The sequence below is a fragment of the Enterobacter sp. CFEC122 genome, from assembly GCF_052983755.1.
Window position 1 is genome coordinate 1 of the sequence record NZ_JBRIQR010000014.1, and the last position, 57,671, is coordinate 57,671.

At 55.5% G+C, this 57,671-nt stretch carries 49 protein-coding genes and 1 tRNA gene (1 of these 50 running past the window's edge); 21 read left to right on the forward strand and 29 right to left on the reverse strand.

Annotation, left to right across the window (positions count from 1 at the left end):
• Positions 1-25: 25 nt before the first annotated feature.
• On the reverse strand, positions 26-2,344 hold the full coding sequence (gene yicI / locus ACVCAM_RS11620) for an alpha-xylosidase (RefSeq protein WP_407222934.1): 2,319 nt from the start codon (positions 2,342-2,344) through the stop codon (positions 26-28).
• A 12-nt stretch (positions 2,345-2,356) separates the two neighbouring features.
• Positions 2,357-3,748, reverse strand: a complete 1,392-nt coding sequence (locus ACVCAM_RS11625) for a glycoside-pentoside-hexuronide family transporter (protein WP_063453703.1) — start codon at positions 3,746-3,748, stop codon at positions 2,357-2,359.
• 290 nt (positions 3,749-4,038) lie between these two features.
• Here ACVCAM_RS11625 and ACVCAM_RS11630 point away from each other — a divergent pair.
• From ACVCAM_RS11630 to ACVCAM_RS11645, 4 genes are all read left to right on the forward strand, one after another.
• Positions 4,039-4,133 (forward strand) — tRNA-Sec (locus ACVCAM_RS11630).
• A gap of 103 nt (positions 4,134-4,236) precedes the next feature.
• Positions 4,237-5,337, forward strand: coding sequence for a DUF262 domain-containing protein (locus ACVCAM_RS11635; protein ID WP_306699801.1), 1,101 nt, complete (start codon positions 4,237-4,239; stop codon positions 5,335-5,337).
• 2 nt (positions 5,338-5,339) lie between these two features.
• Positions 5,340-6,446 carry a DUF3696 domain-containing protein gene (locus tag ACVCAM_RS11640; protein ID WP_306699802.1) on the forward strand — a complete coding sequence of 369 codons (1,107 nt, stop codon included), beginning with the start codon at positions 5,340-5,342 and terminating at the stop codon, positions 6,444-6,446.
• A 568-nt stretch (positions 6,447-7,014) separates the two neighbouring features.
• Complete coding sequence (locus tag ACVCAM_RS11645) at positions 7,015-7,317, forward strand: hypothetical protein (protein WP_306699803.1); 303 nt, start codon at positions 7,015-7,017, stop codon at positions 7,315-7,317.
• A 2-nt stretch (positions 7,318-7,319) separates the two neighbouring features.
• Here the strand turns inward: ACVCAM_RS11645 and ACVCAM_RS11650 are convergent, their stop codons facing one another.
• Entirely contained in the window at positions 7,320-7,511 is a 192-nt protein-coding gene (locus ACVCAM_RS11650) for a hypothetical protein (protein ID WP_306699819.1), read from the reverse strand.
• A gap of 124 nt (positions 7,512-7,635) precedes the next feature.
• Between ACVCAM_RS11650 and ACVCAM_RS11655 the strand changes: the two genes are divergently transcribed.
• The 3 genes from ACVCAM_RS11655 to ACVCAM_RS11665 all read left to right on the forward strand — a co-directional run bounded on the left by ACVCAM_RS11655 (position 7,636) and on the right by ACVCAM_RS11665 (position 9,052).
• The gene (locus tag ACVCAM_RS11655; RefSeq protein WP_407222930.1) at positions 7,636-7,977 is read left to right on the forward strand and encodes a SymE family type I addiction module toxin; all 342 of its coding nucleotides are present in this window, start codon (positions 7,636-7,638) and stop codon (positions 7,975-7,977) included.
• Positions 7,978-8,405: 428 nt separating this feature from the next.
• Complete coding sequence (locus ACVCAM_RS11660) at positions 8,406-8,756, forward strand: type II toxin-antitoxin system RelE/ParE family toxin (protein ID WP_139962929.1); 351 nt, start codon at positions 8,406-8,408, stop codon at positions 8,754-8,756.
• Positions 8,753-9,052 (forward strand): helix-turn-helix domain-containing protein, encoded by a 300-nt coding sequence (locus tag ACVCAM_RS11665; protein WP_045352829.1) that lies wholly within the window; start codon positions 8,753-8,755, stop codon positions 9,050-9,052. Before ACVCAM_RS11660 ends, ACVCAM_RS11665 begins: the two co-directional genes overlap by 4 nt.
• 29 nt (positions 9,053-9,081) lie before the next feature.
• On the opposite strand, the gene ACVCAM_RS11670 is transcribed toward ACVCAM_RS11665, so the two are convergent.
• From ACVCAM_RS11670 to ACVCAM_RS11680, 3 genes are all read right to left on the reverse strand, one after another.
• Complete coding sequence (locus tag ACVCAM_RS11670) at positions 9,082-9,519, reverse strand: acetyltransferase (protein WP_447093600.1); 438 nt, start codon at positions 9,517-9,519, stop codon at positions 9,082-9,084.
• A gap of 66 nt (positions 9,520-9,585) precedes the next feature.
• Entirely contained in the window at positions 9,586-10,632 is a 1,047-nt protein-coding gene (locus ACVCAM_RS11675) for a class I SAM-dependent methyltransferase (protein WP_059362236.1), read from the reverse strand.
• Between the two features lie 78 nt (positions 10,633-10,710).
• On the reverse strand, positions 10,711-11,235 hold the full coding sequence (locus ACVCAM_RS11680) for a lipocalin family protein (RefSeq protein WP_025910651.1): 525 nt from the start codon (positions 11,233-11,235) through the stop codon (positions 10,711-10,713).
• A gap of 117 nt (positions 11,236-11,352) precedes the next feature.
• Between ACVCAM_RS11680 and ACVCAM_RS11685 the strand changes: the two genes are divergently transcribed.
• The 4 genes from ACVCAM_RS11685 to ACVCAM_RS11700 all read left to right on the forward strand — a co-directional run bounded on the left by ACVCAM_RS11685 (position 11,353) and on the right by ACVCAM_RS11700 (position 14,884).
• A complete protein-coding gene (locus tag ACVCAM_RS11685) occupies positions 11,353-12,078 on the forward strand; it encodes a MerR family transcriptional regulator (RefSeq protein ID WP_008500116.1) in 726 nt (241 codons plus the stop codon).
• Positions 12,079-12,177: 99 nt separating this feature from the next.
• On the forward strand, positions 12,178-12,588 hold the full coding sequence (uraH, locus tag ACVCAM_RS11690; protein WP_008500117.1) for a hydroxyisourate hydrolase: 411 nt from the start codon (positions 12,178-12,180) through the stop codon (positions 12,586-12,588).
• Positions 12,589-12,690: 102 nt separating this feature from the next.
• Positions 12,691-13,650, forward strand: coding sequence for a YbgA family protein (locus tag ACVCAM_RS11695; protein WP_032675710.1), 960 nt, complete (start codon positions 12,691-12,693; stop codon positions 13,648-13,650).
• Between the two features lie 145 nt (positions 13,651-13,795).
• Positions 13,796-14,884, forward strand: a complete 1,089-nt coding sequence (locus ACVCAM_RS11700; RefSeq protein ID WP_046091941.1) for an AAA family ATPase — start codon at positions 13,796-13,798, stop codon at positions 14,882-14,884.
• Positions 14,885-14,940: 56 nt separating this feature from the next.
• Here ACVCAM_RS11700 and ACVCAM_RS11705 read toward each other — a convergent pair whose 3' ends face one another.
• From ACVCAM_RS11705 to ACVCAM_RS11765, 13 genes are all read right to left on the reverse strand, one after another.
• Positions 14,941-15,192 carry a hypothetical protein gene (locus tag ACVCAM_RS11705; protein ID WP_025910659.1) on the reverse strand — a complete coding sequence of 84 codons (252 nt, stop codon included), beginning with the start codon at positions 15,190-15,192 and terminating at the stop codon, positions 14,941-14,943.
• A 184-nt stretch (positions 15,193-15,376) separates the two neighbouring features.
• Positions 15,377-15,727: a hypothetical protein gene (locus ACVCAM_RS11710; RefSeq protein ID WP_025910661.1), complete on the reverse strand. Its 351-nt coding sequence runs from the start codon at positions 15,725-15,727 to the stop codon at positions 15,377-15,379.
• 295 nt (positions 15,728-16,022) lie between these two features.
• Positions 16,023-16,478: a hypothetical protein gene (locus ACVCAM_RS11715; RefSeq protein WP_008500120.1), complete on the reverse strand. Its 456-nt coding sequence runs from the start codon at positions 16,476-16,478 to the stop codon at positions 16,023-16,025.
• 448 nt (positions 16,479-16,926) lie between these two features.
• Positions 16,927-17,187 carry a hypothetical protein gene (locus tag ACVCAM_RS11720; protein ID WP_008500121.1) on the reverse strand — a complete coding sequence of 87 codons (261 nt, stop codon included), beginning with the start codon at positions 17,185-17,187 and terminating at the stop codon, positions 16,927-16,929.
• Positions 17,184-17,480, reverse strand: a complete 297-nt coding sequence (locus ACVCAM_RS11725) for a hypothetical protein (protein ID WP_320750735.1) — start codon at positions 17,478-17,480, stop codon at positions 17,184-17,186. The genes ACVCAM_RS11720 and ACVCAM_RS11725 overlap by 4 nt, the downstream gene beginning before the upstream one ends.
• 124 nt (positions 17,481-17,604) lie before the next feature.
• Complete coding sequence (locus ACVCAM_RS11730) at positions 17,605-17,805, reverse strand: hypothetical protein (protein ID WP_072050949.1); 201 nt, start codon at positions 17,803-17,805, stop codon at positions 17,605-17,607.
• A 196-nt stretch (positions 17,806-18,001) separates the two neighbouring features.
• A complete protein-coding gene (gene cdiI / locus ACVCAM_RS11735; protein WP_008500122.1) occupies positions 18,002-18,364 on the reverse strand; it encodes a ribonuclease toxin immunity protein CdiI in 363 nt (120 codons plus the stop codon).
• 10 nt (positions 18,365-18,374) lie between these two features.
• Positions 18,375-34,046, reverse strand: a complete 15,672-nt coding sequence (locus tag ACVCAM_RS11740; protein WP_447093601.1) for a hemagglutinin repeat-containing protein — start codon at positions 34,044-34,046, stop codon at positions 18,375-18,377.
• Positions 34,047-34,060: 14 nt separating this feature from the next.
• Positions 34,061-35,758, reverse strand: a complete 1,698-nt coding sequence (locus tag ACVCAM_RS11745) for a ShlB/FhaC/HecB family hemolysin secretion/activation protein (RefSeq protein ID WP_407223772.1) — start codon at positions 35,756-35,758, stop codon at positions 34,061-34,063.
• Between the two features lie 182 nt (positions 35,759-35,940).
• Positions 35,941-36,894: a GlxA family transcriptional regulator gene (locus ACVCAM_RS11750; RefSeq protein ID WP_021242706.1), complete on the reverse strand. Its 954-nt coding sequence runs from the start codon at positions 36,892-36,894 to the stop codon at positions 35,941-35,943.
• Between the two features lie 26 nt (positions 36,895-36,920).
• Positions 36,921-37,700: an MBL fold metallo-hydrolase gene (locus ACVCAM_RS11755; RefSeq protein WP_407222927.1), complete on the reverse strand. Its 780-nt coding sequence runs from the start codon at positions 37,698-37,700 to the stop codon at positions 36,921-36,923.
• 122 nt (positions 37,701-37,822) lie between these two features.
• Positions 37,823-38,623, reverse strand: coding sequence for a lipoprotein NlpA (nlpA, locus tag ACVCAM_RS11760; RefSeq protein ID WP_407222926.1), 801 nt, complete (start codon positions 38,621-38,623; stop codon positions 37,823-37,825).
• A 147-nt stretch (positions 38,624-38,770) separates the two neighbouring features.
• Positions 38,771-39,190 carry a GNAT family N-acetyltransferase gene (locus tag ACVCAM_RS11765; RefSeq protein ID WP_008500129.1) on the reverse strand — a complete coding sequence of 140 codons (420 nt, stop codon included), beginning with the start codon at positions 39,188-39,190 and terminating at the stop codon, positions 38,771-38,773.
• A 141-nt stretch (positions 39,191-39,331) separates the two neighbouring features.
• On the opposite strand from ACVCAM_RS11765, the gene ACVCAM_RS11770 reads away from it, so the two are divergent.
• A complete protein-coding gene (locus ACVCAM_RS11770) occupies positions 39,332-39,628 on the forward strand; it encodes a YicS family protein (RefSeq protein ID WP_021242704.1) in 297 nt (98 codons plus the stop codon).
• Positions 39,629-39,689: 61 nt separating this feature from the next.
• Here the strand turns inward: ACVCAM_RS11770 and ACVCAM_RS11775 are convergent, their stop codons facing one another.
• Positions 39,690-40,640: a LacI family DNA-binding transcriptional regulator gene (locus ACVCAM_RS11775; protein WP_023293714.1), complete on the reverse strand. Its 951-nt coding sequence runs from the start codon at positions 40,638-40,640 to the stop codon at positions 39,690-39,692.
• Between the two features lie 293 nt (positions 40,641-40,933).
• Here ACVCAM_RS11775 and ACVCAM_RS11780 point away from each other — a divergent pair, with 293 nt between their 5' ends.
• From ACVCAM_RS11780 to ACVCAM_RS11805, 6 genes are all read left to right on the forward strand, one after another.
• The gene (locus tag ACVCAM_RS11780) at positions 40,934-41,248 is read left to right on the forward strand and encodes a PTS sugar transporter subunit IIB (RefSeq protein WP_008500132.1); all 315 of its coding nucleotides are present in this window, start codon (positions 40,934-40,936) and stop codon (positions 41,246-41,248) included.
• A gap of 11 nt (positions 41,249-41,259) precedes the next feature.
• Positions 41,260-42,588, forward strand: a complete 1,329-nt coding sequence (locus ACVCAM_RS11785; RefSeq protein ID WP_023293713.1) for a PTS sugar transporter subunit IIC — start codon at positions 41,260-41,262, stop codon at positions 42,586-42,588.
• A gap of 17 nt (positions 42,589-42,605) precedes the next feature.
• Entirely contained in the window at positions 42,606-43,982 is a 1,377-nt protein-coding gene (locus ACVCAM_RS11790; protein WP_039267100.1) for a glycoside hydrolase family 1 protein, read from the forward strand.
• A 5-nt stretch (positions 43,983-43,987) separates the two neighbouring features.
• Positions 43,988-44,290, forward strand: a complete 303-nt coding sequence (locus ACVCAM_RS11795) for a PTS lactose/cellobiose transporter subunit IIA (RefSeq protein ID WP_008500136.1) — start codon at positions 43,988-43,990, stop codon at positions 44,288-44,290.
• Positions 44,291-44,428: 138 nt separating this feature from the next.
• Positions 44,429-45,808 carry a carbohydrate porin gene (locus ACVCAM_RS11800; protein ID WP_023326394.1) on the forward strand — a complete coding sequence of 460 codons (1,380 nt, stop codon included), beginning with the start codon at positions 44,429-44,431 and terminating at the stop codon, positions 45,806-45,808.
• 134 nt (positions 45,809-45,942) lie between these two features.
• On the forward strand, positions 45,943-46,848 hold the full coding sequence (locus ACVCAM_RS11805; RefSeq protein WP_025910689.1) for an EamA family transporter: 906 nt from the start codon (positions 45,943-45,945) through the stop codon (positions 46,846-46,848).
• A 48-nt stretch (positions 46,849-46,896) separates the two neighbouring features.
• Here the strand turns inward: ACVCAM_RS11805 and nepI are convergent, their stop codons facing one another.
• The 9 genes from nepI to ivbL form a co-directional block, all read right to left on the reverse strand.
• Positions 46,897-48,087: a purine ribonucleoside efflux pump NepI gene (gene nepI, locus ACVCAM_RS11810; protein ID WP_025910692.1), complete on the reverse strand. Its 1,191-nt coding sequence runs from the start codon at positions 48,085-48,087 to the stop codon at positions 46,897-46,899.
• A gap of 101 nt (positions 48,088-48,188) precedes the next feature.
• A complete protein-coding gene (locus tag ACVCAM_RS11815; RefSeq protein WP_008500140.1) occupies positions 48,189-48,641 on the reverse strand; it encodes a DUF1198 domain-containing protein in 453 nt (150 codons plus the stop codon).
• 175 nt (positions 48,642-48,816) lie between these two features.
• The gene (uhpT, locus tag ACVCAM_RS11820; protein ID WP_025910697.1) at positions 48,817-50,208 is read right to left on the reverse strand and encodes a hexose-6-phosphate:phosphate antiporter; all 1,392 of its coding nucleotides are present in this window, start codon (positions 50,206-50,208) and stop codon (positions 48,817-48,819) included.
• A 132-nt stretch (positions 50,209-50,340) separates the two neighbouring features.
• Positions 50,341-51,660: an MFS transporter gene (gene uhpC / locus ACVCAM_RS11825; RefSeq protein WP_045336466.1), complete on the reverse strand. Its 1,320-nt coding sequence runs from the start codon at positions 51,658-51,660 to the stop codon at positions 50,341-50,343.
• Positions 51,653-53,158, reverse strand: coding sequence for a signal transduction histidine-protein kinase/phosphatase UhpB (gene uhpB, locus ACVCAM_RS11830; RefSeq protein ID WP_065102783.1), 1,506 nt, complete (start codon positions 53,156-53,158; stop codon positions 51,653-51,655). Before uhpB ends, uhpC begins: the two co-directional genes overlap by 8 nt.
• A complete protein-coding gene (gene uhpA / locus ACVCAM_RS11835; RefSeq protein ID WP_021242693.1) occupies positions 53,155-53,748 on the reverse strand; it encodes a transcriptional regulator UhpA in 594 nt (197 codons plus the stop codon). The genes uhpB and uhpA overlap by 4 nt, the downstream gene beginning before the upstream one ends.
• 82 nt (positions 53,749-53,830) lie before the next feature.
• On the reverse strand, positions 53,831-54,118 hold the full coding sequence (gene ilvN, locus ACVCAM_RS11840; RefSeq protein WP_008500144.1) for an acetolactate synthase small subunit: 288 nt from the start codon (positions 54,116-54,118) through the stop codon (positions 53,831-53,833).
• 3 nt (positions 54,119-54,121) lie between these two features.
• Entirely contained in the window at positions 54,122-55,810 is a 1,689-nt protein-coding gene (gene ilvB / locus ACVCAM_RS11845) for an acetolactate synthase large subunit (protein ID WP_008500145.1), read from the reverse strand.
• A 106-nt stretch (positions 55,811-55,916) separates the two neighbouring features.
• Entirely contained in the window at positions 55,917-56,015 is a 99-nt protein-coding gene (gene ivbL, locus ACVCAM_RS11850) for an ilvB operon leader peptide IvbL (RefSeq protein WP_071789119.1), read from the reverse strand.
• A gap of 321 nt (positions 56,016-56,336) precedes the next feature.
• Between ivbL and ACVCAM_RS11855 the strand changes: the two genes are divergently transcribed.
• The 3 genes in view from ACVCAM_RS11855 to ACVCAM_RS11865 are tightly spaced (each overlapping or abutting the next) and all read left to right on the forward strand, a layout consistent with a single transcriptional unit that may run on beyond the window.
• The gene (locus ACVCAM_RS11855; protein WP_248202779.1) at positions 56,337-56,933 is read left to right on the forward strand and encodes a DUF3304 domain-containing protein; all 597 of its coding nucleotides are present in this window, start codon (positions 56,337-56,339) and stop codon (positions 56,931-56,933) included.
• Positions 56,921-57,532, forward strand: coding sequence for a DUF3304 domain-containing protein (locus tag ACVCAM_RS11860; protein ID WP_407222925.1), 612 nt, complete (start codon positions 56,921-56,923; stop codon positions 57,530-57,532). Before ACVCAM_RS11855 ends, ACVCAM_RS11860 begins: the two co-directional genes overlap by 13 nt.
• A protein-coding gene (locus ACVCAM_RS11865; protein WP_407222924.1) for a T6SS phospholipase effector Tle1-like catalytic domain-containing protein crosses the window boundary here: on the forward strand, positions 57,520-57,671 show its beginning. The gene runs 2,257 nt beyond the window's last position; only the first 152 of its 2,409 coding nucleotides appear in the window; its start codon is at positions 57,520-57,522; its stop codon lies beyond the right edge, outside the window. The genes ACVCAM_RS11860 and ACVCAM_RS11865 overlap by 13 nt, the downstream gene beginning before the upstream one ends.

Sequence of the window (57,671 nt, forward strand, 5' to 3'; positions counted from 1 at the left end):
GCAGCGCCACCGGGCATTTTCCACCTCAGAGCTGAACCACCACCTCATCCCCCTCGGCTTTCACCACCACGCCCCACTCGCTACCCGCGTGCGAGCCGCCCTTCACGCCGCGCACTTTCTGCACGTTGCGCAAACACACCGACCAGTTTTGCGCGTCTCCCGCGCCGGTAAAGGTCACGATGTCGCCCCGACGTGACGCCTTCAGCGTAAACGCCACCGCGCCGTTCGCCGCAGGCACTTCGCTTACCGCCGTTGCGCCATCGTCCAGGTTAAACAGCTGGAAGGCCGTCCCCTCGTGCCACGCGTAGTCTGGCTTCTGGTTATTGTTACCCAGCGCCAGCAGCGTGTTGTCGCGCACGTAGACCGGCAGGCTCATGAAATCGTGCTGCTGCTTATGCCAGCGGCTGCCCTGAATTTCGTCGTTGTGCCACAGGTGCGTCCAGTGCCCTTCCGGCAGGTAGAACTGCACGTCCCCCGCCTCGGAGAACACCGGAGCGACCATCAGGGCATCCCCCAGCATGTACTGACGGTCAAGATAGTCACACGCCGGATCGTCCGGGAACTCCAGCATCATCGCCCGCAGCATCGGCGTGCCGAACTCGCGGGCCAGCGCCGCCTGACGGTACAGGTACGGCATCAGCTGACACTTCAGCTGGGTGAAGTGGCGCACCACGTCGCAGGACTCGTCATCGTACGCCCACGGCACGCGGTAGGATTTGCTGCCGTGCAGGCGGCTGTGGCTGGAAAACAGCCCGAACGCGCACCAGCGCTTGTAGACGTGCGCCGGGGCGGTGTTTTCGAACCCGCCGATATCGTGGCTCCAGAACCCGAAGCCGGACAGGCCAATCGACAGCCCACCGCGCAGGCTTTCGGCCATCGACTCATAGTTGGCGTAGCAGTCGCCGCCCCAGTGAACCGGGAACTGTTGCGCACCCACGGACGCCGAGCGGGCAAACAGCACCGCCTCTTCTTCACCCACCGTCTCTTTCAGCACGTTCCACACCAGCTCGTTGTAGATGTAGGCGTAATGGTTGTGCATCTTCTGCGGATCGGACCCGTCGAACCACTGGACGTCGGTCGGGATGCGCTCGCCGAAGTCGGTCTTAAAGCAGTCGACGCCGATATCCACCAGCCCTTTCAGCTTGTCGGCATACCACCTGCACGCGTCCGGGTTGGTGAAGTCGTAAATCGCCAGCCCCGGCTGCCATTTGTCCCACTGCCACAGGGAGCCGTCCGGACGCTTGAGCAAATAGCCCCTCTCTCTCAGCTCCCGGAAGATCGGGGATTTCTGGCCGATGTATGGGTTAATCCACACGCAGACCTTCAGCCCTTTCTCCTTCAGGCGGCGGATCATGCCTTCAGAGTCCGGGAAGGTCACCGGATCCCACTCGAAGTCGCACCACTGGAAGGCCTTCATCCAGAAGCAGTCAAAGTGGAACACGTGCAGCGGCAGGTCCCGTTCGGCCATGCCGTCGATAAAGCTGTTCACCGTCGCTTCGTCGTAATTGGTGGTGAACGAGGTGGTGAGCCACAGGCCGAACGACCAGGCAGGCGGCAGCGCCGGACGCCCGGTGAAGCGGGTATAGCGGTTCAGCACTTCTTTCGGCGTCGGGCCGTCGATCACGAAGTACTCAAGATATTCGCCTTCCACGCTGAACTGCACCTTAGAGACTTTCTCGGAGCCCACTTCAAACGAGACGTTTTCCGGGTGATTCACCAGCACGCCGTAGCCGCGGTTGGTCAGGTAGAACGGGATATTTTTATAGGACTGCTCGGTGCTGGTGCCGCCATCGCGGTTCCAGGTTTCGACCGTCTGGCCGTTGCGCACCAGCGCGGTAAAGCGCTCGCCCAGGCCGTAGACCGTTTCCCCCACGCCCAGATCCAGACGTTCGAACACGTAATTGCGGTGGGTATTGCTGTCCTGCACGTAGCCGTTGTTTTTCAGCTGGCTGCCGGTAATGCGCTGGCCGTTGCGCAGGAAATCCAGCGCCCAGAACTCGCCTTTGGTAACGCGCACGCTGACGCTGCCGCTTTTCAGCTCGGCAAAATCGGCGTTGTTTTCGATCTCTACCTTCACGTCTTTCAGAACGTTCAGCGGATAGTGCGGGCCGTTGTTCAGCGCGCCCTGGAAGTGCTCGATGCGCACCCCGACAATCCCTTCCTGTGGAGCAAACAGGCGCACCGTGAACATCAACGTGTCGAGCTGCCAGGTGCGTTCGCGCACGTCACGCGGCGCCACATACACCACCAGGTCATTGCCCTGCTGCTCCACGTCGAACACCTGAACCGGACAGGTCACGTTCAGGCCCGGTTGAATAAGCCAGTTTCCATCACTGATTTTCATGCTTTCGTCCTCTTAGTTCTGCAATTCTTTGCTGACCGGCAGGGTTTCAAATTCCTGCTGATTACGGCGCGCGCCCTGTGCCAGCTCGCCCAGGATTTTGGTCAGGAAGGGGGTTTTCAGCGTGTAGTAGCGTTTGGCGATGATGGCGCTCAGCACATAGCAGACCGCCGGGGCCAGGGTAAACAGGCCGATAATGATGCTGATGGTCGCGCTGTTCTGGGTTTTGGCCGCCGCGTCGTAGCCGCCGCCTGCCAGCATCCAGCCGATCATCGCCCCGCCCAGCGCCAGACCCAGCTTCAGCACGAACAGCGTGCCTGCAAAGCTGATGCCGGTCAGGCGCTTGCCGTTGGTCCATTCACCGTAGTCGACGGTATCGGACATCATGACCCACTGGATCGGCGTCACCAGCTGGTGCAGCACGCCGATTACGAAGATAAAGGCGAACATCAGCACCGTGGCATGCATCGGCACGAAGAACATCGCCACGCTGACCACCGCCAGCGCGGCGTTGGTCCACCAGAAGATGCTGACCTTGCACTTCCAGTCGGTGAGCGGTTTCGCCAGCGCGGAGCCAATCAGGTTGCCGACGCAGTAGGTGGTGAGGAACGCGACGAACACTTCCGGCGAGCCCATGATCCAGGTGCAGTAGTACATCATCGCGCCGCCGCGCACGCAGACGGCGAGGATGTTGAGGATGGTCAGCACGCCGACGATGCGCCACTGGTCGTTGTGCCAGATGTCGCGCAGGTCTTCCCGCATGGAGGTGGTGCTCGGCGGCACCTGGATGCGCTCTTTGGTGGTGAAGAAGCAGAACGCCAGCATCAGGAACGCGACCACCGACAGCACGGCAATCCCACCCTGGAAGCCGAACGCCTTATCGTCGCCGCCAATCAGCTTCACCAGCGGCATCATCAGCACCGTGGAGAGCATGCCGCCCGCCGTCGCCAGCACGAAGCGCCAGGACTGAAGGGAGATACGCTGCGTCGGGTCACTGGTGATCACGCCGCCCAGCGCGCAGTAAGGAATGTTGACCACGGTATAGAGCAGGGTCAGCAGGGTGTAGGTAACGGCGGCGTAAACCATTTTGCCGTTAAGGCTGAGGTCCGGCGTGGTGTAGGCCAGCACGCAGACGATGCCGAACGGTATCGCACCGAACAAAATCCACGGGCGGAACTTGCCCCAGCGGCTGCGGGTGCGATCGGCAATCAGCCCCATGCACGGGTCGGAGATCGCATCCAGCGCGCGGGCCAGCAGGAACATGGTGCCGACAAACCCGGCGGGAATGCCGAAAATGTCGGTGTAGAAAAACATCATGTACAACATGACGTTATCAAAAATGATGTGGCTGGCGGCGTCTCCCATGCCGTAGCCAATCTTCTCTTTTACTGACAGTACTTCGCTCATCTTTTTTTATCCTTCACGCTGTAGGGGGCGCTGAGACCGGTTACAGTGTTTTTAAACCATTGTTTCTTGAGCGGGTATTGCGTTTTCTGGTTAGCAGATTACGTTTCTTGTTTTTTGTGATCGCGGTAAATATTGGAGAGCACGAAGGGCTAACATGAGGATTTTCTTAGGAATTAACTGAAACAGGGGGGTACAGGTCAAAAGAGAGGTGAAAAAAGTGGTGTGGGGTATGTGGTAAATGCCTGAAAGTAGCTATAATGCGCCCCGCCTCCATGTAGCAATGCAGGCGCGGAAGATCGTCATCTCCGGTGAGGTGGCTGGACTTCAAATCCAGTTGGGGACGCCAGCGTTCCCGGGCAGGTTCGACTCCTGTGATCTTCCGCCAAAAATGTTCTCCTCCCTACATTAATTATTTTATAACTCATTGTTGCGTTGTCCTAAATAATAAATACTGCTACACTCTTATAAATTTAATAAAGGGTTAGATTATGGATTATATACGCCTATATGAAAAAGCTGAGAAAGAATCTTTATTGACATTTAATCCAGCAGAGATAAATGTCAAACAAGAGAATTATAGTTGCGATCAAATTCTTGAAATGCTTGAATACAATGAAATAAACCTCAACACGGATTTTCAACGGTCATCTGACTTGTGGGATGATGGTCGCATGAGTAAATTTATCGAATCTCTATTTTTGAAATTACCCATCCCACCTTTTTACTTTAATATTGTTTATTTAGACAATAACCCTGAGAAAATCCACTGGGAAGTAATCGATGGTTTACAAAGACTTTCAGCTCTACGAAAATTTTGTTTTGGTGATCTCAAAAATCGCAAATTGAAATTACAGGAGCTCGATTTTTTCACTGAGTTAAATGGAAAATACTACGATGAAATACCTCGACATTTAATTCGTAATTTTAAAGCGAGTCAATTACAACTGCATCTTGTTTATCCCAACACTCCCTTTGAAATAAAATATCGGATATTTGAAAGAATTAACACAACAAATTTAACCCTTCGTGATCAAGAGGTTCGACATGCTTTATATCAGGGTGGTGTTGTTAAACTATTAAAACAAGCTGTCACTGAAATTCTAAAAAAAAATAAAATAAATATAAATGATGATCGTATGGATGCCCAAGAAACAGTTTTAAGAGCAATTTCATTTTCTTGCTTTGGTTACTCAAAATATCCACAAGGTAGTAATTTAAAACTTTTTTTAGATCACTCAATTAAAGCTTTAAGCAAGCTTAATGAGAAAGAACTTAAATTTATATATGATGAATTCAAGGCTAACTTTGAATTTTGTATAAAAATGTTAGGCCCTGACTGCTTTAAGAACAAAACAACGGACCGCAGTGTCTTTAATAAAGGACTGTTCGATTCTCTTATTTATGCCGCTTCACAAGTTCAGTTTTCAAATAAAAATAAAATTTCCATTAAAGATAAGACCAGATTTAAGGAAAAATATGAGCAATGTCTTAAACAAGAACGCTTCAAAAAATCAATCAGTAATGCCACAAGCCGCCAAGATAATGTGATATATCGGTTAACAAAAGCATCTGAGATATTTAAGGATTGAACGTGATAACTGAATTAAAAATTAAAAATTTCAAATCTATTAAAGATGAATCATTAAAACTATCGTCTTTAAACTTGATAACGGGAATCAATAGCTCCGGCAAATCTACATTATTACAAAGCATACTATTACTGAAGCAAATTAATATTTCTAAAAAAACACTTTCACTTAATGAGCATCTTGTTGAATTGGGTACTATAGAAGATGCTCTTCATCAATTTTATAGTGAAAATAAAATAGAAATAGGTTTAACATTAAATAGCAAAGAATCATTCTCAATGTCTATTAATGAACCTGATACAATTTTAGATCAAGACTATGCTTTTATAACTTTAGATGGAAATAAAAGTTTTTTAACTAGATTATTAAAAAAAATAAAATATTTAGCTGCTGAAAGAATGGGTGCAGAATTTTCCTATGAACTTGGTAGTAATAAACATCATCTTGGTAAAAATGGTGAAAATACTGTTAGTTACATATTTGAAAATAGAAATCAAAACGTGTCAACTAAAGATTTAATACATCCTAACTCTAAAAAGGCAGAGGGAATAGAGGGTAATTTATTGACCAATATCAATGAGTGGATGAAGGAAATCTCTCCTGGTATTATATTAGAGTTTAGTTCAAATCAAAAAATTAGGGCATCAAGTATGTCTGCAGTATATTATAGTTCAACTCTGTTTAATAAAGTTACGCCCAAAAACTTTGGATTTGGAATTAGCTATTGCTTACCCATAATCACCCTATTGCTTACATCAAAGAAAAATGACGTTATTCTTATAGAAAACCCTGAAGCACACATACATCCGACAGGCCAGACAAAGTTAGGTTATTTATGTGCCGTCGCAGCTAAGGCAGGAATTCAACTTATTATTGAATCACATAGCGATCATTTTTTCAATGGAGTTCGTCTGGCCCTAAAAGATGGCATTGTAAAAAAAACAAACTTGTCAATATATTATTTTGATAAAAAGCTAGAGGGTGAATCATCAAGTCAAAATCTTTCAACTATAATTAGCTCAGTTGAACTGCATGAAGATGGAAAAATAAAAAGCGCCCCCGCGGGTTTTTTTGACGAATGGCAAAACTCATTATTTAAATTATTATGATATATTTAAATTCACTATCTATTACATCTTTACAATCTTTGCTAGGAAGCCAAGATTCCTTAAAAAAGACAATGGAATTCTTGAACCTAATAGAGGGTAAATTCCTTTTATGCGTACCATTTAACAATCCAAATTACATAATTCAAAATAATACATCATTAAAGCAGGCTATTACTCAAATTACAGACATTGATTTAAAATCTTTATTGATCACAATTCTAACAGATAGCACAACTTATCTTGGCGAATATCCCAGAAACTATTTTCATGAAGGTAAGAACTCTTTCTTCAATGCTTTTGATACCTATTTAGCAATGAATAATAATGATTGTATTATTTTGTCTCTACACAGTGAACCTTATTGGGTTAACAACATTATTCCATTAACAAATAACTCCGTCATAAGCAACCATTTTAACTGTCCGACAACTAATTTCGAAACATTTATTAATGGAATTAATACATGGGAGCCTTTAATAAAAAAAATCGTTATAAATAAAAAAAACAAGAAGGTTACCTTTGCCATGCCACTTCAGTTAAGCACTTTATTCCAAAGGATATTTATAGCATGTATTTACAGGAAATAAATGATCCAAATGTTAAGATAACAAATATTCGCTCAATGGCAAAGCTTGTCGCAGAGTGCTGTGGTTATGAATTTATGCAAGATATATCAAGCCGTAACAGAACTGGGTCTATTATTCGCGATATATATTTTAACCCAGAGAATAATATATATATTTCAACAGATATTAACCACGGTAGATTCGAGGTTTTGGATAATAATGGCAATCATATATGTGAAATTGATTTTGAAGGCACACAAACCAAACCAAGAGACACAACTCGAAGGCATAACATACGCTTATAGAATTACCCTTTAGGAGAAATGCCTTTTCTCTTGAGTGCCTCTCTCGCCAACTCCTTCAACCAGTTGGCGAGGCTCACTCCTTCCACAGCGGCCACAGCATCCAACTGTTCCTTCAATGCCGGATCAATTCGCATCTTAAACTGCAGAGACTGCCCGCAACCTTTTGGTTTTTTTTCGCCCGATATGATTGATATGAGGCCACCTATCCATCTACTCCGGAACTTATAGCAGGCCACCAAACCTCCTGTATTAGCAACGCCCCAATGTGCGGGAACACAACCGGAGCGTCAAACCTCACCAACTATCAAGGAGTTGATTATGGCTGATTCGCATTCAGCCCCAGACCCCGACCAATCCGGAACCGAGCGTTCGTTAATTGTGGGATACCACCCGAATGTTTTCGACAAATCCACGCCGAAAATCATCCTTTCCGGCAAGTGGCTGCGCGCGGCGGGTTTTGATACCGGACAGCAGGTCACGGTAAAGGTCATGAAAGGATGCATCGTTCTGGTGGCGTATAACGAGCAGGAGCAGCGTTTGCAGGACGATTATAAACGGACGAAGGCAAAGCTCATTGAGATAGAGGATGCGCTTGCGGCGATTCAAACTCCGCGTCCTGGAAAGCGGCTCGCAAACGTGAGTACAAACCACCGAGCTTAACGTTGAGAATATGGAGGCGGCATTACTGATAATGATGTCATCCATTATCCGGCAGGAGAAAATGATTAACATTCTACTATCCGGAAATCCCGGATAGTTCGCCTGAAGGGAAACATCAGGTTTTCAGAAAGATAGTTAACCATAACGGGTACCGCTCTCCCGAGGCGCCCAGTTCCACCAGGACCCCTCAAACGCCCCAGTAATACCAGATCAAAAGGTTCGTCACGAACGAACGCCAGCCTCACTCTCCAGCATGAATGAGAAAACGCTGGAAAGCGCCTCGCAATTTCTTAATTGCACGATCCGTTTGAAATCCCCTCTTTGTCATACTCCTGCCACTAACAGCCTGGCTGTCGATGACTGCCATTGCATTTATTAACTACAGCTTATATTCTTTTTATAAGCTACAGCTTATCATGGACGAAAGCATGTGGACGATTCGGTTCGGAAAGGTATTCGAGCAGTGGTTGTTTGAACAAGAAGAAGGATTACAGGATAAGGTACTGGCAGACCTGCTAAATCTGCAACACTATGGGCCACGTCTTCCTCGTCCCTATGCAGATACGGTTAAAGGCTCACGGTATAAGCATATGAAAGAATTACGTATTCAATATGCTGGTCGTCCTGTTCGTGCTTTCTTCGCATTTGATCCTGTACGTCAGGCCATTGTGCTTTGCGCGGGCGATAAGAGTAACGACAAAACCTTTTATGAAAAAATGATTCGCATCGCAGATGCCGAATTTTCCCTTCATCTGACAAGCCAAGAGGCAGCCAAGTGAAAACCTTAAATGAAGTGATTGCGTCACGTTCACCGGAAAGCCAACAACGTATTAAAGAGATGGCAGAGGAAATGATCCTCGAAACGGGTCTGCAACTTTTACGTGAAGAGCTCAGGCTTTCGCAAAAAAAAGTTGCCGACCTGATGGGGGTGAGCCAGCCCGCAGTAACTCAGATAGAGCAACGTGGAAATGAACTAAAAATTGCCACGCTTAAGCGTTACATCGAGGCAATGGGTGGGAAACTCTGTATCGACGTTGAACTTCCCACAGGAAAACGCGTTGCATTTCATATCTAACAAGCGTGATTCCTGCGTTAAGTGAATATTCACTTAGCCAACCGCATATGCAGCAACGGAAACGGATTCCCCTGCCCGTCCAGTTCCGAGCGTCCGACCTGATCAAACCCCATATGGCGATAAAATCCCACGCCCTGCGGGTTCTGCTCATTCACATCCACTTCGTTCGCGCCGAACGCTGCGATGGCGTGTTGCAGCAGCAATTTCCCGACGCCCTTCCCCCGGCTCGCATCATCAACAAACAGCATTTCAATGCGGTTTTCATCCACGCCTAAAAAGCCGTGAATAACGCCTGCGTCATCGCGGGCTATCATGACCGTGAGGTTTGGCAAATACGCGTTGAGCAATAGCGGGCGCAGCGCCGCAATATCGCTTTCCTGTAAAAAGTGATGGGTGGCGCGGACGGAGGATTCCCAAATCGCGACCAGACGTTCGAAGTGTGTGAGGAGTGCGGTTTCAATTTTCATGGGGGAGATCATGATTGGAAAATTCTACTAATGCAAATCACTCTATGCGGCCTGCTCCCCCTCACCCTAACCCTCTCCCACAGGGAGAGGGAACTGACCGTGCGGTTTTTCATCCCCTACCCTAATCTCCATCACCGCATACACCCCGTCCTTCGGCACCACCACGGTGACGTTTTCCACCGGCACGCCCGCAGCGAGGTGGATGTCCTGCAGCTGCTGTAACGACCTCGGGTGAATATCCTCCCAGCCGATGCCCCGCAGCACAAAGTCAATCTGCGGGCTGCTGGTGAGCATGTTCGACACAATCACCGCGCCGCCGGGTTTGACCAGCCGCAGCGCGCGCTGGAGAAAAATCACCGCGTCGGTATCGTTGAAGTATTCGAAAATCCCCAGCGCGTCGACCAGTTCGGCCTGATGCTCGCCCAGCTCCAGCAGCAGGTCCTCGTTACGCACCAGCGTATGGAGCAGGTTGCGCCTGAGCAGCGTCAGCTGTTCGCCCACCACAATGCCTTCCTGCGCCGCCATGGTTTCCGCCCAGCTGAGCGCCACCGGGTCTTTGTCCACCAGCGTGAGATAGACCTGCTGGCCATCAAGCTTTGCTTCGCGCAGCGCCTCCAGCACGGGGATAGCGGCACCGCTCGCCAGGCTGACCCAGTTGTTCTCGCTTTCATTATGAATGTACTTATCCACCAGCGCGGCCAGCACCCGGGCGCGGGAGCGCACGCCAATCGCATCGTTAGCGTGGATAAACCACTGGCGGCTGTCGCTGTCCATTTTTGTGCCGTCGGGCAGGCGGTCCTCCAGCGGGTTTTGCACCACAAACAGCGCCAGCGCGGAGGGGACCAGCCGGGTGCGCCACGCGGTGAGCGCCGGACGGTTGCGGAAGGCCTGTTCGGAATAGCGGTTCTGCGGAACAAGCACGGCCTGCCCCCCTTCGTCGTATTCCACCCTCGGCGGCCGGAGCGCTGGCTCGGCTTTCAGGGCGCGGTCAAGGGAGGCGATCTCACGGGCCGCATCGTCTTTCATCGGCCACTGGTCGCTGACGTCGGGAAATGACGCGCTGAAAATCGTCATATTTTCCGGCGCATCGCCGCGAAAAGGCTGCCAGTTCATGTCGTCTTCCCTCCGGTGGGCTTTTAACGGAAGTCTATCCAGGCGAGCCAGTAATGCCCCAGGAAGAAAGCACGATTTTTATTGCTTCACCCACACCAGCTGGTCAACCCGGAAGCCCAGATTGCGCGCGGTGTTCAGGTAATCCTGCTTCACCGCATCCGGGATGGTCGGCGTGCGTGACAGGATCCACAGGTAATCGCGGTTCGGGCCGCTGACCAGCGCATACTGGTACTTATCGTCGAGTCTGATCACGTTATACCCGCCGTAGAACGGGCCGAAGAAGGAGACCTTCAGCGCGGCGGTGGTCGGCTCGCCGGTAAAGTACGCTTTGCCTTCGCTCTCATTCCACTTGTTCTTCACCGGATCGTACCCCCGGTTAAGCACGCTGATGCCGCCGTCGCTGCGCTTGCCGTAGGTCGCCGTCACCTGCTCCAGGCCGCGTTCGAAGCGGTTTTCCAGACGGGCGACTTCGTACCATTTGCCGAGATAGCGGCTGGCTTCGAAGTTGGTAATAGGCTGCACGCCTTTCGGCGGCGTGGGAGATTTACACGCGACCAGCGTCAAAGCAATCGCAACACCGGTCACAACGGGCCATAGCTTCATGAGAATTCCTTTCATTTGCACGGTTGGATGTTAAGTGTAGTGCACCGTTTCGGCGCTTCATCCCGTTCGGGAAAATTCGTAGTATATTGAGAGTATTCCTCCACTCTGGACACGGACATGGCTTACTCCATCGGCGAATTCGCCAGACTCAGCGGCATCACCGCCACCACGCTGCGGGCGTGGCAGCGTCGCTACGGTTTACTCAAGCCACAGCGCACGGAAGGCGGCCATCGCCAGTACAGCGATGAGGACGTCCAGCAGGCGCTCAAAATCCTCGACTGGGTAAAAAAAGGCGTCCCGATCGGCCAGGTCAAACCGCTGCTGGAACGCCCGACGCCGGGCCGAACCAACAACTGGCAAACCCTGCAGCAGAACATGCTGCAACGCCTGCAGGACGGCAAAGTCGAGTCCCTGCGCCAGATGATTTACGACGCCGGACGCGAGTACCCAAGACCCGAACTGGTCGCGAACGTGCTGCGCCCGCTGCGCCGCCAGGTCTCGGCTAACGTGGCCGCCGCCATGACCCTGCGCGCGATCCTCGACGGCATCATCATCGCCTATACCTCGTTTTGCCTCGAAGGCGATAAAAAAGCGCCGGGCGATAACATTCTGCTTAGCGGCTGGCACCTGAACGACCCGTGCGAGATCTGGCTCGAAGCCCTAACGCGCACCGGGCAGGGCCACCGCATCGACATTCTGCCAGTTCCGCCAGACGCCCTGGCTCCGGACATTTTCCCGGAGCGAAAATGGCTGCTGGTCACCAGCGGTAAACTCACCGCCGGGCGGAAAAAGCAGGTGGAGCAGTGGCAGCAGCAGGTATCGCTTGAAGTGATTATCCTCTGATCATTTTCTCCTGCGGGAATCTTCACGAAAAGTTGAATATTTTCCCGCGCCGCAAATGCTAACGTTTTCCTGTGACGAATAACTCCACAGGAAAACACCATGAAAAAAACTGCCCCTCTGCTGATCCTGGCCTCAATGGCCTTTGCCCCTGCCGCCTTTAGCGCCCCTGCCGGTACGCTGAGCGTCCACATTCTCGACCAGCAAACCGGGATGCCGCCATCAGACGTGAGCGTTACACTGGAGAAGCAGCAGCAGGACAAATGGACCCCGATTGCCAGCGGTAAAACCGACCATGACGGACGCATCAAATCGCTCTATCCGCAGGATCAGGACATGCAGCCTGGCGTATATAAAGTGACCTTCAAAACCGCAGAGTACTTCCACGGCAAAAAGCTGGACTCCTTCTTCCCGGAGATCCCGGTGCTGTTTACCGTGACGCGCACCAACGAGAAGCTGCACATCCCGCTTCTGCTGAGCCAGTACGGTTACTCGACCTATAAGGGCAGCTAAGACGCATTGATTCTAAAGGAATAAAAAAAATAGTTCCGCGAATACTTGGACAAATTAGTCATGTTGTGTAAGTTTTAATTATATGAACGGGAGGACCACACCATGACAACGAAACCTGTGCTCGGTATTAGCGGATGTTTGACCGGATCCGCCGTTCGCTTTGACGGCGGACACAAGCGTATGAGCTTCGTCATGGATGAGCTGGCCCAGTGGGTGAACTTCAGGCCCGTCTGTCCGGAAATGGCCATCGGCCTGCCGACGCCTCGCCCTGCGCTGCGTTTGATTTTGACCACCAGCGGTGAAACGCAGATGCGCTTTAGCCATGCGCCTCACGAAGACGTTACGCAGAAAATGGCGGACTTTACGGCAGATTTTTTGCCGAAAATCGGCGATCTCGCCGGGTTTATCGTCTGCGCTAAATCCCCAAGCTGCGGCATGGAACGCGTGCGGCTGTATGATGAAAACGGCAACCGGGGCCGCAAGGAGGGGGTCGGGCTGTTCACCGCCGCCCTCCTTGAAACCTGGCCGTGGCTGCCCGTGGAAGAGGACGGACGCCTGCACGATCCGGTGCTGCGGGAAAACTTTGTCGAACGTGTTTTTGCCCTGCACGAACTGAACACGCTGCGTAAAAATGGCCTCACGCGCCGCGCGCTGCTGGACTTCCACAGCCGTTACAAACTCCAGCTGCTGGCGCACCATCAGGCGGGTTACCGTGAAATCGGCCCGTTCGTTGCCTCGCTGCACGAGTGGGAAGACCTGGACGCTTTCTTCGTGGCGTACCGGGAAAAGCTGATGACCATCCTGAAAAAACCCGCTTCGCGTAAGAATCACACCAACGTGCTGATGCATATTCAGGGGTATTTTCGTAACCAGCTGAACACCCGCCAGCGCGGCGAACTGCGCGACGTGATCCTGCATTATCGCAACGGACAGTTGCCTATCCTCGCCCCGATCACGCTGCTGAAGCACTACCTGGCCGAATACCCCGACCGGTATCTGATGACGCAAAACTACTTTGATCCCTATCCTGATGATTTGGGTCTGCGTCTGGCAGTCAAGTGATGAAAAAAATGCGAAGGCCCCATTGACCCGTAGAGGCCCAAAGCAGTACCCCGTTTAGACGACATCCTCACTGTCGTCTCTTTTTTGCATTTCATCTCAAAGACTGTGATTATATACAGGCTTATTCTGCGAAAGGGGCCTGCCTGTGATCCACACCCTGCATATCCAAAACTACCGCTCCATCCGCGAGATGTCGCTGGAGCTGGAGCAGCTCAACATTGTTTTTGGGCCGAACGGCACCGGGAAATCGAATATCTACAAGGCGATACACCTGATGCACAGCGCCGCCCAGGGGCAGTTTTCACAGGCGCTGGCGAACGAGGGCGGCATTCTGAAGGTGTTCTGGGCAGGCAAAACCCGCAGCGACCAGCTGCGGCGGATGAATCTGGCGGTAGAAACAGAGAGCTACGAATACGAGCTGCAGGTCGGGTTTGTGGAGAAGCTGCCCTATCCCTCGCAGTTTCAGCTCGACCCGGTGATCAAAGAAGAGTCTCTCTGGCTGAGCGGCCAGCACCGTCGACCTTCGTCACAGCTGATGAAGCGCAGGAATCAGGCGGTGTTTCTGAATAACGTGCATCACGAGAAAGTGACCCACAGCGGCACGCTGTACGAGAACGAATCGGTATTCGGCCAGCTCGGCGAACCGCACCTTTACCCGGAAGTGTCGCAGATGCGCGAGTCCCTGCGTAACTGGCGCTTTTATCATGAGTTTTCTGTATCAATCGGCTCGGCGATGCGCGCCCCGCAGGTCGGTTTCCGCTCCCCGGTGCTGGCCAGCGACGGCGCCAATCTCGCGGCGGCGTTTCAGACCATTGTGGAGATTGGCGACGAGCTGCTGCTGATGCGCATCCTCGACCAGGCCTTCCCCGGCTGCGTGTTTTACAGCGACAACACCGGCGGACGTTTTCGCATGATGATGCAGCGCGAGGGATTGAGCAGGCCGCTGGAACCGGCAGAGTTCTCCGACGGCACCCTGCGCTTTCTGTGCCTGGCGGTAGCGCTGCTCAGCCCGCGCCCACCGGCGTTTATCGCGTTGAACGAACCGGAAAACAGCCTGCACCCGCAGATGCTGCCCGCCCTGGCGAGCTTAATCGCCGAGGCCAGCCGCTACTCGCAGATCTGGCTCACCAGCCACTCGCCGGAGCTGGCGACGTTGATTGAGAAGCAGAGATCGTTTTCGCTGTATCAGCTGTCGATGGTTGAGGGGGAAACGAGGGTGGAGAGGCTGGGGTAAGCCGCATTCTCTTCCTTAGAAGCCCAACAAAAAGAAACACAGTCCCAAACTCGACATTACTCCGGGGGCTTCTTTCGTATCTTGCGCTCATCGAGTAAGGCATATAGCCACGATCTGACGCCTGCCGCGGTTGCTGCAATAGCGCTTACAACGACAACCTGCTTAATATCTGACCGGTCAAAAACAACGTCATGGCTGATGATGAATTTAACGACAATCAGGGCCAGAGAGAAAAACGCCAGGCAGCAAACAAACAGGTAGGCAATGCTGAACAATAACCTGGCGAGAGTAGGTTTATTTTTTGTCATTTTGTTCACATCATCTTTATCGGCATTATCGAAAACGCCCTTCTCAGAGAACCAAAAATATCATCAATATATACCTTTCCCGAGTCTGGTACAGGGCTAAACAGTGGTTGATATGAAAGGCCTGCAAATGTACGAACAGGGCTATAATTTTTATCTTTCCGATAGCAGTGTGTGGTTAATGAATTTAAGTTCTCTGCCCTGATTTATACACAGCAGATTCATTCTCTGCAGCTGCAAACCACGCGCTAAAGTTAGCTACTGCACCATGGTCCGCCCACCCCGGTGATGCAAAAGCATGAACATAGTAAACGTTAGGATCGCCTGATATAGAGTGGCCGTCAAAACAAGCAACATCGTCAGAGTCACTCTTTTTTGCAAATGGTATCAAATTTCGTTCCGGGTATTGCTTTTTAATTTCATCAAACCACTGCTGAGAATATCCCTCGAACTCGCACAGGAACCACCAAGGTTCCAGATCAATAAGATAGTCTTCATCTATAACATTCAGAAAGCTCTGCGGATACTGAAACCCCATGACAAACTCTTTATTCGACCAGTGGTCGCCTCACCCGTGTTGTTGGTGCTAACCTCTTTTTAGGTCGTAGAAATAGAATATTTCAGCCACTTTTAGTTTATCAATTGAATATCGCGTTGAACTAACCGGAAAACAGCCTGCCCCCGCAGATGCTGCCCGCCCTCGCGAGCTTAATCGCCGAGACCCGCCTCTACTCGCAGATCTGCCTTACCAGCTTCGATGGCGGAGGGGGAGACGCGGTGGAGAGGCTGGGGTAGTCTCAATGGGAACGGAGGCTGTTTTTTCGCATCTCGCTTCAGTGAAGCATGCCAATAAAGAACCCCAGATACCCGGCCCTGCTTAACCATATAAAGGGGCTGGTAAGGCCGGATCGCCGGATATTAATCAACTCTCTCATGGGGGCCAGGCCATCATTTTTGATAACGACATTTTTTGCACAATAGCGGCAATGCATAATCAGAAATAAAATTCCGGCGATCGCAAAACCAAAATAACTTTCGCGACTTCCCCAAAAATGGGTGCTTAATTTTAAATAAGTTAATCCCCAGATACTGACTAGAAAGACGATAAATGAAGATGCTGCGATGTTCATGTCTCGCTTACTACCCAGACCAAAAAAGAGCGCATCAAAGAAAAACATCGTGGTAAGAGGTGACTGAACGCTTCTTCCCGTCACTTTACTAAAACGGACAAACACGACAGTTCCGATGAAAAATGCGAACAGCGCAATTCCTAACAACAGATAAATCATTTGATTAGTCCTTCATTGCTTTCTGACATACAACCCCACTCGGATTGTCGGAACAAGACGCCATATCAACGCCATGCTGGCGTATCGTCGCGGCCTGAACATCTTCGCTACCGCCGAGTAAATCATCATCCGCAATAATTAATTTTTTTAAAAGAAAGATACTAACAACCTATACCAACAACAAGTCCACCAAATGAAGCACCCTTAATAACCCTCACTAAGTCAAAAATATTTATCTCAAAAGGAATATTACGAATGAAATAGAGACAGACTTTGAAAAAAATAAGTTAACAAAGCAATAATCTCCATTGTTAAAATCAGCGCCAGCAAAATAAAAAATATTAACCGTTTTTTTAGTTGATTTTGCTGCTCCATTATTGTTGTTAGCAGCCGTAATTTGCCGAGGCCCGCGGGCTGTTTTTTCGCATCTCACTCATACTATCTATTCTCAGCGACTATTTTTCCAGCGATACTCATGCAGTTTGTTTTTTAACCACACCCCTACACCTAATATTAATCCTGTAATACCCCCTTTTATTAATGCGATATGTAATGCCTTTTTCCATGAAAAAAAGAATTCACCATCGTTAAAATAGAAAATTATTGACACTCCGAACTGGCATGCGAAAAGAACAATAGTGACTAAAACTGTACAGTACATAACCAAGAAAAGAAGCCAAAAGATACCAACCTTACTGAAGATGCTCATTGCTTCTTCTCCCGTTTGTTTAACTCATCTTTTACCACTTTTCCTGGAAATTCAAAAGCAGTAGAACCTGTTACTACACCAATAACATCCTTTGTCACTTGATCAGCTACTGGAGACAATGAACCAAAAACTTTTGCTCCTAAACTACCAGCCGCACTTCCAAATCCACGACTTATCAGAGTGTTACTCGGGTCTTCCCTTTTAATCGCACTGCCAAGCGCAGTCCCAATATTGATTGCAGCTGATACTTTCCAGCCTTTCCCCGTAGTTGCGGCAGATGCCATTCCCAGCATAATGGCATCAACGGGGGGCTGGTCAGTGAGAAGCAGGCTATCGTAAAATAGCCTGCCGGGATGAGTTCAGATATTTCCAAACAGCATTGCGGAACAAAAAAACGCCGCAGGAGCCGGGATCTTCTCAAGCCATCATATTGTCTAAAGTTTGGCCTATATCATTAAGTAAGGCACAGACATCTTCTTTAGAAGCCCCAATCCTGGTTTCAAATTCAGGAACAGAGATACCATTACAGATTTCATTTAAAACTGAATTCAGGATCAATAATTCATTTTCATCAATGGTTAATTGAGCTTGTTTCCCAGCAAGAGATATTACATCCATTCATCACCTCAAATTATCGAAGTACGCCCTACCGTTTACAGGCCTAAAAGCGGTTCCACCATCTGATGTTTTAGGATTGCGTGACCTGGCCGTTTTGGAGTACCGTCGCGGACGGCGGTACTCCAAAAACACATCTTGTCTGGAAGTGAAAAAGGCAGAGCAAAAAAATCCCGCGGACAGTTGGCTGGATTTGTACTCACACAGGTAGCCGAGCAAGTAAGCTATTTACCTTTTCCGTATCTTCCGGGTGAAGCAGCAAATACTTTTCACTTGCAAGTCGTACGTAGTGATAGCAGATTTCTTCACTAACGATAGTAGTATCTGCTTCAGAGGGAGGATAACCAACAGCAAATTCAACACCCTCAAAATGTTCACTTTCGTCATAACTTTCCATATCAGGAAAGAAGCAGTAAACCCCATCTCTCATAAATGAATGCTTTTTAATAATACTTTCAATAGACATCAAGAAATCACCATCATTATACATGAGGTCAAAGTAAGTTTTTATAACCACGTAAGGGTCTGATTTTATATAAGGTAAACCAAATAAAAATTTCATTCATTTAATCCTATTTGGGATGAAAGTTTGTGACTCGACCTGTATTTTTATCGAGATAAACTCTAAAATTCAACCCGCCAGCTGTAGCGTCATATGCTGACTGACCATTGAGCATTGCATCTCTATACCCTTTCACTGCAGCCTCTTGCCCAAGATCTAACATTACTTTGTCAGTATATATTTTCGGATCATAGATAGTTTTCTTTTCTGGACTTGGTTTATATTTTCCATCTAAATTCCCCATGCGATCTTTGGTAGGAACTAAGTATTCAACTTCAGAAATACCTTTAACATTTGTAGGTTTCTCGCTTACGATTTTTACGCCATATTTTTTAACGGCATCATAAAACGCATCAGCATTATGCCCACCTGAAATCCCACTCTTTTGCGTAAACCCATCAACCGTTGCCAGATGTTTTGGTTGATCAATTCTGATACTCATCCCATCAGGATAAGTGATTGTCGTAATGCCCTTCTCTGTACTGGTTTTATATGGCAGCGAATTTCCGTCGTACTGACCGCCAGGATACTCTACATTTTTAATATCCTTACCCGGTTTTACTGAATACTCGCCATCGCCAGCAGTCCATGTGATCGATGGATTTTCAGGAATAACTTTGTCTACTTTGGAAGTGACTTTTGCAACAATCTTCTCTGTCAGAGCCGTACCTGTTTTTGCAACACCAACACCACTGGCAACAGCAGTAATGAGATCGGACATGAGTTTACCCGCCTCAAGACCTGCATTGTACGCACCTCCCGCACCTGCCCTCTGATACTCTGATTCCATCAGATTGATACGATCAATATAACTTTGTTTAACGGCATCCGACATCGTACTGAACATGTCGTCGCTCGTGATTAATTGCTTAATCGCATCATAAGTGGCGGCAGGATTTGTGATGGCTTTCGATAAACTCTCGACGGAATCACTAATCCCCTGAGGAACACCAACCAGCATACCAGCCCCGTAGGCGGCCTCCTGCCCGATATCAATAGCATCCCATTTAGCACCGACTTTCAACTGGCATGAGGTGTTACCTTTACAGGCATCAAACTCTTTATCCCGCTCAGAACGTTGTTGGTTGCTAAGATAGTTATTCTCAACCGTCGTTTTGCCCGCCTGAGCCGCCGCTACCGCATTCGCGCTGCTGTCTCCGACAAGCCCGCCAGCCAGACCAGAAGCCAGTGTCGCCAGCGCAGATACCGTCTGTTTTTCTTCCTCGCTCAGTTCGCTGACCTGTTTGCCAAAACCGTCAACCGCAATCTTACCAGCCAGCTCACCCACCGCCGCACCGGCTGCGGCCGACGCCGCATCTCTGCCGGAAGCGGCTGCAAGTGCGGCGTTGACAACCGCATGGGCCAGCACGCGTCCCTTAAGATCCTTCTCCGGGATGGCATTCGCGATGGCATTGGCGATATACGGCGCGGCACCGCCCGCAATCGCAGCTTTAATATCGCCACCTGCCAGCGCCTGAATGGCCGCCGTTGCTGCCGTGATGGCGCGCTGGGTGCTCTGCCCCGTTCCCATGCCAGACTGGTTAAACGCTTCGTTATAGAAGGTCTGGTACATCTGGTCATGAATCGCCTGATCGGTAACCTCTTTACCGTCTTTTTTCAGCTGGCTGATGGCGGCGTTACGCGCATCGCTCCCAGCGGTTTTCATCTTCTCGTTGGCCGCTTCCGTGGCCGCAATCTTGCCGTTGGTGCGCGCAATATCCGCAACCTGATTGCCGATCTCGCCAATCATTTGCGCGGTTTGCAGGCGTTTCTGCTCTTTCTCTTTGTTAAAGATCGGGTCGATGCTGCCGTTGGCATGGTCAGTGTCACGGCTGAGCGTGCTGACGTCCTGCTTCTGGTTAGCCTGGTCGCGAACAATGATAGCACCGTCGGCTACCGCTGATTGCGTGGTCCCTTCAGCATGGCCGCTACCGCCCATTCCTGCCAGCATTGTGCTGGCCATGTTGCTAACCAGATTACCCGCAACCCCGGCGCCGCTGCTGAAGCCGACACCCTGATGTTCAACCTTATACTCCGCCTTATTGTTGATGTCCGTAAAGCCCAGCGTACCGGTCTCAAGGCGGTTTTTGTCTGCATCAGCACGGCTGGCAATCACCGCACCGTCCAGCTGCGTATGGTTGCCAACGTTAATATCAAAGCCGCCTTTGCCAGCGAAGATCCCGGTCTGCTCCTGGACCGAGTCGTAGTTGCTCTTCATCTTGTCGCGGCTGATGCTAAAGCTGCCGCTACCGCTGCCCGCTCCCCAGGTGTAGCTTGCACCCGCATTCATACTCTGCTGTTTGCTGTTGTATTTGTCGCTATCCTGCAGGCTGCTGAGGGTCAGGTCGCGCCCGACATCCGCCGTGACCTTATCGCCGTTGACCTGCGCGCCTTTAAGTACCGTATCGCGGCCGCTGGTCAGGTTGACGTTCTGTCCGGCATCCAGCGTCGTTTCGTTCCAGGAGGTTCCATTGCCTTTTTCGCTGCCTCTGGCGGCGTTTACGCTGGCAGAGACGGTGATGCCCGCGCCATTCGGACCGGCGGTAATACCGATCCCGATTGAGCCACCCTTGCTGGAGTTACTGCCCGTCAGTTTGTTGGTGTCGGCTGCACTCGTCAGGTTGATATCCTGAGCCGCATTGAGCGTCAGATCCTTGCCAGCCTTCAGCTGGCTGCCCGCCACGGTAATATCACCGCTGTTGGCAGCGTTGCCCTGACCTGTCGCCGTGATGGCGAGGTTACCCCCGGCATTCAGCGTGCTGCCGGTCGTTTTGTCCTGCTCCGAGTGTGAGGTGGATTTAGAGGACTGTCCGCCAATGGAGGCCATCACGCCGAACGCGCCATTGTTGGTGGGATCGCTGCCGTTAGCCGCTTCAGCGAGACGGTTGGCCTGCACGGCCTGAACACCCGACAGTGCCGCTTTGGTCGCCTGCAGTGCAGCGAGACGGCCATCGCTCTGGTCTTTCACCGCCATTGCCGTGCTGGCCGCAGTGTTCACCGCGTCACCCACTGCGCCGGAGAGGGCAATCGTCAGGCCACTGCTTTTCTGCTTGAAGGTTTGATCGCTGGTGAGCCTGTCGTGGCCCGGCTCGATCGTCACGCTGTCTCCGGTGAGCGCCATATTTTTGCCAGCCACCAGATCCGCGCCGCCGACATGCAGCTGATTACCGGCGGCAATATCAACGCTCCCCCCCGTCGAGCCCACCGTACTGAAACTCTGGCTCTGGGTGGTGCCCTTCTCACGGAGATCCTGGGTACTTTTGCTGCTGCCGATGGTGAAACCAATCCCGCCCGAGCCCATCAGGCCGGATTTTTTCTCTTCCTTAAAGCGCCAGGAGGTATCGCTGTTCGTCGCTGCCACAATATCGACGTTGTTGCCCGCCTTAAGCTTCACGTCGCCGTCGCCCGCCACGGCGGAACCGTTCACCAGCAGGTTATTGCCCGCCACCACCTGCACGTTATCGCCGCTCAGCAATGAGCCGGATTCACGCGTCGCGCTGTTCTCCTCGATGGTGTGGGTGGTTTTCTTGCTCAGGAACCCTTTTTTGGTTTTAGTCTGCTCTTTGTAGTGATAATCGCTTTCGGTTGCGGTGGCGAGATTTATGTCCCGCCCTGCGCCCACGCCAATATCCCCGTGTGCTGTGACCTGCGCCGCCTGGGTATTAACATCACGGTTCGCAATGATTGTGGTGCTGCTGCCGCTGGCGATCTCCGTTCCCTGCTGGCGCACAGACTGGTTGATCTCGACCTTTTTCTTCGCGCTGTATTTGTCGCTGGTTGTGGTCTCTGCCGCCAGCAGATCGATATCCCGTCCGGCCTGCAGCCCCACGCGATCCTGTGCGGCAAGCGCCGCGGCGTTACTGCGCAGATCGCGGCCTGCGGCCAGCGTCAGATCGTCGCCAGCGCTAATGACCGTACGCGTATTATCCGTCTTCAGGGAATCCGTTTTCGCGGTCTGGCTGTGACGGCTATTCTGCGCCACATCCAGCACCAGATCGTTCCCCGCCCAAAGCGCAGCGCTGCCTCCGGCCGTCAGATTACTGCCCGTAACGTTCAGATCGTAACCTGCCTGCAGGCCAAGGTTGCCTCCGCTGGTGACCGTACTGCCCTGGTTGGTGACGGTCTCATTGAGATTGCGGCCATAACGGTCGCGCGTCACCAGTTGATTCCCTGTAACAGAGATATCATCCAGCGCTTTTAGCAACATATCGCCGCCAGCACTGAGGTTAGCGCCGGTATTGATGATATCTTTCCCGGCGCTCAGGGTCAGGCTGTCCGTCGCTTTGATGGAAGCAAGCGCGCCCAGGTCGGTTTGCGTCAGCGAGACGGCCTGGCTGTTCCATCCGTTCGTGGTACCCGAGATATTCCATTGGTTGGTCAGCGTCTGGTTAACAATACTGCCCCCCACGCTCTCAAGGCTAACCGTCTGCCCGCTGATGGTTGACCCCACGTTATTGATATTGCCCAGGGCGCTAAGCTGCAGGCTTCCGCTGGAACCGATCAGGCCACCATTGATGTTGTTGATTGTGCTCTGGCTGCTGGCAGCCAGCAGGCTTTTACCCTGCAGCGTACTGCCGTCATTCGTGATGCTGCCAGCATTAAGGATCACCTGATTTCCGGCGATAATGCTCCCTTTGTTAAACGCCACGTCCTTCGCCGACAGGTACAGCCTTGGCACGAGGACATTTTGTCCCTCAATCACCGTGTTTTCCCACCACAGGATACTGGAATCCAGCGAGGCAACCTGCTCTTCCGACAGGCTGACGCCGAGCTGTAACCCCAGCTTGTCACGGGCCTGAGCGGCGCGATCGATCAGATACTGCATCTGCTCAAGGTCGGAGCCCACGCCGTTAACGTAGCGGCTACCGGTCTCGTTCAGGATCTGATTGCTGACGTAGCGGGTGTCGAAGGCCGCATCGCCCAGGAAACGGTAATCATATTCCGGACGCAGATTCAGACGCGCCAGGAAATAATCCGACCCCAGGAACTGCGTGGTATCGGTATAGGTTGTACGGGTTTCCTGCGGCGCCGAAGGCGGCGTTGTCCCGGCCAGCTTGTACAAATCATTAAACAGGCTGCTATCCAGTTGCCCTAAACCCGCCAGTTTCGGGTTGGTAACAATGAGATACGGGCTTTTCGGATCGCGGTTTGCCACAAAATAGCCGTTATTGTTGGCCGGTAGCGGATAGTCGCTCAGCTTAATCGGCGAACCATTGCTGGTCAGCGCTGGGGCAACCGACGAGATATCGGTAAGCGAAACAGGACGGTAGTTATAACCCGGTGGCGGAGGCGTTTTCCCGCCGCTGGAAAGCGAAATGATCTGAGCCGTTACCGCAGCGATTTCACCGATCTTATCGCGGGAAGCCAGCGCGGACGTTCCGCTTGTTCCCGACTGCTTCTGCCCCGCCAGCGCTACGGTATCGCTGGCAATAGTCGTATGCTTGCCACCCGCGCTGCCGGGAACCACCAGGGCTGCACCGGTCCCGGTCAAATCAACCGGCGTACCGTTCGCACCGTTCTGGGAGGTTAAGCCTGCAGCCTGCAGGTGAACGTCAGCCAGCTTGCCGCCTGCCTGGCCAAAATCGCCGATGCTCTGGGGACGGTTATCAATCGATGCCAGACCGTTATTACCGGCATTGCGGCTGGTGAGCACTTCCGCATTACCTATGCCACTCCCACCGCCGGGCAGGTTAATGGTCGCCTGCGGTGCGGCAACGCTTTGGCTGCTTGCCGCGCCGAGTCCGGTGGCCTTAGCGCCAGACGCAACGGTCGGGCCGCCAGACAGGTTCAGCCCGGGGGCACTGAGGCCAGGCTTATAGCCCGGGGCGTTCGCCGTGGTGGAGGTATTGCTGATATTGTTGCTGAAGCTGGCGACTACCGCGCCGCCGGCCTGGATAACGGCGCGATAAACGTCTCCGCTGGCCCCTTCAGTGGTCACACTGTCAAGAACATAGCTAATCGACTTCGATACCAGCTTGTCATAGCTTCGCGTGGTCTCATCAGGTCTGCGGGCATATTTATCGCCTACCCCATAGCGATAAACGTTATAAACCGTCGACGTGCCGTTTAGCCATGACTGGTTATTTAAGGTACTTCCTGAAAGCTGAATATTTCTGTTCGCCAGAATCGACGACGCCATATTTTCAACGTTATCAGACCGGGCGATGATGTCTCGGCCGGACGCAATGCGGGACTGCTGCCCCTTCGCGCTCACGGATACCGAAACGGTTTTAACGGCAACTTTTTGAACATCCGCGTCTTCATAAGGCGCATAGTTGCCAAGCATTTCGCTCCAGTCGTCACCGTGGCCGTGATAACTCTGTCCTTCCGTCACATAAATACCGTACTTGCCGGTACCGGAAGAGGAAATCCAGTCCACAGGAATATCCGCCGTTCCACCCTTAACCCAGGACGGTGCGATATTCGTTTCGCTCTGGGCTGCATTGAGCCCATCCCGCTCGTTTACTAAATGCCCGGTCAGGATTGAAATGTCGCCACGCAGGGTTTCAATACTGCCTGAAGTATTCACGACCTCCGCGCTAGCGTTACCTGCGCTGTCGCGCTGCATCCACAGGCTGTTACCGGCCAGAATATCGCCGCGCGCGTTACGGATGCTGTTCGCCAGCAGGCTCATATTATTGCCCGCGTACAGCAGAGCGCTATTCAGCAGCGTGCTTCCGGCGCTGGCGATCAGATCGCCTGCAGTTCCGACAAACCCTGCGTTATTAATACCGTTCAGGCTGCTCAGGCGCAGCGTACCGCCCGCCTCGACGCTGCCTGTACCATTCAGGTTTAGCTGCCCTGCGCTAAGCTGGCTTTCGCCATAGCCCGCCCGCAGCTGGCCGTTATTATTCAGCGTACCCGCAGCGGAAAGCTGTATCCCCTTGCCCTGCATCAGGCCATTGGTCGTGATATCGCCCTGGCTGGTGACGGACAGCGTATTCCCCGCGGCCAGCGTAGTCAGCTGATTATAGGAAGCCTTGCTCGCGAGGGTGAGGTCCCCCAGCGCCACAACCTGCCCCTGAAGGCCGGTATTAGTGGCGTTAATCGCCAGGTTACCCTGGCTAAGCATCCGGGCAGCAGCAGCGTTATTGACCTGCGAGGCGGCAATCCCAAGATTCTGGGTGGCGTATACCGTACCGTTATTATCGAGCTGGCCCGGATTAACCGTCAGGTTCGCGCCCTGCAACATGCCGTCGTTTACAATATAATTACCACCGAGCGTTCCCTGCTGCTGTGCCAGCACCGTACCGCTGTTGTTCAGCGAACCGGCGTTGAGCCACAGCGCAAAGCCCTGCACCCAGCCGCTGTTGGTCAGCCCCGGCGTATTCAGCGTTAGCGTTGCACCACTGAGTAACTGCCCCTGATTACTGCCGCGATCGCGCAGGTCAAGCTGCGTATTACCGTTCCCCTGTAGCGTACCGTCATTATTCAGCGTCTGTGCGCCCAGCTGGAAAGCGCCCTGGCTCAGCATCACGGCATTGCGTCCGTTATCGACGTTACCGCGCAGCGTGGCGTTGAGCGCGGTATTCGCCTCCATGCGGCCCTGGTTATTCAGGCTACCGGCATTCAGCGTCAGGGTGCTCCCCTGGATATGACCGAGGTTGGTCAGGATATTGGCGCCCATGCTGAGCAGGCCGTTGCTTAACAGCTTCGCACCCGCCTGCTGGTCAAGATCGCCGCTGAGCGTGACGCCAAGGCCATCGGCACCGCTGATGCTGCCGCTGTTACTGAGCGAACCGCCCGACAGCGACATCTTCTTCGCCAGCATTTGCCCCTGATTCTTCAGCGTTGGCGCCCCGAGCGTGGCCGTCCCGTTCGCCACCATTGAGCCCGTATTGACCAGGGAGGAGGTCAGCGCGAGATCCGTATTTCCCGCGCTTTGCAGCGTACCGTTGTTCTGTAACTGCCGGGCGTTAACCTTCAGGTACTGCGACTGCCACAGACCATCATTCGTGATGCTCTGCCCACCCGCCAGCAGCGTTCCCTGCGTTTTCATTGATGCACCGGCCCGGTTGGTCAGCCCCTGAAGAGGTTGAAGCGTCAGGGCGTTCAGACCAATCACGGAACCGGCGTTATCGACCGTACCACTATTTACCGTCAGGGTACTGCCCTGAAGGCTGCCCCCGTTTGACAGGCTGCCGCCGTCCAGTATCAGGTCACCGTCAACCAGCAGAGAGCCCTGGTTATTCAGCGCCCCCGCAGCAACGCGCGTACTCCCCTGGCCAAGCAGGCGACCCGTGTTGGTCAACTGGTTATCAACCTGAGCGGTCAGTCCGTCGGTACCGAGTACGCTGCCGCTGTTGTTCCAGCCACTCGCGTTCACGCCGAGCCGTTGCCCCTGCATTATCCCGCCATTCGCGAGCTGACCGGCCTTAAGCGTCAGCTGTCCGCCGGAAAGCAGTTTCCCGCCGGTCAGGTTGTTCAGCGTCGGGGCGGTAATCGACAGCCCGCCGTCGCCCTGAAGCACGCCGCGGTTATTCAGAATATTGACCGCCAGCGTGGCATTACTCGCCGCCAGCTGACCTGCGTTATCCAGCCTTGCGGCCGTCAGGTTCAGCCCCTGCTGAGCGAGCAGCCGTCCACTTTGTTGGTTCGTCAGCTGGTTGCCGATATTCAGGCCCAGATCGCGCGCCTGCACGATGCCCTGGTTGTCGAGATTATCGAGATTAAGCGTGAGCCCCTGCTGCGAAAGCAGCAGCCCCTGGTTGGTCAGCTGCGGCAGGGAAAGCGTCAGCGCCCCGCCGGTGATAATTTGCCCGCCGGTCTTATTGTTAAGTACCAGAGTTGATGGCGTCAGGGAGTTCAGCGCCAGCGCGCTGTTACCCTGCAGCAAGCCGACGTTGGTCAGCAGATTGGTGATGATATTCACCGAATCTCCCGCTAACGTGCCCTGGTTGTTAAGGCTGGCGGCGCTCAGGGTCAGATCTTTTTGTGCCACCAGGCGTGCATTGCCGCGGTTCACGACGTCGCCGGTGAAGCTTAGCCCCACACGGCTCCCTTGTAGCGTTCCCTGGTTATCCAGGGTGGCTCCAGAAAGGACCAGCGCCTCTTTTACAGACATCAGCCCCAGGTTGACCATCTGCGGGATGGAGAGATTCAGCGAGCTGCCGCTAACAATTTGCCCGTTCGTCAGATTGTTGAGCCGCGGCGTGTGCAGCGCCAGCGCGCTGTCTCCCTGCAGGATGCCGTTGTTGTCGATCTGGCCGCTGGTAAGCTCGACACTCATTGCGGCAAGCACACCGTTATTCGTCAGGCTGGCGCTCTGGCTGCTAAGTTGACGGGTCGCCAGCAGCTTGCCCCCGCTCTGGTTATTCAGCTGTTGCGCGACGTTAAGATTTAACGCTCCGGCAGACAATGTGCCCAGGTTGTCAAAGCTGCCGGTCGTCAGCGTCATATCCTGACTCGCCTGAACGAGCCCGCCGTTGGTAAACTGCGGCAGATCGAGATTAAGCGAGCCGCCGGACAGAATTTGTCCACCGGTAAGGTTATCCAGGGCCCGGGTATCGAACGTCAACGCAGCGCTACCCTGCAATAAACCGCTGTTGCTGATGCTGTCCGATTGCAGGTTAAGCGTACCCGCCGCCAACTGCCCGCGGTTATCTACAGCGCCTGCGCGAATATCAAACCCGGCCTCGCTGAGTAACGTTCCGCTGTTTGTTAGCGTGCTGCTGACGTTCAGGCTCGCGCCTTGCTGGCCAAGCAGCGTCCCCTCGTTATTCCAGCTTCCGGCCTTAACGTTCAGCGTCCGGCCCTGTAGCGTACCGGCGTTATCGCCCTTATCCCCGGCAATCGTCAAATCGCCGCCGCTTAACAGCTGTCCGACGATCAGGTTATTAATCACTTTGGCAGCAGGCGTCTGCGCGGCGTCAACACTTCTCAGGCCCGAGGTCTGTGCCGCTTGACCCTGGATCGCCAGCCCACTGTTACCCTGCACCAGGCCGCTATTGTTCAGGATCCCGAGAGCCAGGTGCGCATTATCTGCCGCCAGCGTGCCGCTGTTGGTTAACGTATTGCCGTCAAAAGCCAGCGCCTGGGTGGCAAGCACTTTGCCCGTGTCCCGGTTGGTCAGCGCGTTTTTTACCGCGAGGGTCAGCGTGTCGGCCTGAATCACACCGCTGTTAGTCAGCATTGCGCTCGTGAGATTTAGCGCCTGTTTGGCCAGAAGCGTACCAACGTTGCTGAACGCGTCTGCAACGAGATTCAAAGCACCATTGCTTTGCAGCGTCCCGGTATTGTTCAGCTCTCCGGTGCTCACGCTAACCGTATTTGCTGCCAGAATACCGCTATTATCGAGCTGACTGGCGTCAAGCTGCAGCTTGCCCTGGCTCAGCATTTGCCCGCTGATGGTCGCGGTATTATCCACATTCAGCGTCAGATCGCCTTTACCTGTCAGCGAACCCGCATTAGTGAAATCCACGCCGTGCAGGAGAGCGTTCTGCCCCTGCATCAGGCCAGTGTTGTTCAGCTGCTGGCCGGTAATATCGAGCAGCCCACCACTTAATATCTTGCCTGCTTGATCGTTATCGAGGCCGGTAACGGCAAGTTTAAGACCAATATCCCCCTGCAGCAGGCCGCTATTTTGCCCGCGTCCGGACGAAATAATGACGTTGTTGCCGATAAGCTGCCCGTCGTTACGCCAGCTTCCGGCGTTAAGCGTCAGCAGGTCGTCTGCAAACAGATGCCCCTCAGGCTGGTTGTTTACCTGACCGGACAAATTCAGCTGCACATTCAGTGCTTCCAGACCACCGCGGTTATCAAGAGAAGTCCCGTCCAGGCGCAGGTTTTTCCCCGTCGACATCAGCCCGTCATTGATCAGCGCAGGTACCGTCAGCGCAATATCATCGCCTGCTACCAGCGAACCGCTCTTTTGATTGGACAATGAGGCGGCGGAGAAGCTGAGCTTGCCGTCGGCCTGAATTAATCCGCTGTTATTTGCCTGCCCCACTGCGCTGTCGATGTTAACGGTTGCAGCAGCAATTACCCCTGTATTAGAAAGCGCCCCGCTTTTCAGGCTGAGGGAATTCTGGCTGATAAGACGCCCGTCGTTGTTGAAAGCCCCGGCGAACAGAATATTCAGCGCCTCGCGGCCCAGCATTTGTCCGCGGTTAACGCCGCCAGACTGTCCACCCGCGAGCGTCAGGCTTTTCCCCTGAACCCGGCCAGCGTTATCCAGACGGTCAACATTAAGTCCCACATCACCATCGCTCAGCAATTGGCCGCTGGCGATGTTGTTCAACTGGCTGCTCTGCAGGCCGAGGGACTGGTTTCCCTGAATCAGCCCGCTATTTGTTAAGCTGCTAACCGCAAGACGCGCGTTGCTGCTGATAAGCTTCCCGGCGTTATCACCGCGGGCGGCGTCAATCGAGAGGGTATCGTCTGCCAGCAGTACGCCACTGGCCTGGTTATTCAGCGTCTGTACCGACGTTAACGCCAGATTGCCTGCTTCAATATTGCCGCCATTCGTTAGCGTCAGCGCGTCGATAGCCAGCCCCTGACTGACCGAAATCAGCCCGGCGTTGACCAGCCGATCAACATGTAAACTACCTCCGCTGCCGCTCATTTCTGCGCCTGCAGTATTATTCAATTCCCCGGCGGTGAGCGACAGACCGTTGATAGCAAGCACCTGGCCGCTGTTATCCAGCCGCCCCGCACCGATCTGAACCGTGTCCCCCTGCAGACGTCCGGCGTTCCCTCCCTGCACGGTATTCAGGGTGAGCGCACCGCCGCTCAGGAGTTGACCACCTGAAAGGTTATCCAGCGTATGGCTGCTGACGGAAAGCCCCTGATTTCCCTGCAATAACCCCGCATTTGACAGAGTATTGGCGATTATCGTGCCTGAGCGGCTAATCAGCTGCCCCCGGTTGGTGAACTCAGGTGTCGACAGGTGAAGCGAATCATCTGCCAGCAGCACACCTTTCGCCTGGTTATTCAGCTGCTGGCGCAGCGTCAGCTGTAAATCCTTCGCCTCGATGTTCCCAGCGTTGTCCAGCGTCGCGGCCTCGATAGCCAGCCCCTGGGTGACCGAAATCAAACCGGCGTTAATCAGGTCGGGAATGGCAAGTCTTAGCCCGCTGCCGCTGATAATGCTGCCCTGCTTCTGGTTATGGAGTGAGGAGGCGGTAAAACCAAACAGCTGGTCACCCTGTAGCAAACCGCTATTGGTCATCTGCCGGGTGTTGATGTTCAGCTCGGGCGCCGCGATCTGCCCCTGGTTATCCAACTGCTCGCTCGTAAGGCCCAGTTTGCCTTTGCTGAGCAAATTACCGCTATTGGTGAGGCTTTCGGTTCCGCTCAGGCTAAGCGCAGATAATCCCAGCATCTGGCCATTGTTATCCGCCTTTCTGGTATTCAGTCCAATAGTCTCGCCCTGCACCTTACCGGCGTTGCTGAACCCTAGGGTCTCATTGAACGTCAGCGTACCGCCGCTGACGACTTCGCCTTCGGAGGCATTGTTAAACTGCTCACCGTCAGCGACAAGTGCCGCGCTCCCCTGCAGCAAACCCTTATTGACGAGCGTCTTCGCGTTCAGCGTCGCGCTTTCCGACATCAGACGTCCGTCGTTACTGAGCTGCGGCGTCGCGAGCTTCAGGCTGCGCTGGGCCAGGAGGATCCCCTCAGCCAGGTTATTCAGCTTTTCGCGCAGCTTTAGCTGCAGATCCTGAGCTTCAATCCGCCCGTTGTTATCCAGCGTTAACGCATCAATGGCAGCGCCTTGCTGAGCGGAGATCGCGCCAGCATTAACCAGCTGCTGTACGGTAACGGCCAGGCCGCTGCCTGCCTGAACAGTGCCGGAAAGCCCGTTTGCCAGCGCGCCGACATTCAGATCCAGCGCCCCGCCGCTTTGCAACCAGCCGTCGTTAGTCAGGCTGTTGCCGCTAATGCGCAGATTGTCTGCCGTGACGCCGCCGAAATTAGCAAACTTCCCGGCGTTCACGCGGCCAGTCTGCTGGCTGACAAGCCGCCCGTCGGCGAGGTTAGTAAACGTATCGCGGACATTGACCGACAGATCGTCCAGCCCCGAAGCCTGACCCCCGTTGCTCCACTCCCCGGCGTCAATCGTCAGCGTTTTGCCCTGAACGCTGCCCGCGTTATCAAACGCCGGGGTCGTAAGCGCCAGCGACGCTTCCGCCAGCAGTACGCCGCCTTGCTGATTACTTAATTTCTGACCCGCTTTCAGCGCCATCGACTGGGCTTCAAGATTGCCGCTGTTCGTCAGCATCAGGCTTTCAATGGTTAGCCCCTGCTTCACCGAAATCAGCCCGGCATTCACCAGTTGTGGGATATTCAGCGTCAGCCCGCTGCCGCTGATGATTTTTCCCCCGCTCTGGTTAGCCAGCCTTGTGGAAGCGAGCTGCAACGTTTGCCCGCCCTGCAGCAGGCCGCTATTGTCGAGGGTATTCGCGTTCAGGTTCAGAGCGGATGAGGCCACTCTCCCGGCGTTATTGAACACTGGAGCGGTCAGGTCGAGTGTATTTTCGGCGAGCACGCTTCCGGAGGCCGTGTTGGTAAAGGCGTTATTTAGCGTCAGCGCCAGCGCGCTGGCAGCCAGCTGGCCGTCGTTGGTGAAGGTATTTCCCGTCAGCGTGAGCCCGTTACGGGCCGTCATTTTGCCGCTCGCGTGGTTATCCGTATGCCCGGTAATGGCAAGCGTTAAGGCATCGCTATCCAGCGAACCACTGTTGGTCAACTGGCTGGTATTAAGCTGCAGCGTTTTCTGCGCCAGCAGCGCCCCTCCGGCCTGCTGAACAATGGTTTCGGCGCTCAACGCCATGGCATTATCCGCCTGCAGGGTGCCGCTGGTGTCAATCTGGTTAGCCTGCAGAGAAACGTTGCTGCCGCGGCTCGTACCGCGATGCGTTAAGCTGCCGGCAGCGAGCGTCAGGTTGCCTTTTGCAGCCTGGACACCGTCCAGCCCGGCGGCGTTATGCGCCTGCAACAGCATATCGCCCTGCGACTGAAGCTGTCCGCTCGCCAGCGTCGTAAGTCGGTCGCCGCTGAAGGACAGATCGCCCTGGGCCAGAACCTCCCCGGCGATCTGCGCATCACCCGCATTGAGCTGCAGGCTGCCCCCGCTGGTCAGCGTGCTCCCCTGAAGAGCGCTGAATTGACGGCTGGTGAGCGCGAGATTCTGTTTCCCACTGACCAGCCCGTTGTTTATGACGCTGTCAGACTGCAGCCCGAGCCTGCCGGTGGATAACAATTGCCCGTTTTGCCCGATATTCAGCGCGCCAGTACCGCTAACGCTCAGATCGCTATCGCTGCTGAGCATGCCGTCAATCCAGGCATCCCCCGTTGAGATCTCCAGCACGCCGCCGGCCAGCAGTTGACCAGTATGGTTAAGCGTGCCCAGATCGAGCCGGGTATTTTTCTGCGCCTGTACCGCACCGCTATTGGTAAAACCTCCCGCCTTCACGTTTAGATCGCCGTTCGCGGTCATTTTCCCGCTGTTAGCGAGCTGGCCTGCGGAAAGAGAGATACCGCTGCCTGCCACCATCTTACCCGCATGGTTTGCAGCCCCTGCGACGTTAGCCTGAATGGTGCCAGCCGCATTAACCTCACTGGTGGTATCTGCGGTAAGCGAACCAGAGTTCAGGCTGATGTTTTTACCCGCCGTTAACGTACCGTTAGCGACGCTCAGCTTTCCATTACCGGCAAGCGTAATATCCCCGTCGCTAAGCAGTTTGCCGTTCGTTACCGCCACGTCTGAACGGCTGTTGATCAGCATTGCTCCCGTACTTTTATGTTCGCCGCTGAGGACAACGCTATCCGCCTTCGCCGTCAGGCTACCGCTTGCAAGGCTGTTATTCACCATCAGCTTACCGTTGGTATCCAGCGTAATATCGCCCTGTCGGGCGTTAAGATCCCCGAGGTTAACCCCGACGCCTTTTTCGCTGGAAACAAGACGGATACGGTTGGCGTACATCCCGCCGAGCGCGCCGGTATCCACGGCCACCACGGGCGCGGCACCCTCACCGGCAATCGGCCTGACGCTGCCGTCCGTGCCCACGCGGTTCGCCCCTGCCGTCACCTTCAGGTCGTTCGCATGTATCGCGGCGTTCACTTCCGTCGCGCGCGCAATAATCGACAGCGCGTCGCTCTTGCTGGCATCCAGCCCCTGGCCTTCAACCGTGATGGCGCCTTTCGTCACCTCCAGCGCCTGCAGGTTACCGCTGGCGTCGAACTGCGGTTTCCCCGTGGTCAGGGTGACGTTCGGGGTGTTGATAAATCCGCACCCGTTACAGGTAATGCCGTACGGGTTGGCCACCATGACGTTTGCTGCTTTACCGGCGACTTCCGTATAGCCCTGCAGCTGCGAGCGGCTGGCGCCCGTGACTTCGTTGATAATGCCTTTCGCTTCCCGCCCGGCCTGCAGGTTGGGGTTGTTCTGGATAAGCCCGCCCAGCTGGGTCCGGGTTAAACGGTCCGTGCCGTTGTTGAGGATAAGCCCCTCTTTGCCGACGTTATACTCACCGAACTGGTTATGCGAGATACCCGCCCCGTTGGGCGTGGCGATGTTGACGACCGGCACCCCGTTCCCCGCCCGATCGACCGTGGTCTGCCCGGTCGGCGTCAGCGCCGCCGCGACGGCAGGTGCCATCGGCTGCCAGACCATCAGGCCGCAGACAATCCAGCTGATCAGACGCTGCGAGAAACGAACGGGTGGGTGACGGGTATCCATAGTCGTAGAGTCTCTTAAAGCATGAAGGCAATGCGCCAGTTAACGCTCACATGATCCGGGCCGAGCCAGTCGGGGTAGTGCAGGGGCGTCCCGACCGAAATCTGGCTGCTGTACCCGCGCCCTGCGCTGTTCAGTCCCACCGAAGCGCCCCACAACGTGCCGGAGGCAAAGCGGTCCTGACGGTCTTTTTCCAGCCAGCCGCCGTCAACGGCGATCGTTGCGCTCACTGCGCCAATCACCGGAAGGGTGAAGAGGGAATACCCCAGCTCGTTACGCCAGTAGCCGCCGTTGTCCCCGGACAGGTACTGCTCTTTAAAACCGCGCACGGAGCTTTCGCCGCCGAGCGTCAGGCGCTCGGAGCCGTACAGCCGATCGGGCGACCACTGGCCGTAGGCGCTGGTCAGCCACCAGGCATTACGGGTAATCGGCCGCTGGAAGCTGGCGTTCAGACTCCATTTACGGAATTCCGCGCGCGGCATATCCCCGGACTTATCTTCGTCGGTTTCGGCATTGAACCATGGCATGCCGTGGCTCCAGGTCGGGTTGAAGGTCGCCACGCCGCCCAGCATTTTTTGCGTGTGCGTGATCCCAAGAATCAGGCTGGAGAGGTTGCGCGTGCTGCTCTGAAGCGGCGCGTCGTTGAGCCAGTTGCGGCTGGATCGCTGAACCACGCCTGCCGCAATGCCGGTTTTCACATCCCCGTTGCGGAAGACCACCCAGGACGCGTTAAGGCGGTGGGTTTTGGTATCGCCCGTGGAGAGCCAGTTGAATCCCTGGTTACTGATGGTGGTCCGGTAGTTACTCCAGGCGTAGCTGTAGTCCAGTAATCCGTAGCCAAACGGCACGCTGACGCCCGCCTGGAAATTCTGCGCATCGTACGCGCTGGCAAAATCGCTGCTGCGCCCGCCGCTGACAAACCATTTATCCGCCAGACCCAGCATATTATTGGCGGTGAGCACGCCGCTCAGCTGATCTTCGCCGGTACTCTTCTGCCCGCTATTATCCAGGCTTACCGATGCACTTAAGGGAAATTCCGGCTTTGCCGTAAGATTAACAATGGAATATCCGGCCTGCGTTCCCGGAAGAATTTCAATCTGAACCGGCTCGGCGCGCAAACGGTTAATTTGCTCCATGCCCTGTTCGATGTCGCGTAAATTAAGGATGCCGCCCACCCGTCCCGGAAACGCCATTTTCAGCATACGCGGCGTTTCGCCTTCCAGACGGATCGCTTCCAGTCTGCCTTCCAGCACAACAATATTCAGCTGGCCGCCGGAGAGATCCTGCTCGGTAAGAAAAGCGCGGCTGGTGATATATCCCCGGCTGATATACCAGTCAGAAATATGGGCGAGAAGCTCCGTTATTTTCGCCATATCCAGACAGCGGCCCTGCCACGGCGCGACAAGGGTCTGCCGGGTTTTCGGGGAGATTAAGGTCGCACCGGAAAGGGTAATGGTATGAATGGTGAAACAGGGTCCGGTGCCGGTAACCGGCAGCGGTCTGGCGGGCGCGGGGCGAGGAATACTCCGCTCCAGCTCCTCACGCTGTTGCTGGTTCTGTAATAAAAGCTGCTGCTGTTGCTGTTGAATGGAATCGCGATCGGCTGGCGATAAAGGTGCAGCACTCACCCTCGCTGAAAAAAGCGAAAACAATAAGATAGCAACAGCATAATTTACTAATGAAATTATTCTAATTTTTATTTCGGCGCTATTCATCCATGCCACAAAAATGTCCGCAATGATTATTTTTGTAATATAAGAGTTTTCTTAAAGCGAGTATATCTAATTTGAATTAGGGCGCCTAAAATTAATAGTTCTTTCAGAAGAGTGAGAAGGATATTAAGAGAACATAAGAAAGGATTTAACTCACCCTTAAATCTTGAGTTAGCCGTAATACACTAGGCATGAAGCCGAAACGTCTTTCGCCACTCCGCCGGACTCACCCCAAAACGCGCCTTAAACTGCTGTCGCCAGGTGACGGCGGAATTAAATCCCACCAGCTCAGCCACGCGTTCAATCGGCATATTTCCGGCTTCCAGCAGGATTTGGCTGCGCCGCAGGCGTTCGGCGGTCAACCAGTCGGCGACGCTCATCCCTGTAGCGTTAACAAAATGACGAGTCAGGGTGCGGCGGCTCATCGAGACCACCTCAGCCAGCGAGTCCAGACTATGTTGTTCGGTGATGTGCTGCTGCAGGTAGTCGATCAGGCAGTTAATGCGTCCGTCGCGGGTATCTTTAGGCACCGGCTGGGCGATGAACTGCGCCTGCCCGCCCTCGCGGTGGGGCGGAACAATCATCCGGCGGGCAATCTGGTTAGCAACCACGCTGCCAAAGCGCTGGCGAATGATATACAGGCAGCAGTCGAGGGCTGCGGCAGTCCCGGCGGAGGTGATGATATTGCCGTCATCCACGTAAAGGGCATTAATATCCAGCCGAACGTTCGGGAAGAGCGACTGAAACTGACGTTCGAACTCCCAGTGGGTGGCCGCACGTTTGCCGTCGAGGATCCCCGCCCAGGCCAGCACAAACGATCCCAGACACAGCCCGACGATTTCTGCACCGCGGTCTCTCGCCTGTACCAGGCTGTCGAGCAGCGTCTGGGGCGGGCGTTCAAGAACGTGCTGCCAGTAGGGAACGACAACAATATCGGCCTGCCCAATGGCGGTAAAATCCTGCGTGGCGTTGAGGGCAAATCCGTCTTTTGAGGTGAGGAACCCTGGCGTTTCGGCGCAGATCGCCACGTTAAAGCGCTTTTCTCCGGAGACCGAGTCGCCAAACAGAATGCAGGGAACGGAGTAGTGGAACGGGCTGAACCCGTCTACTGCGACAATCGCGACGTTGACTAGCGACATTTGTCTCTCCTTTCCCCTTTAGACACTCAGAATATAACGGTTTCGCCATCCTCAGGAATACTCACCGCGTCACTCACCTGGTTGGCTTCTACGTACTCACGCAGCGCGCTGCGGGTCAACAGGCAGTGGTTAATGGCCTCCATATGGCTCGCCACAATGTTGGCCTGCGGCAGCAGGAAATGAACGTTAAGCACATCTTCCTGCCCCATAATAATGGGCCCAAAACCAATGACGTGGGCATAGCCAGCGTTCAGCACCACCACGTCCGGCTGGTGCTTTTGCAGATCGGCCGCCACCTCGTCACGCCAGACGGTATCCCCGGCAAGGTAGAGCGTCTTCTCATCAGGATGACGCAGCACCACGCCACAGGCCTCGCCCAGCCGCTCCGCCAGTTCGGGCACGGCGTATGCGCGATCGGTACCGTGCTGGCCGCCGTGGGTCTTCGCAATTCGAATCTCGCCAAAGGTGGTCTCGTCGGTCATGACCGTCAGGTTGCTAAACCCCTGGCTGCGCAGCAGCGCGGCATCACGGTCGTTTTGCACGTAGATCGGTTTATCTTTGGCGATCAGTTCCGCCGCGGCGCGATCCCAGTGATCGTCATGGGTATGGGTGACGATCACCGCGTCGGCGTCCAGCAGCGTGTTGACGTCTACGGGGAGTTCGACCGTCGGGTTACGGCGTTCGGCATGGGCCGTGCCGGGGAAGCCCGGATAAGCGCCCTGCGGAGCCAGCATCGGGTCGATTAAAAAACGTTTTCCGGCGTAGGTAATCAGCTGGGTGGCGTTGCGAATGTGGGTGATGTTCATGGGCTATCCTCCGGTTGGTGTGATAAGGAGGATAGCCAGCCGTCGCGCGTCATGCTGTGGGTTAAAGGGCGATTACCGATGGAATCGGGCCAATTTACGTCACCGCGCTTTCTGCGGGTTCCTTACCAGCCCGGCACCGCCCCGCAGTTAAAGATCGTCTCCGCCGCTTTCGCCACTTCAGGCGACTGATACGACTGGATAAATTCCTTCACGTTCTCGGCATCTTTGTTGTCTTCGCGCGTCACCACGATGTTCACGTACGGCGAGTTTTTGTCTTCGATAAAGACGCTGTCATGCACCGGCGACAGCCCGGTTTGCTGGATATAGGTGGTGCTGATGATGGCGACATCCACTTTCGGGTCGTCCAGCACGCGCGGCAGCTGCGCCCCTTCGAGCTCCATGATTTTCAGCTGTTTAGGGTTGGCGGTAATATCCAGCGCCGTCGGCAGCAGCCCGGTGTCCGGCTTCAGGGTGATGAGCTTCTCTTTTTGCAGCAGCAGTAGCGCGCGGCCAAGGTTGGTCGGGTCGTTTGGAATGGCAATGGTTGCCTCGTCCTTCAGATCCGAGACGGATTTGATTTTGCGGGAATAGCCTGCCATCGGGAAGACAAAGGTGTTCGCCACGGCCACCAGCTTGTAGCCATGCGCCTTGTTATCCTCTGCAAGGAACGGGCGATGCTGGAAGACGTTGGCATCCAGTTCCCCCTGGTTGGTGGCATCGTTAGGCAACAGCGAGCCGCTGAAGCCCACCAGCTCCACGTCCAGGCCATATTTCTCTTTCGCCACCTTTTTGGCGACTTCCGCCACGTCCTGCTCGGCGCCGTTGATGACGCCGACTTTAATGTGTTTGGCATCGCTGCCACTTTGATCGCACCCGGCCAGCAGCAGGCCAGCCAGTACCAGAGCACCCAATCGACGTTTCACAAGACAGTTCCTTTTGCTGAATGTTGTAGTGACTATATCGACAACGAGGCGGGGAAATAAAAACCGAAAAAGAATCAATAAGAAGGATAAGTTATATGCGGGTATGGCCGGGTGGCGCTGCGCTTACCCGGCCTGCGGATTCAGAGCTTAAAGGGCTTTCGCCAGGTAATGTCGCTGCATACCCGGGTACGGATAATCCTGCAAAGACATCTGCAGCTGGTACCCCTGTTTTTCATAGAACGGACGCGCCTGGAAGCTGACGGTATCCACCAGCGCGTGCTTGCAGCCTTTGCGTCTGGCTTCATCTTCCGCCGTTTTGATGAGCTGGCTGCCCACGCCGGATCCGCGTACGGCATCGCTCACCCAGAGAAAGTCGATATTCAGCCAGTCGCCTTTGCGCACCCCAATGAGCCCGCCGAGCATGGTGCCGATGTCGTCCCGCACGTAAACGCCAATATCCCCGCTGAATGTGGAGAGATCCAAAAACTGCGCATTGTAGGCTCTCAGGCCGGTGAGTAACTCTTCTTTTTCCTGCGCCGTAACCGCATGAGTAATGCTCAGGTGCATATTTTTTCTCCTTGTTATCTGTGCCGTTTCACTATCTCACACACGCAACGTAGAGAAAATTCATACTTTCGGCTGGCGTCGCTACACTGAATGTAACGATATATTTCATGGGAAGCCTGTGACGTCAAAAGGGGGTTGTTGATGAAAGCTGCACACCTTGTCTGCCTGCTGGTTTGTCTGCTGTTCGCCGCGTTTGTCCACGCTCAGGAAAAGGACGATCCGGCGAAAGAGGCGCAGATTAAGCAACAGGTCCTGAAAGATATTAAGAAAACCTGTACGCCACAGAAAAAGCAGAGCGATAAGGCCTGGCAGGCGATGATTTTGTCGTCAGAGGCCAATCAGCTGCTGATCAAAAATGCCGTTACCGCCGTGAAGCGTGACAACCTGGACGCCTACTGGGCGGCAATTGGTCAGGTGGATTGTATGGAAGATTACTGAGGGCTGGAAACGTGCTTCTCGCCGGGTGGCGGCTGCGCCTTACCCGGCCTACACAACATGTTTAACGCTTACGCACGTCTGGAATGATCAAATCCCCGCGCAGCACATACGAGCCCAGCATCTGCGTTTTCTCCGTCAGCCAGCTCACGATACGCGCCGCCATCGCATCCATAGAATATTCAATCGCCGGGATCACCGGAATACCCGGCAGGTGCAGCGATCCGGCCAGGCTAAAGACCATAATGTCGTCCGGCACGGATTTATTAAACGCCTGCAGCTGCGGGATCACCCGCTGGGCTTCCTGCTCGTCCGCCACCAGCAGCGCGTTGAAGTTCAGCGTGCTGGCGTTATTCAGCAGCTCCTGTAGCGCAACGGACGACGAGGTCGCGTCCATGAACACAAGGTTGCGATTAAAGGGCAGGAAATTTTTCTCCAGCGCGTGCTTGTAGCCGAGCAGCACCTGGTCAGCAAAACCGCTGCCGTGCGGATGGATCAGGGCAATCTGGCGTCGCCCCTGGCTGGTCAGGTAGTTACAGGCGGTTTCGGCGGCAAAGGCGTGATCGAACTGGATGCTGTTGGAATTATCAGACTCCATGCAGTCCACCAGAATGACGTTGTCCATGTCGACGTCCAGCGGGAAACGCGCGCCAATCACCAGGATGTCATCGCAAAGCCCGCAGGAGAGTTCCTCAAGAGCGTGCATCACTTCCGCTTTGCTGTGCGCGAAACGCAGCAGCAGGTGTTTTTGATGCTGGCTGAGCTGTTTTTCCAGCGCGTACAGGTAACCGGTGGTCTGGTTAATGTTTTCCTGGGCGCAAATCACCCCGATACAGCCCGTCGACTGGCTCAGCAGCGACTGGGCAATCACATTAGGCCGGTAGTTAAGCTCATCCACTGCCTTCAGAACGGCCTGACGGCTGGCTTCCTTTACGCCACGCGACCCACTCAACACTCGCGATACCGTGGCTTTAGACACCCCGGCAAGACGTGATACATCATTGATTGTCGACATCTCTTTCCCCTGGCAGGCTTACCTCGCGCCTGCAAATTCCATGACCGCTTCGGCTCACATTATAGCCAGAGCGGAGTATATCCGTTTCCGTTTTCCATGGAAACCGATTTTCCGTTTCCACTCCAAATGATGTCAAAACAGCCAAATTATGTGACCTGCATCCGGTTAATTAGCCTCATAAGTATTGGATCTTGATGGTTGTCACAGTTCTGTCTTTTATGAATGGAAACCGGTTTCCGTATCATGTCCAATCATCCTCGCAATAACTTTTTACATTTAGAGGATGGTTGTCGATGTTCAAGATTATGCTGTGCTGCTCTGCAGGGATGTCCACCAGCCTGCTGGTCAGCAAAATGGTCGATGTCGCGAAAGAACGTGGTTTGCCGGTGAAGATTGATGCGTACGGTGTTTCCGAATTTGATACGCAGTTTCCGCAATACCAGGTGGTACTTCTCGGACCGCAAGTGAAATACATGTTACAGACACTCTCAGACAAGGCGGCGACGCATGGCATTCCGGTGCAGCCCATCGACATGATGGACTACGGCATGCAGCGTGGCGATAAAGTACTGGACTTTGCTCTGTCGCTCATCGAAGCGGCACACTAAAAGGTGTTCACATGAGTTCGTTATATCAATCCATGGTTGCGGTGATTGAGCAGTCAATTACCCCGCTGGCCGCGAAGCTCGGTCAGCAAAAGTACGTGATTGCCATCCGCGACGGCTTTACCGCCGCGCTGCCGTTTATGATCATCGGCTCGTTTATGCTGGTGTTCATCTTTCCGCCGTTCTCGGCGGATACCACCAATAGCTTCGCCCGCGGCTGGCTGGATTTCTCCCAGACCTACCGCGAACAGCTGATGCTGCCGTTTAACCTCAGCATGGGCGTGATGACCTTCTTCATCTCGGTAGGAATTGGGGCGAGCCTGGGGCGTCAGTTTAACCTCGACCCGGTGATGTCCGGCCTGCTGGCCTTTATGGCCTTCCTGCTGGTCGCCGCGCCGTATGCCGACGGCAAAATCTCAACCCAGTACCTCTCCGGCCAGGGCATCTTCACCGCCCTGATCACCGCTATTTACTCAACCCGCGTGTACGCCTGGCTGAAGCAGAACAACGTCACCATCCGCCTGCCGAAGGAAGTGCCCACCGGCGTGGCGCGTTCGTTTGAGATCCTGATCCCGGTGATGGTGGTGATCGGCACGCTGCACCCGCTGAACCTGTTCATTGAAGCGCAGACCGGGATGATTATCCCGCAGGCGATCATGCACCTGCTGGAGCCGCTGGTGTCCGCGTCTGACTCCCTGCCCGCCATTCTGCTCTCCGTGCTGCTGTGCCAGATCTTCTGGTTCGCGGGTATCCACGGCTCGCTGATTGTTACCGGCATCATGAACCCGTTCTGGATGGCGAACCTCTCGGCAAACCAGGCGGCACTGGCCGCAGGCGCGGCGCTGCCGCACGTTTATCTGCAAGGTTTCTGGGATCACTACCTGCTGATTGGCGGCGTCGGTTCCACCCTGCCGCTGGCCTTCCTGCTGCTGCGCAGCCGCGTTACCCATCTGCGCACCATCGGCAAAATGGGCGTGGTGCCAAGCTTCTTTAACATCAATGAACCCATTCTGTTCGGCGCGCCGATCATCATGAACCCGATGCTGTTTATCCCGTTCGTGTTTGTTCCGCTGGTCAACGCCTGCCTGGCGTACGGCGCCACGAAGCTCGGCTGGCTGGCACAGGTGGTCTCGTTAACCCCGTGGACTACGCCCGCGCCGATTGGCGCCTCGTGGGCGGCGAACTGGGCGCTGAGCCCGGTGGTGATGTGCCTCGTCTGCATGGTGATGTCGGCGCTGATGTACCTGCCGTTCCTGCGCGCCTATGAGCGTACGCTGATTAAAAACGAAGAGCAGAAAGCCCAGGCTGCAACCGTGGGTGCCGCTGAAGCCACAAGCAATTAAGTCAAAGAGGAAGGGTCATGAAATACGCATTTCCCGATAACTTCTGGTGGGGCAGCGCAAGCTCCGCTCTCCAGACGGAAGGGACACGAGAGGGTGAAACCACGTGGGACTACTGGTTTGCCCGCGAGCCGAACCGTTTTCACAACGGCGTGGGGCCGCAGCACACCTCCACGTTTTATCAGCACTGGAAAACGGACATTCAGCTGTTAAAACAGCTGAACCACAACAGCTTTCGTACCTCGATTAGCTGGGCGCGCCTGATCCCCGACGGTATCGGTGAAGTGAACCCGGACGCGGTCGATTTTTATAATCAGGTCATTGATGAGCTGAATGAACAGGGCATCACGCCGTTTATCACCCTGTTCCATTTCGACATGCCGATGGCGATGCAGGAGATAGGCGGCTGGGAAAACCGTGACGTAGTGGACGCGTACGCCCGCTATGCGCAGATTTGCTTCGAGCTGTTCGGCGACCGCGTGCTGCACTGGTTTACCTTCAACGAGCCGATCGTGCCGGTGGAAGGCGGTTATCTGTACGACTTCCACTACCCCAACGTAGTGGATTTCCGCCGGGCGGCTACCGTGGCGTATCACACGGTGCTGGCCCATGCGAAGGCGGTTCAGGCCTACCGCGCCGGGCACTACGCGGGGGAGATCGGCATCGTGCTGAACCTGACGCCGTCGTATCCGCGTTCGCAGAACCCGGCAGACGTGAAGGCGGCGCACGTTGCGGATCTGATGTTTAACCGCAGCTTCCTCGACCCGGTCCTGCGCGGCGAATACCCGGCCGATCTGGTGGCGCTGCTGAAATCTTACGACCAGCTGCCCGCCTGCAAGCCGGAAGACGGTTTCCTGATTGCGGAAGGGAAAATCGACCTGCTCGGCATTAACTACTATCAGCCGCGTCGCGTGAAGTGTCGCGACAGCGCGGTGAACCCGCAGGCGCCGTTTATGCCGGAATGGTTCTTTGATAGCTACGAGATGCCGGGCCGCAAGATGAACCCCTACCGCGGCTGGGAAATCTACGCGCCGGGTATTTACGATATTCTGATTAACCTGCGCGACAATTACGGCAACCCCCGCTGCTTTATTTCTGAAAACGGCATGGGCGTCGAAAACGAGCAACGTTTTATTGAAAATGGCCAGATTAACGATCAATACCGCATTGATTTTATATCTGAGCATTTAACGTGGCTGCATAAAGGCATAAGCGAAGAGTGTAATTGTCTTGGCTACCATATGTGGACATTTATTGATAACTGGTCGTGGTGTAACGCGTATAAAAATCGCTACGGATTTATCCAGCTCGATCTGGAGACGCAGCAGCGCACCATTAAGAAAAGCGGGGAGTGGTTTGCCGCCACCGCCTTAAATAATAGCTTTGATAAAGAGTAATGATGATGATCGCACTAGAAGAAGCCGTAATGGAAATTATCGTCAACGCCGGGCAGTCCCGCAGCCTGTGCTTTGAGGCGCTGCACGCGGCGCGCCAGGGCAACATTGACGAAGCCAAAAGCCTGCTTCGCGAAGCCGACGGCTATGCGCGCCAGGCGCACAAGATGCAGACCAAACTGATCGAGCAGGATGCGGGCGAAGCCCGCCAGCCGATGACCTTAATCATGGTGCACGCGCAGGATCATTTAATGAATTCGCTATTAGCGCGTGAATTGTCTGAAGAAATTATTCATTTATATCAGAGATAGTCTATGGCGAAATAAATTAATGTAATACCTCTGTACCTAAAACTAGAAATCCACTTGTTCTGATGATAGCGACATATTCTGTCAGATCGGAGCGGGATGGTTATTGTCTGAATAAAATTAAACTATATTGAGATAACCATGAATACGATTAAAAAACTTCCATTAACCATGGCGGTTATCGCCGCGCTTTGCCCAATTTCCGTGCTCGCCCAGGAATTCACGCAGGAGCAAATCGACGCCATTGTGGCGAAAGCGGTGGATAAAGCCCTGGCCGAACGTCAGGCCAAAATGGATGCCGCCGTCGCGAAAAAAGCGGACGTGGTGACCGAGCCGCAAAGCGCGGCGCAATCCCCGGACATGGCGATTCCGTTCGGGATTAAATTTACCGGCTACGCCCGCTACGGCGCGCACTTCCAGGCCGCCGATCAGAAATACGTGGCTGTCGATGGCTCCTACAACGGCGCGTCCGCGATCGGTCGTCTGGGTAACGAAGGCAACGGCGGCGAGTTCCAGCTCTCTAAAGCCTTCAAGGGCGAAAACGGCGCCATCTGGGACATCAACGTGATGATCGACCACTGGGGCGACGAAGTTAACCTGAAAAAGGCCTACGCGGGGGTGACCAATATTATGGCCTCCAACCCGAACGCCTACTTCTGGGCCGGTCGCGACTTCCACCAGCGTCCGCAGCAGGGCATCAACGATTACTTCTGGATGAACCACGACGGCCAGGGCGCCGGGGTGAAGAACTTCGACATCGGCGGCGTGCAGTTTGACGTCGCTGCCGTGGCGGCAGTGGAATCCTGTAGCCCGGAAGTGATGGAAGACGAAGCGAATCCGTCACGCATCACCTGTACCGGCGGGTCCGGCACGGGCGACAAAGGTAACTACGCGGCCACCTCTAAAATCCACGGTATGAAGCTCGGTCCGCTGGATCTGGAGCTGTACGCCAACTACGGCTTTGATTCAAAAGCGGTGGAGAGCGACGAGCGTCTGAACGCCTGGCAGGGCGGCGTGGTGCTGAGCCACACCAACGACAGCGGCGTGAACAAGGTGATTGCCCGCTACTCCGATAACTCGGACAACAGCGTGTTCAATAAAACCGAAGACCTGACCACGGTCTACGCCAGCTTCGAAGGGCTGTACAAATTCACCCAGGCCACGCAGGTGGAGTACATCCTCGCCTTCCACGACTACGACAACAGCCGTGATAAGACCGACAACCGTAAGAACTACAACGCCATCGTGCGTCCGATGCACTGGTGGAACGACGTTCACTCCACCTGGCTGGAAGCGGGCTGGCAGCACGTGGATTACGACAACGGCGGCGACAACAAAGGCTGGAAGCTGACCCTGTCGCAGAACATGTCTATCGCCATGGGGCCGGAGTTCCGTCCGATGCTGCGCTTCTACGTGACCGGCGGCAAGGTGGATAACGCACGCACCGCGCGCGTGAACAACACCAAAGACGAGACGCTCGACGACTTCAACGTCGGCGCGATGTGGGAGGCGTGGTTCTAGTAGAGCGCCGTTTGTTTCGCCCGGCGGCGCTGCGCTTGCACGAGCCTACAAGGTTTTGTAGGCCGGGTAAGCGTAGCGCCACCCGGCAAGATCCCATGTTATGCTACAAAAAAACCAACATAACAGGGGAGAAAATGGGTTCCACACGTAAAGGGATGCTGAACGTCCTGATCGCCGCCGTTTTATGGGGCAGTTCCGGCGTTTGCGCGCAGTACATCATGGAGAAAAGCCACATTTCTTCGCCTTACCTGACCATGGTTCGCCTGCTGTTTACCGGCGTGATCCTGCTGACGCTCTCCTTCGTTCACGGCGACAAGATTTTCTCGGTCATCAAACATCGCAAAGACGCCCTCAGCCTGCTGTTTTTCTCGCTGGTCGGCGCGCTCACCGTGCAGCTCACCTTCCTGCTGACGATTGAAAAATCCAACGCCGCGACGGCCACCGTGCTCCAGTTTCTGTCGCCAACGATTATCGTGGCGTGGTTCGCGCTGGCGCGGAAAAAGCGCCCCGGCGTGTTTGTTTTGTCCGCGATTGTGACCTCGCTTGTCGGGACGTTCCTGCTGGTCACCCACGGCGACCCAACCTCGCTCTCCATCTCGCCTGCCGCCCTGTTCTTCGGCATCGCCTCGGCGTTTGCCGCCGCGTTTTACACCACCTATCCGTCAACGCTGATTGCCCGCTACGGCACATTGCCGATTGTCGGCTGGAGTATGTTGATTGCCGGATTAATGCTGACGCCGTTCTACGCCGGACGCGGCACCATCTTCGTGATCGACGGCGGCCTGCTGCTGGCGTTTTTCTACCTGGTGGTGATTGGCACCGCGCTGACGTTCAGCCTGTATCTGAAAGGCGCACAGATGATCGGCGGGCCGAAGGCGAGCATCCTGAGCTGCGCCGAACCCTTGAGCAGCGCGCTGCTGTCGGTGATTTTGCTGGGCGTGGCGTTTACCCTGCCGGACTGGCTGGGGACGCTGCTGATCGTGTCGTCGGTGGTGCTGATTTCGATGGATTCGCGTAGAAGGGTTAAGGCATCGGCGTAGCCTGATGCCCTCACCCCAACCCTCTCCCACGGGAGAGGGAGAAAAACACTACTTCGCTTTAACCTTCCCCGCCACCAGCAGCGCCGTCAGCAGCATCAGCGTACCGGAAATCACCAGCGGTGACGTCAGCCCCAGATGGTCGAGCGCCACGCCGCCAATGGCCGCGCCGCAGGTGTTCGCCAGCTGGATCACCGCCACCTGAATCGACCCGGCTTTTTCCGCCTGATCGGCAAGCGAGCGGGTGATCCACGTCGACCAGCCCACCGGCACCAGCGCAAAGGCAAAGCCCCAGATAATCGCAATGGCAGACGCGACCCACTTATCGCTGCCCCACAGCACCAGCACCGTGGCGCTTGCCGCCAGCACCAGCGGCGCACCCGCCAGCGCCACCTTCAGGGAGCGTTTCAGGAACTGCGACGACAGCGAGGTACCGACAAAGCTGGCGATACCGAAGCTCAGCAGCACCAGCGTCAGGCCGTCTACGTCAAAGCCCGCCATGGTCATAAACACCGGGCGGATATAGGTAAAGAAGGCAAACTGCCCGGCAAAGGCCATGAAGATGGCGGTCATCCCCGCCAGCACGCCGGGGCGCTTGAGCAGCGCGAACATGTTCTGCTTATGGTGCGCCGCTTCGCCCGGCAGGGACGGCAGCGCTTTCCATACCCAAATGATGCAGAGCAGGCCCATCACCGCCGCGGCGTTGAAGACGTTACGCCAGCCGATAATCCCGCCGAGGAAGCTGCCTAACGGCGCGGCGATCACCAGCGCGATGGAGACCGCGCCAAAGATAACGGAAAGCGCTTTTGGCACCGTCCGCGCGGGCACCAGGCGCATGGTGAGCGAGGCCGACATCGCCCAGAAGCCGCCGAGCCCCAGCCCCAGGCAGGCGCGACCGAGCAGCAGCAGGGTGAAGCTTTCCGCGAAGGAGACCAGCAGGCAGGAGAGCGTCAGCAGCACGCTGAACAGTATGACCACCTTGCGGCGGTCGATGGTGCCAATCACCTGGGTGATAAACAGGCTGGCGAACATCGCCACGAAGGCGGTGACGGTAACGGACTGCCCCGCCACGCCTTCGGAAATGCCCAGATCCTGCGCCATCGGCGTCAGCAGGCTCACCGGCAGAAACTCAACGGTAATCAGGCAGGCGACGCAGAACGCCACGGAGAAAACCGCCGACCAGTTGGGGCGAGTAACCTCTTTGGTCTGCGGTCGGGTCGTGGGCTGGATATGTTCTGTCATGGCGTCACCTGAAGATAAAAACGTGCGGAAAAGTCGCGCAGTTTATCATCAAAAGTGTGACGAATTTAACGTTTAGACAACTTTTGTGGTTTTAGAGGGGATCAGTGCAGGTAAAACACGCCCTCTTCCGGCAGGAAGAGCTGGTTATAGCGTAGCTGGAAGGCGTTCAGCTCCTGCGGATCGGGCTCCATCTCGCGCATAAAGCCGAGCGCCAGACGAATTTGCGCATCGGTGATCGGCGCGGCCAGGCGGGCTTTACGCAGCAGGCGGTGCCACGTGTGCAGGTTCTCTTCACTGCCGTCGACAATGCAGACCTGCCAGATCAGCAGCACCTGCGCGGCGTTTTGCAGATGCGCCTCGTCCGGCCGTTCAAGGTAGCGGATAAACTCATTGCCCGGCGTTTTACCGAACTGATCGATCATCGACTCAACCGGCATCGGGGTGATGCCAAGACGCTCGCTTAAACGTTTGATGGCGCGGCGGGAATCTGAGGTCAGGACGCGAAATCCCACCACAAAGACCACGGCAAGCGTTGCCAGCATTATCCAGACCATGCGTTCTCCTTTGACTAGCCGCTCATCATAGCGGGAAACGCACGGCGTCAACAGCGGGCATAACCAGAATAGTGCTCTGAAAAGACGTTGCGGAATGGGGGATCAGGTATTAACGCCGTTGGCGCAAATAAAAAAGCCCGGCATCACACACCGGGCAAAGAAGTTACCTGCACACTCAGGCTGTTTTTAATTTCTGCGCGCGATTTTCACGGCGAATTTTACGTTCTTCCAGCACCGCGACCATCGCCATCAGGACGATACAGCCGATCGCTGCCGCATCCAGCGCTGCGAAGGTGCCCGCCCAGCCGGTGAGGCCGAAAATTGGCGTGCCGTCGGCGATCATCCCCAGACCCAGCTTGGCAAAGCTGTCGCCGATCAGATAGGCGAAGGTGCCTTTAATCCCATCGGCAGCGCCGATCGCTTTTTTCGGTACGAAGCCCACTGCCGCCACGCCGATCAGCAGCTGCGGACCAAACACCAGGAAGCCGAGCGCGAACAGGGATGCGAGGTAAACGTACTGGTTGCTGGCGTGCTGGTAGATGCCGAGGGTGGCGATAATCAACGCCAGCGCGATGCAGGCCACCAGTGCGCGACGGCCGTTGGCGAGGTCGGAGAGCCAGCCCCACAGCAGCGTGCCGACCAGCGCGCCCACTTCGAACAGGGTGAAGCCCTGAATTGCTACTTCTTTAGAAAGCTTCAGCTCCTGGAAAGCATACACGGTTGACCACTGGTCAATGCCGATACGCACCACGTAGAGGAAGATGTTTGAGAAGCAGAGCAGCCAGATCACTTTGTTTTTCAGCACGTACTCAACAAAGATCTGCCATTTGGTCATCTCGTTTTCTTCGGTCTCTTTGTCCTCTTCACTGATCTCCTCGCCGAACAGCTCTTCCGCTTTGCCGAGGCCGTACGATTCCGGGGAGTCGCTGCCGTAGCGCAGGCCGATAAAGCCGACGATCAGGGCGATAATCGACGGGAAGATAAACATACCGATCACATGGCCGTCGAACAGGTAGTTTGCGCCGAACAGCGCTACGCCAGCCGCGCCCGCCCCGCCGAGGTTGTGGGAGATGTTCCACATGCCGAGGTAGGAACCACGCTTGCGGCGCGGGGTCCATTTGGTAATGGTGGAGTAGCTGCACGACCCGCCGGTACTCTGGAAGAAACCGCTCAGGGCGTAGAAGGCGATCATCAGGAACAGGCTAACGGAACCCGCGCCCATGCTGGCGCTGAAGCCGAGCATACAGATGGCGGAGAGGATCAGCATAAACGGCAGGAATTGCTTGGTGTTTTTGCCGTCCGCGTAGTAGGAAACGACGGTCTTGCCCACGCCGTAGGTGATGGAGAAGCCCAGGCCAATCATCCCCAGCTGCGTCATGCTCAGCCCGTAGGTCGAGATCATGTCGTTCTGCGCGATGTTAAAGTTTTTGCGGATCAGGTACATGGTCAGGTAGCCGATGAAGACCACCAGATAGGACTGCATGAACGGTTTGAACCACATCTTGCGCCGCACGTCGAGCGGCAGATCCAGAGTCGGCTTGCGCACCTGGTTTAAGAAGGCCAGCATGGTTGGTTTACTCCTGAGCTGATTTTTGCAGCATTGTAAAAATCAGCCGGGAGAGATGCCTGAGACAGCGTCCAGGTAAAACCGAGAAAATTTCCTAGTTTTGCGCCACTCGGGGTGAAAAGGTGAGGCGCATCACATCACGCTGGCTTCACGCGGGGCCTGCGCATGTAAAAACGGCAGCAGCAGCAGGGCGGAAATGCCCGCCGCGATGGCGATCACCGCGAAGAAGCCACTCCAGTGCCAGATGTCGATGACCCGCGCCAGCGGCCAGCCGGAGAGCGATGCGCCAAGATAGGCAAACAGCCCGACAAAGCCCGTCGCCGCGCCTGCCGCCTCCTTGTGCGAGCACTCCGCCGCCGCCATGCCGATGAGCATCTGCGGGCCAAACACGAAGAAGCCGGTGGTGAAGAAGCACGCCGCCTGCATGACGTAGCTGGCGAACGGCATCAGCCACAGCGAGCCGACGGAGAGCAAGATCCCGGCGGCAAAGATCAGGTTCATCGGGCCGCGGTTGCCGTTGAACAGCTTATCCGAGCCCCAGCCCGCCACCAGCGCGCCGATAAACCCGCCCAGCTCGAACATCGTGACCGCCGAGTTGGCGGTCACGAGGTCCACGCCGAGCGTCTCGGACATGTACAGATTGCCCCAGTCGTTGATGGCCGCGCGCACCACGTAGACCAGCACGTAGCAGAGCGACAGCAGCCAGATGTACGGGTTTTTCAGCACGTATTTGGTGAGGATCTCCCTGCGGGTCAGCCCCGCGCCCTCCTGCTGCTGGGCAATCTCCATCTCGTCGTGCCGCCAGTCGCCCACCGCAGGCAGGCCCACGGTCTGTGGCCTGTCGCGCAGGCGCCAGCAGAGGAACAGCCCGGCGACAATCGCCAGGCCACCCGCAATCATCATCCCCGCGCGCCAGCCGTAGTGCAGCGCCGCGGCACCCACCACCATCGGGATCAGCGCCCCGCCGACGTTGTGCGCGGTGTTCCAGACGGCCCACCAGCCGCCGCGCTCGTTGCGCGAGTACCACGCCGTGAGCAGGCGGGCGCAGACCGGCGCGCCCCAGCCCTGGAAGAAGGCGTTCAGCGCCCACAGCAGGGCAAAGGCCCACAGCGAGGTGGAGAAGCCAAACAGAATATTCACCACGCCGGTGGCGATCAGCCCAACGCCCATGAAATAACGCGCGTTGGAGCGATCGCTGACGATGCCGGAGAAGAACTTCGACAGGCCGTAGGTGATATAAAACAGCGTCGCCAGCAGGCCGATATCGGTGCGGGTCATCACGCCGCTGGCGAGGATTTCCGGCGCGGCGGCGTTGAAGCTTTTACGGGTGAAGTAGAACAGCGCGTAGCCGAGCCAGATGGTAATCAGAATATGACGTCGCCAGTAGCGGTAGCGGGCGTCGATTTCCGCTTTGTTGCTTAATGGGGCTGCGCTGGCTGGGGTTTTAAACATGATGCGTCCTTAACGGCAGGCTGACGCTGACGCGCGTCCCGTGGGTGCAGGAGAGGCTCAGCGTGCCGCCAAGCGCCTTCACCCGCTCGCGCATGCCCGCCAGGCCAAAGCCCTGCTGCCCGGAGCCGGGCGGCAGGCCGCAGCCGTCGTCTTCAATTACCAGCATCAGGCGCTCGTCCTGCTGCCAGCCCTGGATCGTGACCGCGCTGGCGCTGGCGTGTTTGACGATATTGTTCAGCCCTTCCTGACAGACGCGGAACAGGGTTACGCGCTGGCCTTCGCTCAGCGCAGGTTCGCTAATGCGCCAGTCGAGATGGCTGACAATGCCGCGGCTTTCCAGCTCCATCTCGCGCATCAGGGAGCGTACCGCCTGCTCCAGCGACAGGTCGTCGAGCTGGCGCGGCCGCAGCCTGCCGAGCAGGCGTCGCACCGAGTCATAGACTCCCAGCGAAAGCTGTTCAATATGCGCCCCGCCCTGCTTCACGCCTGCGTTTTCTGCCGCCAGGCGCTGGACAATGCCCGCCTGGGTGCGGATGGCGGTGATCGTCTGGCCGATGTCATCGTGCAGCTCGCGGGCGACCTCCTGCCGCACGCTCTCTTCCGTCTCCAGCAGGCGTTCAGCCAGACGCCGGTTGCGCGCCAGCTCGGTCTGCAGGGACTGGTTCAGCTCGCGCAGGCGCTGAATGCCCGCCCCGAGAAGCAGCCCGGTCAGGCTCTGGGCCAGCAGCGAGAGCAGCAGATCCACCGGATGGTCGTGCCAGGTCTGGCTGGCGATCAGCGCGATGGCGTTCATCAGGGTCGCGATCAGCGCCCCCTGCCAGCCGTAGTGCCAGGCCAGGGCGATAATCGGCAGCGCCAGGCAAAACGGCGTGAAGCGTGAAAGCTCGGCGGGCAGACCAAGCTGGAGCCAGAGGCTCACCACGAACAGCAGCAGATACCAGATGAGATGCCGGGCGCGCCAGTTCACCGGTTGGGACACCAGCCCCGGACCAAGCGGCTGCCAGACGGTGCTGGTGAGGTAGTGCCAGATCACGAGGCAGGTGGGTGCCAGCGTCAGGCCACCGGTGAGGGTCAGCAGCAGCGCGTTGAGCATCTCCTTGTCGCCAACCCACGGCAGGGACTGCAGCAGTGCGGCGGCAATCAGCGCCGCCCCCTGGCGCAGCAGCGTGCGCCAGTCGCGCTGGTGACGATAGCGGGAAATCAGGGCAACCGGGAGAAGCGTGAGCAGACTTCCGGTCATCAATAAGGGCAGATGCGCGAGGGCCACTTCCTGCGCCAGCCAGACCAGCAGCAGCCACTCTGCGCCCAGCAAAACGGGCCAGTAGCCGCGCGGGCACTGGAGCATTAACCCCAGACGCAGGCCGAAGGGGAACAGCAGTACCGCCAGCTCAGGACGTTCCACCAGATGCAGGCTGATGCTCCACAGGCAGAACCACGCGGCGGAGAAGATAAAAAAGCTGGCAACGACGGCGATCAGCCGCGAAAAGACGGGACTCATTGCCAGCTGTCGAACATGCGGCGCGCCAGCTCGACGTCGTTGCTGACGTTGAGTTTTTCCATCAGGTTGGCGCGATGGACGTGCACGGTCTTCGGCGACAGATCCAGCTCGGCGGCAATCTCTTTTACCGACATCCCCTGCGCGAGCTTCTCAGCCACCTGACGCTCGCGCCGGGTGAGCGGATCCTGTCGTCCGGCCGCCAGCTTGATGGCGATTTCCGGCGTCAGGTAGCAGCCGCCGGTGGAGACGGTGCGCACGGCGGCAATCAGCTCGTCCGGGCTGCAGCGTTTGGATAGGAACCCCCGCGCGCCCGCGTTGAGCGCCTGCTCGACCAGCGCCGGACTGTCGTGGACCGAGAGCATAATGGTCGCCATTCCTTTCGGCAGCTGGCTTAGCAGCTCCAGCCCGGAGAGATCCGGCATCGAAATGTCGCAGATACAGACCTGCACCCCGCGCCCCGGCAGGCCCGCCAGCGCCTCGCGGCCGGAGCCAAACTCGGCCACGACCTGGAAATCCGGTTCGAGGTTGAGAAGCTGGGCAAAGCCAGAGCGGACGATAAGGTGGTCGTCGATAAGGGCGATGGTGGTCATGTGTGTTCCTGCGGTCTGAAAAAGCCGGATGGCGCTGCGCTTATCCGGCCTACAAGAGCGAAAGACGCTTACCTTAAGCGATCTATTCGAAGAACACCGCAATTTTGTTAAACATGGTGGGATCGGACTGGTTGCGCGCCACGTTGGTGACGTCCTCCAGCTTGTCGATCTGCGCCATCATCTGCTCCAGACGCTGGTCATCGTTGACCAGTAGCCAGATGCGGCTGTGCTCGCTGCCCTGAATCGGCAGACAGAGAATGCCTTCCACGTTAAACGCCCGGCGGGCAAACAGCCCGCAGACGTGGGTCATGACGCCAGGGTGGTTGCGGACGGTGAGTTCCAGAATGACGTTATCATGTTGTTTCTGCATGGCTTATTCTCCCACCATCTCAGTATTTGCCGCACCCGGCGGCACCATCGGATACACTTTTTGTTCAGGGTCGATACGCACGTGGATCAGCGCCGGTCCTGGGCGAGAAATCGCCGCCTGCAGCGCCGCGTGGGCATCCTCTTCCGCGTTCAGATCGCAGGTGTGCAGGCCAAAGCCGGCGGCAATCTGCATAAAGTTAATCATCCCCGGATAGGTCGCCGCAAACACGCCCTGCTTGTAGAACAGGCTCTGCTGCTGGTGCACCAGCCCCAGCGCCTCGTTGTTCATCAGGATGATTTTCACGTCTAACTGGTTTTCGGCCGCGGTCGCCATCTCCTGAATGTTCATCATCAGGCTGCCGTCGCCTGAGAAGCAGATGACCTTGCGGTCCGGATTCGCCAGCGCCGCGCCCACAGCTGCGGGCAGGCCAAAGCCCATGGTGCCGAGGCCGCCGGAGGTCAGCCACTGGCGCGGACGGTTCAGCGGGTAGGCCTGGGCGGTCCACATCTGGTGCTGGCCCACGTCGGTGGTGATAATCGCGCTGTCGTCCACGCAGGCGGCAACGGCGTTGATAAGACCATAGTGGCTCAGCGGGTCGCCTTCAGTTGGGATCGCGCCCGGGAACTCGCGCTGCAGATCGGCCACCAGCTGGCGCCAGTCGGCGCGATCGGTCGCGTCGGTTTGCGGGATCAGCTGCGCCAGCACTTCGGCTACGTCCCCCTGAATCGCCACGTGCGGCTGCTTGATTTTACCCAGCTCGGCGCGGTCGATATCCACGTGAATAATTTTCGCGTTCGGGCAGAACTCCTCGGTTTTGCCAATCGCCCGGTCATCAAAACGTGCGCCCATCACAATCAGCAAATCCGCCTCTTGCAGGATATAGTTGGTGCTGCGCGCGCCGTGCATGCCCAACATCCCCAGGGACAGCGGGTGCGCTTTTGGCAGCATACCCAACGCCATCAGGGTCATGGTGGTCGGCAGGTTGGCTTTTTCCGCAAACTGGCGGATTTCATCCGCAGCGTTAATCGCCCCGCCGCCCAGATAGAGCACCGGGCGTTTGGCGGCGTTAATCATGGCGGCGGCGTCGCGCACGCTCTCAGCGCTGAACTCCGGCGCGGGGGCACGCTCGCCCGGCTCCGGCAGCACGTCGATCTCGATCTCTGCGGTCTGGACATCCTTAGGAATGTCTATCCACACCGGGCCCGGGCGACCGGACTGCGCAATGCGGAACGCATCGCTGATAACCTGAGGAAGCTCGGCGATGTCGCGAACTAAATAGTTATGTTTGGTGATGGGGATAGAGATGCCGTAGGTATCCACTTCCTGGAACGCATCGGTACCGATCATCGAGGACGGCACCTGGCCGGTAATGCAGATCAGCGGAATGGAGTCGAGGCGCGCGTCGGCGATGGCGGTGACCAGGTTGGTTGCGCCCGGCCCGCTGCAGGCCATACAGACCGCCGGTTTACCCTGCGTGCGCGCCATGCCCTGAGCGATGAACCCCGCCCCCTGCTCGTGGCGCGCCAGCACGTGGCGGATCTGCGTGCTTTGGCTTAACGCATCGTACAGCGGCAGCACCGTGCCGCCAGGGATGCCCGCAACCGTGGTGATGCCCTGTCGCTCCAGCAGATGAACGATCAGCTGCGCGCCGGTAAAACGCGTCTTGGTGGATGTTGTGCCCGAACTTGCCATGCTCCAGTCCTTTTCTTCTGAGCCGACTTTCCGGGGAGGGTCCTAAACGAAAAACCCCGCCCGGTTTGCGCCGGCGGGGTTTTGGATTCGTGTGTTGATCCAGTCCCTACGGCGCATTGCCGACGACCACCACCACACGCACGACGACCACTGCGGCTGGTTGCGCAGTTTTTAGTAGGGTCGAAGTGAAGAGGGATGAAGTCATTGGGGACCTGTGTTTGGAATCATTGATGGAATTTATACAAACACAGGTTTTCGGGCGTGACAATGGAAATATTTTCATCTGCGCAAAAATGCGTCAGGGATCACGTTTCGTTTGTTGGGTTTGCTCTCCGTTTTCACCTCTCAAATTTGCCCTAAACGCTATTAGGTTCAGTCACATATTAATTTCTTATGAAAATCTGAAAATAGCGGCTCGAGGGTATTGTCGCAGGCTTTATGTGGTTATGATTTCTTCGAACTTAAGAACAAGTACAAAAATACTAGAGCGTGCCGAGGGATACAGGCGGGTGTTAAGGAAGACAACATGAATAAGTTTTACACAATGCTTTTCGCGGCTTTGCTTTTACTGGCCGGGTGCGACCAGCCCGTAAAAACAGAACCAGCCCCGCCCGGCGGGGGCGGAACCATTGAAGCCATTAACCACACCAGCTGGGCCATCAACCGCTTCAGCGTTAACGGGCAGTCCGGCCTCGATATTATCGGCCCGTATTCGGGTGGCGGTGGAGGATGCTGCTTTGGCGTGAGCGGGCCGTGGACGCCCGGAATGACGGTGCAGGTTGACTGGGAAACGGGGGTCGCGTTTGCCAGCGATGTGCCTGAGATCCCGCAGCCTGATGAACCAGATACCACCGGGATGAACCGGGATGAGCGTTACAAGGCATGGCAGGCTTATTCGGATAAAAAAGAGGAGTGGTACCAAAAAATTAAGGCACTAAATAAAAAACATACTCAAACCGTTCCGGTCCCCGATTACACCGACCAGAAAACCTGCGGCATTACCGTTCATTTCCTGCCCTGTGACCAGGTGAAGGTCACCACCAGCTGTGCTGACTACGGCAGCCCTGATTATCCCGTCAAAGACCCCGTGCATATGGAGAAGCCAAAAGTATGTCCTCAGTGAGTGCAGTATGGCATTCCCGCATTTTGCTGGCTGCAGGCCTGCTGCTGGCCGGGTGCGACCAGCCCGTAAAAACGGAACCAGCCCCGCCCGGCGGGGGCGGAACCATTGAAGCCATTAACCACACCAGCTGGGCCATCAACCGCTTCAGCGTTAACGGGCAGTCCGGCCTCGATATTATCGGCCCGTATTCGGGTGGAGGTGGAGGATGCTGCTTTGGCGTGAGCGGGCCGTGGACGCCCGGAATAACGGTGCAGGTTGACTGGGAAACGGGCGTCGCGTTTGCCAGCGATGTGCCTGAGATCCCGCAGCCTGATGAACCAGATACCACCGGGATGAACCGGGATGAGCGTTACAAGGCATGGCAGGAATATGCAGATAAACGCCGTGAGTGGCGAGCAATAATCAAAGGGTTGAATAAAAAACATACTCAAAGCGTTCCGGTCCCCGATTACACCGGACAAAAAACCTGCGGTATTACCGTTCACTTCCTGCCCTGTGACCAGGTGAAGGTCACCACCAGCTGTGCCGACTACGGCAGCCCTGATTATCCCGTCAAAGACCCCGTGCATATGGAGAAGCCCAAAGTATGTCCAAACTGAACCCTGATAATGTCTGGTACCCTCCTGAGTTTCCGGAAAGAGGTAGATTACCTAGTACTAGATCTCACTTTGGGCAAAACTGCAGGGAACAAGGCCGTCTGGAAACGCAATACCATAACCAGCTTTGCACGGCTGCCAA

Bases quoted from the DNA above. Each gene is read 5' to 3' on its own strand.
- yicI (WP_407222934.1), bottom strand. From the start codon at position 2,344: ATGAAAATCAGTGATGGAAACTGGCTTATTCAACCGGGCCTGAACGTG.
- ACVCAM_RS11625 (WP_063453703.1), bottom strand. From the start codon at position 3,748: ATGAGCGAAGTACTGTCAGTAAAAGAGAAGATTGGCTACGGCATGGGA.
- ACVCAM_RS11635 (WP_306699801.1), top strand. From the start codon at position 4,237: ATGGATTATATACGCCTATATGAAAAAGCTGAGAAAGAATCTTTATTG.
- ACVCAM_RS11645 (WP_306699803.1), top strand. From the start codon at position 7,015: ATGTATTTACAGGAAATAAATGATCCAAATGTTAAGATAACAAATATT.
- ACVCAM_RS11655 (WP_407222930.1), top strand. From the start codon at position 7,636: ATGGCTGATTCGCATTCAGCCCCAGACCCCGACCAATCCGGAACCGAG.
- ACVCAM_RS11660 (WP_139962929.1), top strand. From the start codon at position 8,406: ATGTGGACGATTCGGTTCGGAAAGGTATTCGAGCAGTGGTTGTTTGAA.
- ACVCAM_RS11670 (WP_447093600.1), bottom strand. From the start codon at position 9,519: ATGAAAATTGAAACCGCACTCCTCACACACTTCGAACGTCTGGTCGCG.
- ACVCAM_RS11675 (WP_059362236.1), bottom strand. From the start codon at position 10,632: ATGAACTGGCAGCCTTTTCGCGGCGATGCGCCGGAAAATATGACGATT.
- ACVCAM_RS11680 (WP_025910651.1), bottom strand. From the start codon at position 11,235: ATGAAGCTATGGCCCGTTGTGACCGGTGTTGCGATTGCTTTGACGCTG.
- ACVCAM_RS11685 (WP_008500116.1), top strand. From the start codon at position 11,353: ATGGCTTACTCCATCGGCGAATTCGCCAGACTCAGCGGCATCACCGCC.
- uraH (WP_008500117.1), top strand. From the start codon at position 12,178: ATGAAAAAAACTGCCCCTCTGCTGATCCTGGCCTCAATGGCCTTTGCC.
- ACVCAM_RS11695 (WP_032675710.1), top strand. From the start codon at position 12,691: ATGACAACGAAACCTGTGCTCGGTATTAGCGGATGTTTGACCGGATCC.
- ACVCAM_RS11705 (WP_025910659.1), bottom strand. From the start codon at position 15,192: ATGACAAAAAATAAACCTACTCTCGCCAGGTTATTGTTCAGCATTGCC.
- ACVCAM_RS11710 (WP_025910661.1), bottom strand. From the start codon at position 15,727: ATGGGGTTTCAGTATCCGCAGAGCTTTCTGAATGTTATAGATGAAGAC.
- ACVCAM_RS11715 (WP_008500120.1), bottom strand. From the start codon at position 16,478: ATGATTTATCTGTTGTTAGGAATTGCGCTGTTCGCATTTTTCATCGGA.
- ACVCAM_RS11720 (WP_008500121.1), bottom strand. From the start codon at position 17,187: ATGAGCATCTTCAGTAAGGTTGGTATCTTTTGGCTTCTTTTCTTGGTT.
- ACVCAM_RS11725 (WP_320750735.1), bottom strand. From the start codon at position 17,480: ATGCTGGGAATGGCATCTGCCGCAACTACGGGGAAAGGCTGGAAAGTA.
- ACVCAM_RS11730 (WP_072050949.1), bottom strand. From the start codon at position 17,805: ATGGATGTAATATCTCTTGCTGGGAAACAAGCTCAATTAACCATTGAT.
- cdiI (WP_008500122.1), bottom strand. From the start codon at position 18,364: ATGAAATTTTTATTTGGTTTACCTTATATAAAATCAGACCCTTACGTG.
- ACVCAM_RS11740 (WP_447093601.1), bottom strand. From the start codon at position 34,046: ATGGATACCCGTCACCCACCCGTTCGTTTCTCGCAGCGTCTGATCAGC.
- ACVCAM_RS11745 (WP_407223772.1), bottom strand. From the start codon at position 35,758: ATGAATAGCGCCGAAATAAAAATTAGAATAATTTCATTAGTAAATTAT.
- ACVCAM_RS11750 (WP_021242706.1), bottom strand. From the start codon at position 36,894: ATGTCGCTAGTCAACGTCGCGATTGTCGCAGTAGACGGGTTCAGCCCG.
- ACVCAM_RS11755 (WP_407222927.1), bottom strand. From the start codon at position 37,700: ATGAACATCACCCACATTCGCAACGCCACCCAGCTGATTACCTACGCC.
- ACVCAM_RS11765 (WP_008500129.1), bottom strand. From the start codon at position 39,190: ATGCACCTGAGCATTACTCATGCGGTTACGGCGCAGGAAAAAGAAGAG.
- ACVCAM_RS11770 (WP_021242704.1), top strand. From the start codon at position 39,332: ATGAAAGCTGCACACCTTGTCTGCCTGCTGGTTTGTCTGCTGTTCGCC.
- ACVCAM_RS11775 (WP_023293714.1), bottom strand. From the start codon at position 40,640: ATGTCGACAATCAATGATGTATCACGTCTTGCCGGGGTGTCTAAAGCC.
- ACVCAM_RS11780 (WP_008500132.1), top strand. From the start codon at position 40,934: ATGTTCAAGATTATGCTGTGCTGCTCTGCAGGGATGTCCACCAGCCTG.
- ACVCAM_RS11785 (WP_023293713.1), top strand. From the start codon at position 41,260: ATGAGTTCGTTATATCAATCCATGGTTGCGGTGATTGAGCAGTCAATT.
- ACVCAM_RS11790 (WP_039267100.1), top strand. From the start codon at position 42,606: ATGAAATACGCATTTCCCGATAACTTCTGGTGGGGCAGCGCAAGCTCC.
- ACVCAM_RS11795 (WP_008500136.1), top strand. From the start codon at position 43,988: ATGATCGCACTAGAAGAAGCCGTAATGGAAATTATCGTCAACGCCGGG.
- ACVCAM_RS11800 (WP_023326394.1), top strand. From the start codon at position 44,429: ATGAATACGATTAAAAAACTTCCATTAACCATGGCGGTTATCGCCGCG.
- ACVCAM_RS11805 (WP_025910689.1), top strand. From the start codon at position 45,943: ATGGGTTCCACACGTAAAGGGATGCTGAACGTCCTGATCGCCGCCGTT.
- nepI (WP_025910692.1), bottom strand. From the start codon at position 48,087: ATGACAGAACATATCCAGCCCACGACCCGACCGCAGACCAAAGAGGTT.
- ACVCAM_RS11815 (WP_008500140.1), bottom strand. From the start codon at position 48,641: ATGGTCTGGATAATGCTGGCAACGCTTGCCGTGGTCTTTGTGGTGGGA.
- uhpT (WP_025910697.1), bottom strand. From the start codon at position 50,208: ATGCTGGCCTTCTTAAACCAGGTGCGCAAGCCGACTCTGGATCTGCCG.
- uhpC (WP_045336466.1), bottom strand. From the start codon at position 51,660: ATGTTTAAAACCCCAGCCAGCGCAGCCCCATTAAGCAACAAAGCGGAA.
- uhpB (WP_065102783.1), bottom strand. From the start codon at position 53,158: ATGAGTCCCGTCTTTTCGCGGCTGATCGCCGTCGTTGCCAGCTTTTTT.
- uhpA (WP_021242693.1), bottom strand. From the start codon at position 53,748: ATGACCACCATCGCCCTTATCGACGACCACCTTATCGTCCGCTCTGGC.
- ilvN (WP_008500144.1), bottom strand. From the start codon at position 54,118: ATGCAGAAACAACATGATAACGTCATTCTGGAACTCACCGTCCGCAAC.
- ilvB (WP_008500145.1), bottom strand. From the start codon at position 55,810: ATGGCAAGTTCGGGCACAACATCCACCAAGACGCGTTTTACCGGCGCG.
- ivbL (WP_071789119.1), bottom strand. From the start codon at position 56,015: ATGACTTCATCCCTCTTCACTTCGACCCTACTAAAAACTGCGCAACCA.
- ACVCAM_RS11855 (WP_248202779.1), top strand. From the start codon at position 56,337: ATGAATAAGTTTTACACAATGCTTTTCGCGGCTTTGCTTTTACTGGCC.
- ACVCAM_RS11860 (WP_407222925.1), top strand. From the start codon at position 56,921: ATGTCCTCAGTGAGTGCAGTATGGCATTCCCGCATTTTGCTGGCTGCA.